Origin of the sequence: Chryseobacterium sp. SSA4.19, from assembly GCF_022601875.1 — a bacterium.
GTDB lineage: Bacteria > Bacteroidota > Bacteroidia > Flavobacteriales > Weeksellaceae > Chryseobacterium.
Map to the genome: position 1 here is coordinate 1 of NZ_JAKVIP010000021.1, position 57,671 is coordinate 57,671.

The 57,671-nt window shown below is 36.8% G+C and carries 52 protein-coding genes and 2 tRNA genes (1 of these 54 running past the window's edge); 28 read left to right on the top strand and 26 right to left on the bottom strand.

Going from position 1 to position 57,671, the window contains the following annotated elements:
• Positions 1–63: 63 nt before the first annotated feature.
• Both MKJ01_RS14075 and MKJ01_RS14080 read left to right on the top strand, forming a co-directional pair.
• Positions 64–342 carry a hypothetical protein gene (locus MKJ01_RS14075; protein ID WP_241614797.1) on the top strand — a complete coding sequence of 93 codons (279 nt, stop codon included), beginning with the start codon at positions 64–66 and terminating at the stop codon, positions 340–342.
• A 24-nt stretch (positions 343–366) separates the two neighbouring features.
• Positions 367–1,335, top strand: coding sequence for a chorismate-binding protein (locus MKJ01_RS14080; RefSeq protein WP_241614796.1), 969 nt, complete (start codon positions 367–369; stop codon positions 1,333–1,335).
• 88 nt (positions 1,336–1,423) lie between these two features.
• Here the strand turns inward: MKJ01_RS14080 and MKJ01_RS14085 are convergent, their stop codons facing one another.
• The 10 genes from MKJ01_RS14085 to MKJ01_RS14130 form a co-directional block, all read right to left on the bottom strand.
• Positions 1,424–1,618, bottom strand: a complete 195-nt coding sequence (locus tag MKJ01_RS14085) for a hypothetical protein (RefSeq protein WP_241614795.1) — start codon at positions 1,616–1,618, stop codon at positions 1,424–1,426.
• Positions 1,619–1,623: 5 nt separating this feature from the next.
• The gene (locus MKJ01_RS14090) at positions 1,624–2,226 is read right to left on the bottom strand and encodes a MarC family protein (protein WP_241614794.1); all 603 of its coding nucleotides are present in this window, start codon (positions 2,224–2,226) and stop codon (positions 1,624–1,626) included.
• 47 nt (positions 2,227–2,273) lie between these two features.
• A complete protein-coding gene (locus tag MKJ01_RS14095; RefSeq protein WP_241614793.1) occupies positions 2,274–4,013 on the bottom strand; it encodes a BatD family protein in 1,740 nt (579 codons plus the stop codon).
• Positions 4,013–4,750 carry a tetratricopeptide repeat protein gene (locus tag MKJ01_RS14100; protein ID WP_241614792.1) on the bottom strand — a complete coding sequence of 246 codons (738 nt, stop codon included), beginning with the start codon at positions 4,748–4,750 and terminating at the stop codon, positions 4,013–4,015. Before MKJ01_RS14100 ends, MKJ01_RS14095 begins: the two co-directional genes overlap by 1 nt.
• A 95-nt stretch (positions 4,751–4,845) precedes the next feature.
• The gene (locus tag MKJ01_RS14105; protein WP_241614791.1) at positions 4,846–5,853 is read right to left on the bottom strand and encodes a VWA domain-containing protein; all 1,008 of its coding nucleotides are present in this window, start codon (positions 5,851–5,853) and stop codon (positions 4,846–4,848) included.
• Positions 5,853–6,845, bottom strand: a complete 993-nt coding sequence (locus tag MKJ01_RS14110) for a VWA domain-containing protein (RefSeq protein WP_241614790.1) — start codon at positions 6,843–6,845, stop codon at positions 5,853–5,855. Before MKJ01_RS14110 ends, MKJ01_RS14105 begins: the two co-directional genes overlap by 1 nt.
• Complete coding sequence (locus MKJ01_RS14115; RefSeq protein WP_241632668.1) at positions 6,838–7,740, bottom strand: BatD family protein; 903 nt, start codon at positions 7,738–7,740, stop codon at positions 6,838–6,840. The genes MKJ01_RS14110 and MKJ01_RS14115 overlap by 8 nt, the downstream gene beginning before the upstream one ends.
• Positions 7,741–7,813: 73 nt before the next feature.
• Positions 7,814–8,677 carry a DUF58 domain-containing protein gene (locus tag MKJ01_RS14120; protein WP_241614788.1) on the bottom strand — a complete coding sequence of 288 codons (864 nt, stop codon included), beginning with the start codon at positions 8,675–8,677 and terminating at the stop codon, positions 7,814–7,816.
• 60 nt (positions 8,678–8,737) lie between these two features.
• Entirely contained in the window at positions 8,738–9,193 is a 456-nt protein-coding gene (locus MKJ01_RS14125) for a GNAT family N-acetyltransferase (protein WP_241614787.1), read from the bottom strand.
• Positions 9,193–10,197 (bottom strand): MoxR family ATPase, encoded by a 1,005-nt coding sequence (locus MKJ01_RS14130; protein WP_241614786.1) that lies wholly within the window; start codon positions 10,195–10,197, stop codon positions 9,193–9,195. The genes MKJ01_RS14125 and MKJ01_RS14130 overlap by 1 nt, the downstream gene beginning before the upstream one ends.
• 249 nt (positions 10,198–10,446) lie before the next feature.
• Here MKJ01_RS14130 and MKJ01_RS14135 point away from each other — a divergent pair, with 249 nt between their 5' ends.
• The 8 genes from MKJ01_RS14135 (at position 10,447) to MKJ01_RS14170 (ending at position 18,534) form a co-directional block, all read left to right on the top strand.
• The gene (locus tag MKJ01_RS14135) at positions 10,447–10,917 is read left to right on the top strand and encodes a DinB family protein (RefSeq protein WP_241614785.1); all 471 of its coding nucleotides are present in this window, start codon (positions 10,447–10,449) and stop codon (positions 10,915–10,917) included.
• A 2-nt stretch (positions 10,918–10,919) separates the two neighbouring features.
• Positions 10,920–11,255, top strand: coding sequence for a hypothetical protein (locus MKJ01_RS14140; RefSeq protein ID WP_241614784.1), 336 nt, complete (start codon positions 10,920–10,922; stop codon positions 11,253–11,255).
• Positions 11,255–12,019, top strand: coding sequence for a 23S rRNA (guanosine(2251)-2'-O)-methyltransferase RlmB (gene rlmB / locus MKJ01_RS14145; RefSeq protein ID WP_241614783.1), 765 nt, complete (start codon positions 11,255–11,257; stop codon positions 12,017–12,019). Before MKJ01_RS14140 ends, rlmB begins: the two co-directional genes overlap by 1 nt.
• Positions 12,020–12,068: 49 nt before the next feature.
• Positions 12,069–13,121, top strand: a complete 1,053-nt coding sequence (locus tag MKJ01_RS14150; RefSeq protein WP_241614782.1) for a DUF6263 family protein — start codon at positions 12,069–12,071, stop codon at positions 13,119–13,121.
• Between the two features lie 27 nt (positions 13,122–13,148).
• Positions 13,149–14,339, top strand: a complete 1,191-nt coding sequence (locus MKJ01_RS14155) for a hypothetical protein (RefSeq protein ID WP_241614781.1) — start codon at positions 13,149–13,151, stop codon at positions 14,337–14,339.
• Positions 14,340–14,350: 11 nt separating this feature from the next.
• Complete coding sequence (locus MKJ01_RS14160; RefSeq protein WP_241614780.1) at positions 14,351–14,563, top strand: hypothetical protein; 213 nt, start codon at positions 14,351–14,353, stop codon at positions 14,561–14,563.
• A 60-nt stretch (positions 14,564–14,623) separates the two neighbouring features.
• The gene (locus MKJ01_RS14165; RefSeq protein ID WP_241614779.1) at positions 14,624–17,170 is read left to right on the top strand and encodes a YfhO family protein; all 2,547 of its coding nucleotides are present in this window, start codon (positions 14,624–14,626) and stop codon (positions 17,168–17,170) included.
• A 68-nt stretch (positions 17,171–17,238) separates the two neighbouring features.
• Entirely contained in the window at positions 17,239–18,534 is a 1,296-nt protein-coding gene (locus MKJ01_RS14170; RefSeq protein ID WP_241614778.1) for a hypothetical protein, read from the top strand.
• A 106-nt stretch (positions 18,535–18,640) separates the two neighbouring features.
• Here the strand turns inward: MKJ01_RS14170 and MKJ01_RS14175 are convergent, their stop codons facing one another.
• Positions 18,641–19,279 carry a hypothetical protein gene (locus MKJ01_RS14175; RefSeq protein ID WP_241614777.1) on the bottom strand — a complete coding sequence of 213 codons (639 nt, stop codon included), beginning with the start codon at positions 19,277–19,279 and terminating at the stop codon, positions 18,641–18,643.
• A 140-nt stretch (positions 19,280–19,419) separates the two neighbouring features.
• Here MKJ01_RS14175 and MKJ01_RS14180 point away from each other — a divergent pair, with 140 nt between their 5' ends.
• Both MKJ01_RS14180 and MKJ01_RS14185 read left to right on the top strand, forming a co-directional pair.
• The gene (locus MKJ01_RS14180) at positions 19,420–20,385 is read left to right on the top strand and encodes a YpdA family putative bacillithiol disulfide reductase (protein WP_241614776.1); all 966 of its coding nucleotides are present in this window, start codon (positions 19,420–19,422) and stop codon (positions 20,383–20,385) included.
• Between the two features lie 62 nt (positions 20,386–20,447).
• A complete protein-coding gene (locus MKJ01_RS14185; RefSeq protein WP_241614775.1) occupies positions 20,448–21,455 on the top strand; it encodes a S41 family peptidase in 1,008 nt (335 codons plus the stop codon).
• Here the strand turns inward: MKJ01_RS14185 and MKJ01_RS14190 are convergent.
• From MKJ01_RS14190 to fbp, 5 genes are all read right to left on the bottom strand, one after another.
• Positions 21,452–23,506: a TonB-dependent receptor gene (locus MKJ01_RS14190; protein ID WP_241614774.1), complete on the bottom strand. Its 2,055-nt coding sequence runs from the start codon at positions 23,504–23,506 to the stop codon at positions 21,452–21,454. The two genes, MKJ01_RS14185 and MKJ01_RS14190, sit on opposite strands and share 4 nt — an antisense overlap.
• 148 nt (positions 23,507–23,654) lie before the next feature.
• The gene (locus tag MKJ01_RS14195; RefSeq protein WP_241632670.1) at positions 23,655–24,836 is read right to left on the bottom strand and encodes an MFS transporter; all 1,182 of its coding nucleotides are present in this window, start codon (positions 24,834–24,836) and stop codon (positions 23,655–23,657) included.
• 232 nt (positions 24,837–25,068) lie between these two features.
• The gene (locus tag MKJ01_RS14200; protein ID WP_241614772.1) at positions 25,069–26,742 is read right to left on the bottom strand and encodes a glutamine--tRNA ligase/YqeY domain fusion protein; all 1,674 of its coding nucleotides are present in this window, start codon (positions 26,740–26,742) and stop codon (positions 25,069–25,071) included.
• Between the two features lie 736 nt (positions 26,743–27,478).
• Entirely contained in the window at positions 27,479–28,483 is a 1,005-nt protein-coding gene (locus MKJ01_RS14205; RefSeq protein ID WP_241614771.1) for an o-succinylbenzoate synthase, read from the bottom strand.
• The gene (gene fbp / locus MKJ01_RS14210) at positions 28,483–29,499 is read right to left on the bottom strand and encodes a class 1 fructose-bisphosphatase (RefSeq protein WP_241614770.1); all 1,017 of its coding nucleotides are present in this window, start codon (positions 29,497–29,499) and stop codon (positions 28,483–28,485) included. Before fbp ends, MKJ01_RS14205 begins: the two co-directional genes overlap by 1 nt.
• Before the next feature lie 314 nt (positions 29,500–29,813).
• On the opposite strand from fbp, the gene MKJ01_RS14215 reads away from it, so the two are divergent.
• From MKJ01_RS14215 to MKJ01_RS14235, 5 genes are all read left to right on the top strand, one after another.
• Positions 29,814–31,052: an aspartate kinase gene (locus MKJ01_RS14215; protein WP_241614769.1), complete on the top strand. Its 1,239-nt coding sequence runs from the start codon at positions 29,814–29,816 to the stop codon at positions 31,050–31,052.
• Between the two features lie 24 nt (positions 31,053–31,076).
• Positions 31,077–32,918: a lysophospholipid acyltransferase family protein gene (locus MKJ01_RS14220; RefSeq protein ID WP_241614768.1), complete on the top strand. Its 1,842-nt coding sequence runs from the start codon at positions 31,077–31,079 to the stop codon at positions 32,916–32,918.
• A gap of 96 nt (positions 32,919–33,014) precedes the next feature.
• Positions 33,015–33,087, top strand: a tRNA-Phe gene (locus MKJ01_RS14225).
• A 78-nt stretch (positions 33,088–33,165) separates the two neighbouring features.
• A tRNA-Phe gene (locus MKJ01_RS14230) sits at positions 33,166–33,238 on the top strand.
• Positions 33,239–33,375: 137 nt separating this feature from the next.
• Positions 33,376–34,119, top strand: a complete 744-nt coding sequence (locus MKJ01_RS14235) for a ThiF family adenylyltransferase (protein ID WP_241614767.1) — start codon at positions 33,376–33,378, stop codon at positions 34,117–34,119.
• Here the strand turns inward: MKJ01_RS14235 and MKJ01_RS14240 are convergent.
• The gene (locus MKJ01_RS14240) at positions 34,114–34,872 is read right to left on the bottom strand and encodes a response regulator transcription factor (protein WP_241614766.1); all 759 of its coding nucleotides are present in this window, start codon (positions 34,870–34,872) and stop codon (positions 34,114–34,116) included. The genes MKJ01_RS14235 and MKJ01_RS14240 overlap by 6 nt on opposite strands.
• A gap of 115 nt (positions 34,873–34,987) precedes the next feature.
• Here MKJ01_RS14240 and MKJ01_RS14245 point away from each other — a divergent pair, with 115 nt between their 5' ends.
• The 7 genes from MKJ01_RS14245 to MKJ01_RS14275 all read left to right on the top strand — a co-directional run bounded on the left by MKJ01_RS14245 (position 34,988) and on the right by MKJ01_RS14275 (position 41,754).
• Positions 34,988–35,635 carry a hypothetical protein gene (locus tag MKJ01_RS14245; protein ID WP_241614765.1) on the top strand — a complete coding sequence of 216 codons (648 nt, stop codon included), beginning with the start codon at positions 34,988–34,990 and terminating at the stop codon, positions 35,633–35,635.
• A 139-nt stretch (positions 35,636–35,774) separates the two neighbouring features.
• The gene (locus tag MKJ01_RS14250) at positions 35,775–35,948 is read left to right on the top strand and encodes a hypothetical protein (protein WP_241614764.1); all 174 of its coding nucleotides are present in this window, start codon (positions 35,775–35,777) and stop codon (positions 35,946–35,948) included.
• A 67-nt stretch (positions 35,949–36,015) separates the two neighbouring features.
• Complete coding sequence (locus MKJ01_RS14255; RefSeq protein WP_241614763.1) at positions 36,016–37,353, top strand: hypothetical protein; 1,338 nt, start codon at positions 36,016–36,018, stop codon at positions 37,351–37,353.
• Entirely contained in the window at positions 37,353–39,554 is a 2,202-nt protein-coding gene (locus tag MKJ01_RS14260) for a peptidase domain-containing ABC transporter (RefSeq protein WP_241614762.1), read from the top strand. The genes MKJ01_RS14255 and MKJ01_RS14260 overlap by 1 nt, the downstream gene beginning before the upstream one ends.
• A gap of 174 nt (positions 39,555–39,728) precedes the next feature.
• Positions 39,729–40,904, top strand: a complete 1,176-nt coding sequence (locus MKJ01_RS14265; RefSeq protein WP_241614761.1) for a thioredoxin fold domain-containing protein — start codon at positions 39,729–39,731, stop codon at positions 40,902–40,904.
• Positions 40,905–40,907: 3 nt separating this feature from the next.
• A complete protein-coding gene (locus tag MKJ01_RS14270; protein ID WP_241614760.1) occupies positions 40,908–41,543 on the top strand; it encodes a DUF3575 domain-containing protein in 636 nt (211 codons plus the stop codon).
• 4 nt (positions 41,544–41,547) lie between these two features.
• Positions 41,548–41,754, top strand: a complete 207-nt coding sequence (locus MKJ01_RS14275) for a hypothetical protein (protein WP_241614759.1) — start codon at positions 41,548–41,550, stop codon at positions 41,752–41,754.
• 24 nt (positions 41,755–41,778) lie between these two features.
• On the opposite strand, the gene MKJ01_RS14280 is transcribed toward MKJ01_RS14275, so the two are convergent.
• Positions 41,779–42,975, bottom strand: coding sequence for an exo-beta-N-acetylmuramidase NamZ domain-containing protein (locus MKJ01_RS14280; RefSeq protein WP_241614758.1), 1,197 nt, complete (start codon positions 42,973–42,975; stop codon positions 41,779–41,781).
• 4 nt (positions 42,976–42,979) lie between these two features.
• Between MKJ01_RS14280 and MKJ01_RS14285 the strand changes: the two genes are divergently transcribed.
• Positions 42,980–44,209: an ABC transporter permease gene (locus MKJ01_RS14285; protein WP_241614757.1), complete on the top strand. Its 1,230-nt coding sequence runs from the start codon at positions 42,980–42,982 to the stop codon at positions 44,207–44,209.
• A gap of 371 nt (positions 44,210–44,580) precedes the next feature.
• Complete coding sequence (locus MKJ01_RS14290) at positions 44,581–45,564, top strand: PLP-dependent cysteine synthase family protein (protein WP_241614756.1); 984 nt, start codon at positions 44,581–44,583, stop codon at positions 45,562–45,564.
• A 68-nt stretch (positions 45,565–45,632) separates the two neighbouring features.
• On the opposite strand, the gene MKJ01_RS14295 is transcribed toward MKJ01_RS14290, so the two are convergent.
• Genes MKJ01_RS14295 through MKJ01_RS14305 form a run of 3 tightly spaced genes read right to left on the bottom strand, consistent with a single transcriptional unit; the run spans position 45,633 to position 47,418 of the window.
• The gene (locus MKJ01_RS14295; protein WP_241614755.1) at positions 45,633–46,151 is read right to left on the bottom strand and encodes a hypothetical protein; all 519 of its coding nucleotides are present in this window, start codon (positions 46,149–46,151) and stop codon (positions 45,633–45,635) included.
• Positions 46,152–46,191: 40 nt separating this feature from the next.
• Entirely contained in the window at positions 46,192–46,494 is a 303-nt protein-coding gene (locus tag MKJ01_RS14300) for a chaperone modulator CbpM (protein WP_241614754.1), read from the bottom strand.
• Between the two features lie 3 nt (positions 46,495–46,497).
• Positions 46,498–47,418 (bottom strand): DnaJ C-terminal domain-containing protein, encoded by a 921-nt coding sequence (locus MKJ01_RS14305; RefSeq protein ID WP_241614753.1) that lies wholly within the window; start codon positions 47,416–47,418, stop codon positions 46,498–46,500.
• A gap of 91 nt (positions 47,419–47,509) precedes the next feature.
• Here MKJ01_RS14305 and MKJ01_RS14310 point away from each other — a divergent pair, with 91 nt between their 5' ends.
• Entirely contained in the window at positions 47,510–48,709 is a 1,200-nt protein-coding gene (locus tag MKJ01_RS14310) for a dicarboxylate/amino acid:cation symporter (protein ID WP_241614752.1), read from the top strand.
• Positions 48,710–49,282: 573 nt separating this feature from the next.
• Here the strand turns inward: MKJ01_RS14310 and MKJ01_RS14315 are convergent.
• The 3 genes from MKJ01_RS14315 to MKJ01_RS14325 all read right to left on the bottom strand — a co-directional run bounded on the left by MKJ01_RS14315 (position 49,283) and on the right by MKJ01_RS14325 (position 52,557).
• The gene (locus MKJ01_RS14315; protein ID WP_241614751.1) at positions 49,283–49,666 is read right to left on the bottom strand and encodes a DUF779 domain-containing protein; all 384 of its coding nucleotides are present in this window, start codon (positions 49,664–49,666) and stop codon (positions 49,283–49,285) included.
• 103 nt (positions 49,667–49,769) lie between these two features.
• Entirely contained in the window at positions 49,770–50,804 is a 1,035-nt protein-coding gene (gene adhP / locus MKJ01_RS14320; protein WP_241632666.1) for an alcohol dehydrogenase AdhP, read from the bottom strand.
• Positions 50,805–51,027: 223 nt separating this feature from the next.
• Complete coding sequence (locus MKJ01_RS14325) at positions 51,028–52,557, bottom strand: aldehyde dehydrogenase family protein (RefSeq protein WP_241614750.1); 1,530 nt, start codon at positions 52,555–52,557, stop codon at positions 51,028–51,030.
• Between the two features lie 178 nt (positions 52,558–52,735).
• Here MKJ01_RS14325 and MKJ01_RS14330 point away from each other — a divergent pair, with 178 nt between their 5' ends.
• The gene (locus tag MKJ01_RS14330; RefSeq protein ID WP_241614749.1) at positions 52,736–53,662 is read left to right on the top strand and encodes a helix-turn-helix domain-containing protein; all 927 of its coding nucleotides are present in this window, start codon (positions 52,736–52,738) and stop codon (positions 53,660–53,662) included.
• A gap of 164 nt (positions 53,663–53,826) precedes the next feature.
• On the opposite strand, the gene MKJ01_RS14335 is transcribed toward MKJ01_RS14330, so the two are convergent.
• Together MKJ01_RS14335 and MKJ01_RS14340 are read right to left on the bottom strand one after the other, a co-directional pair.
• Positions 53,827–55,155, bottom strand: coding sequence for a hydroxymethylglutaryl-CoA synthase family protein (locus tag MKJ01_RS14335; RefSeq protein WP_241614748.1), 1,329 nt, complete (start codon positions 55,153–55,155; stop codon positions 53,827–53,829).
• A gap of 149 nt (positions 55,156–55,304) precedes the next feature.
• Positions 55,305–57,671: the 3' portion of a M1 family metallopeptidase gene (locus tag MKJ01_RS14340; RefSeq protein ID WP_241614747.1), read on the bottom strand. Its footprint extends 147 nt past the window's final position; only the last 2,367 of its 2,514 coding nucleotides appear in the window; its start codon lies off the right edge, out of view — the gene reads right to left on this strand; it ends in the stop codon at positions 55,305–55,307.

Here is a 57,671-nt window from a genome sequence, read left to right on the forward strand (position 1 = left end):
TTATTTTTGAAGAAAGGCTCAGATTATAAAATCTAAGCCCTGACTTTTTAACTTACACACTTTGTGGGAGAGTGTCATAAAATGCAGTTTCTGGTTCCTGAAAACGGAGTTCTGGCCAAACCAGATAATTTCAAAACAGATCATATGAATCTTGGATTCTCATTAGGTGTTCAATACAGGTGTTTCAGACGTTTTCTTTTAGCATTAGAGTACCAGCAGCATACAATGAGAAACGTTTCTTTAAAAAACAGCAGTTTGGATTTTGACATCTTTAAGACGAGTAATACCTTTGCAGAAAGAAAAATAAGTTTCGGAATTTCCTATATTATTTCCGGAAACTGATTTAAGTAAGTAAGCAGCCAATACATGATCTATTTTAAATTTCCATTCGACGAAAAACTGTATTCAACAGACGAAAATTCTTATGAAAACCATGTAAGCTTTCATTCTTTTGACGGCTTGAGCAAAGTAAACTGTAATGGGAAAATTACAGAAATCACCTCTGAGAGTTTTGAAGAAACAATAATTCCAAGTGAGCTTTTACTGCCAGATCATACTCAATATACTGCTGAAACAAAAGATGGATACATCCATAATCTGCATCAGGTAATTGATGTGATAAAAGAAAACAAGCTTCCCAAGCTGGTGTATTCAAGAAGAAAAATCTTCACAGATTTTAACGAGATTGATATAAAAGGAAGCTTCAGGAACCTTTGCCGATCTTATCCTAATGCTTTCAGGTATCTGTTAATCAACGGCGAAAATTCATGGATGGGAGCTTTTTCAGAGGTTTTAGGCAGGTTTAATAAAAACACCCATGATTTTGAAACAATGAGTCTTGCAGGAACGCTTCCTGTATCGGAAAATTGGTCAGAAAAAGAAATTGAAGAACAAAAACCGGTAACCGATTACATCCGGAATATTTTAAGCCATTTTACGGAGAATGCTGAAGAATCTGAAACATATGACCATATTTCAGGAAATATAAAACACCTCAGGACCGATTTTAAAGCTAAAATAAACCCTGAAGATCTGGACAGCCTTATTCAGGAGCTCCATCCAACACCTGCTGTCTGCGGAATCCCTAAAAAACTATGCAAGGAAAACATCCAAAACCTGGAAAAATATCCTCGGGAGTTATATGCGGGATACATTAAAATAGAAGCTGAAGATACCGTTCATTATTTTGTAAATCTGCGTTGCTGCAAACTATATCATAATTCCGTTCATGCATTTGTCGGAGGAGGCATTACCGCTCAGAGTGACCCTGAAAAGGAGTGGATCGAAACAGAGCTTAAATCTGAAGCAGTTCTTAAAAACCTTGAAATTTTATAATCAAACTATATACTCAACTGTCGTTCAATATGAAATCAATAAAAAAACCTCTTTCCTATAGAAAGAGGTTTATAATAGTTGATTAAATTTATTTTTTAACACCTATCCTACTCCATGTATCCATTACAAAAAGTAAAATAAGACCTATAACTGCTGAAGCGATTGAAAATACAAACTTCAGGTTATCTTCAGACAAAATATCCGTTTGCCAGTCTAAAGCATAAAGATTGATGGCAATAAAAACGATAAACAGTATTAAAAATACTTTATAAAACTTCTGCATAATGCTTAAAAATTAATATAATTCTGTACCAGTTGGGCAAAATTCGCGGTAAACAATTTAATGGAAATCGCTAATAAGATGATCCCGAAAACCTTTTGCAGGATGGCCAATGTAGCCTCTCCCATTTTATTTTCCAGCCACTTAGCTGATTTCAGCACCAAATATACAAAAATTGTATTGAGAATAATCCCAAAAATAATATTAATATCATGAAACTCAGCCCTGAGTGACAGCGTAGTTGTTAAAGTACCGGCTCCGGCAACCAACGGAAACGCAATAGGAACAATGGAAGCGGCTTTGACTTCAGTTGTTTTATGGATCTCAATGCCCAGAATCATTTCAAGCGCGATCACAAAAATTACAAATGCCCCGGCTATAGCAAAAGAATTTACATCAACCCCGATCAGTTTCAGGATTTTATTACCGACAAAAAGAAAAACCATCATGATAAGACCTGCTGTAATAGAAGCTCTACCGGCCTCAATCTGTCCGAATTTTTGCTGTAAAGTTACTACAATAGGAACAGAACCGATAATGTCAATCACCGCAAAAAGTACCATAAAACAGGTAACAATTTCTTTTATAGAAAAATCATTCAATATTTCCATGCAACTGTAATTATTAATAATTTCGCAAAAATATGAAAATAAACTGATTATTTGCTAATCCGTGAATACAAATTAACAATTGATCTTAAAAGTTCCTCTATGCCTTCAGAAGATTTTACCGGTGTATATTTCTCGATCTGGATTTTTTGTGACAGCGATGTATATTCCTCGGCAGTTGCAGCACCATGATTCATCTCCAAAAACTTTCTGAAATCCTGAACGGAAGCCTGTGAAAATTGTTTCCTCACTTGTGTTTCCAGCTCATCATACGTACTAAAGAATTTCTGATACTCTTTATTATCCTTAAGATTTTCCAGGTAACTGAAATATTCATACACATCGGTTTTCTGCCGTTCTCTGATCTCTTCTTCTGTTTCAGATACTGAGCCTAATGATTTTAAAGGTATATTATTTTTAATTAACAGACGCTTTTTTTGCCAATTTTTAAATAGCATATACGCTAAAAATAAAGCAAGCAGGATCAGAAAATTAATCAGAAGAATATTCCAATGGAATTTAGTTTTTTCTTTTACTTTAAAAGAAGTGGTTTTCAATACAGGTGTATTTACCGTTTCCAGTAAAGTATTGGTATATTCATTTACTTTTTCCACTGTTGTTCTGGCATCCATGATCTCCTGGTGAGAAAATGCATTAACCGATAATGTTTTCTCTCCGAGATCCACATATTCTTTACTTAGCGGATTGAAAAATGCAAAATGTTCTGTTTTAATAGAAATTGCACCAGTTTTCTTAGGGATGATGATATAATTGGCTGTTATTTCCCCTTTCATTCCTTTTATTCCTGTTACAACTTTAGAAGTAATTTTTGGTGCGAAGACGTCATAATCAGCTGAGGCAGCAATTTTCGGGAGTTCAAGATTTTTAAGGTTTCCTTCTCCGCTTACTTTCACCAAAACATTCATCGGTTTTTTAACCTCTGCTTTCTCTTTAGAAGCATTGACGAATTTTACCTTAAAATTTCCGACCGCATTTTTAAAACATTCCGGCGCATCTTCAGGAAGCTTTCTAACATTGATTTTTACCTTATTGGAAACAATCCTGCTCTTCCCGGAAAAAGAATTCACTGATGCCGAAACTCCCGGCACTTCCACGTATCCGGCCTCATTGGGAAATACCATAAAAACAGCTAAAACCTGCGATGCCATATTTGCATAATCAGAAGACGGATCGATTTCAGATTTCGTAAAACTTACCGGGTACACATTAAGATTGTCCTGCTCGGGAAGATGAATATTTTTCACCTTTCTGAAGTTATCCATATTTTTTGAATATACTTTCAGAACAGCAATGGTAGGCTGATCCTGATAAACCTCACGGTCCTCAATCTCCATGTTGAGGTACACGTCTTTTGAGGTATTTGATGTTAGTGATTTTCTGTCAGTATCCTTTATAAAAAGTTCAAACGGTTCCGTTTTATAGATCTTATTATTAACTGTTACCAGGAATGAACCGACTTTTACTTTTCCTTTCTGCTTTGGTTCAAGAGCTATTCTGGTTATGTATTGTGAGATTACAGTATTGGTCTCAGGATCTACATATCCGTTGCTCATCGAGCCACTTCCGATAATATTAAATTTGGATAAATCCGGTGAGCGCAAAGGTGTTTGCTGGGCATATTCCTCACCATTCATTTCGAGAACGACGGTAAGGTTAATAATTTCTTTTCCGTTGTAGGTGCTTCTATCAGGATTTACAAAAATATTGACCTGCCCGTAAGAAATTACGGATATAAAAAGGAATATTATGTAAATGTATCTGCTCTGCATCACCAGTCTTTCTCGTTGCTTTCAGGCATCGAATAAGAATTTTTATTTAAAATTCTTTTGGCTGTTTCTTTCTCTTTGTCGCTTACTTTATTGAGTATTTGATTTTCAAGTCCTTTTGGGATTCTGCCTTCATTATTCGACTTTTGGTTTGGATCGCTTCCCTGGCCTTTGCCTTGGTTCTGCTGTCCTTGTCCCTGATCTTTCTGGTCTTTCGGACCTCCTTTCTGATCATCATTCTGCTGATCCTTACCTCCGCCTCCTTTACCGGAGTTATTTTGCTTCTGTTGCTTCTGTTGGTTTTCTTTTTCTTTCAGCTTTGCAATTTCATAATTCTTTCTGGTAGCTTCGCTGTAGGGATTTTGTTTTAGGGACTGTTTGTAAAATTCCGCTGCCTTTTCAGGCTGTTTCGTCTGCATGTATGAATTTCCCAGGTTATGAAGGGCTGCAGATTTATCGGAAAGGGTCTGGGAAAACCGTTGCGCCTTCTCAAACTCTACCTTCGCTTCTTCGTATTTCTTGCTTTTATATAATGCATTTCCCAAATTATAATGTGCTGTAAAATCTTTATCATTGGTTTTTAAAGCTTCCAGATACTTGGCAGAAGCTCCATCATAATCTTTACCATTGAATTTTTCATTGCCTTCATACACAAGTGTCCTGTAGTTTTTCTGCCCAAACAGAAAACCTGAACTTGTAAAAGCAATAATAAACGATAAAAAAAAGATTTTAGTATTCATCTAATGCAAAATTATTCCTTTATATGTTAATAAACAGCGCCTTATTTGTTAAAGTTGGGTTAAAGTATTGCGGTAATCAGGGCATTAATCATAGCTTAAATATTTAAATCTCTTTTAGGATTAAAAATATAAATCAGCATGAAGAAAAATATGGAAACCGCTAGAAAATACTGATAATAATGGTTAGCATTCTGCGATTTTACCAAAGTTTCTGAAGATCCCATTTTCTTCTGCAATGCGTCAATGATCTGAGTCGGAGCTTCATTGATGTTATTCCCGTCAATATATGTTCCTCCCGTAGCTTCTGCCATTTTTTTCAATGCGGAAGTCTGCCTCCTGGAAATTACGGTTTGTCCTGAAACATCTGTTTTATAGCCCATTAACTGGCCAAACTGATATTCGGGAATAGGAGCGCCTTCATCAGATCCTATCCCTACGGAAGTGATCATAATTCCTTCTTTGTCAGCCAATTTTACAGCTGCCTCATCATTGCCTTCATTATCTTCCCCATCACTTAACAGCACGACCTTCCTGGCATTTTTACTTACATTTTTAAATTTATCTGAAGCAATCTTCATGGCGTTCAGGAAATCAGTTCCCTGAATCTGCATCGTATTTGTTTCAATTCCGCCGATATAGGTTTCTGCTGAATTATAATCCGTAGTCAGCGGCATAATGGAACTTGCCTGTCCTGCAAAAATTACGATGCCCACCTTATCATTTTTCATCTTCTGCATCGTCTGAATCATCAGGTTTTTAGCTTCTGTCAGACGACTTGGATTAATATCTTCCGAATTCATTGAATTGGAAACATCCAGCATAAAAATGACATTATTCAATTTTTGATTGGTTTTAATTTCTTCAGATCCACTAAGCAGATCAATAATTGAAAAAATTAAAAATAAAGTGGCCAATATATATAAAACCGGAAAAAATTTGGTAAAGCCCGATTTTTTCTCAAATAAATGCTCATGAAACTGTGCATCAGCAAAAATCTGCCTCTTTTTATTTTTCCATTTCAGATAACGGACAAGAAAGACAGCCAACAGCGGTAAAAGCAGCAACAGCAATACATACCAATAATTTCCCAAATACCAATCCATCAGCTTAAAATTTTATAAAACACCCACCTTAATAATGCATCTATGAACAGAACCCCTAAAGCAATCCACAGAAAAATCTTAAAATATTCCTGATAATTAAACAGCCTGGATACTTTCACATCTGATTTTTCCAGCCGGTTGATTTCATCATACACTTCTTCCAGGCTGCTGTTGGAAGTTGCCCTGAAATATTTACCACCGGTCATCTGGGCCACTTCCCTGAGAACAGGCTCATCAATCTTCACTTCTGTTTCTGTAAAAACCAAATCTCCAAAGATATCGGTCTGAGTAGGCATTAAAGCATATCCGTTCGTTCCGATTCCGATAGAATATACTTTTATATTGTTATTTTTTGCCAGTTCCGCAGCAATAGCAGGCGGCATGGCATTTTCAATGGTGTTGACACCATCGGTCATCAAAATAATAATCTTACTTTTTGCCTTGCTGTTCTTCAGGTGATTGACAGCAACAGATAATCCTTCACCAATCGCCGTGCCCGGTTCCAATTCCAAAGGATTGAGGTTCTGAAGTTCATCCACAACCACCTGATGGTCGGATGTTACGGGAACCTTTGTAAAGGCTTCTCCTGAATATGTTACCAAACCGATTCTGTCATTCGGACGCTTTTCTACAAATTTGATCGCAATGTTCTTTAGAGCTGTCAAACGGTCAGGAGTCAGATCTTTTGCGAGCATACTCAGCGAAACGTCTACAGAAAGCATAATATCAATTCCTTTTGTATCGTCCCTATCCTGGGAAACAGTAAAAGTCCTTGGTCTTGCCATTGCAATAATCAGCGCAGAAAGAATGATATATTTTGATATTTTAAGGAAAAACATCACCATATGTATTCCGCTGCTGTCAGCCATATTCTTAACAGTTGGCACTTTGATCCCTTTTCTTTTCTGTATACTTATATCCCTGAACAATAAAGGAATAAACAATACGAAAAGTAACAAAAACCACGGACTGTAAAATTCAAAATCAAACATCTTTCCTCAGATTTTCAAATTCAAGATCTTTCGATGATCTTTTTACAAAATTTCTGATGTCCGCAAAATCTTTTTCCATCGTCTGCTGATCCGGGAATGTTTTTGCAAATTTCACCAGGTCACCTCTTACAAATACCTCTTCCACTACTTTTTCGTTCTCCTGAGAGATGGTGTTGTTTTTCTTCATCAGATCAACTAAATCATCAGTCAGCAAAACGTCGGCAGGCAGGCGGTACTGTTTCGCAATAAATTTTCTGGAAATATCTATCAGCTCCACGTAGAATGAACGATAGTCGCCACTTTCCACATATTTTTTCTTTTTAAGGGAATCCAGCTCCTTTAAGGTCTGATTGGTTGCCACAACAGGTGAATCTTTTGATTTCCTCCCATGTTTTATAAACATAAAAATAGCGATAATCAGTGCGATTACTGCAATTGCTGCGAGAATATAAAACTTATAGAGTTGCCAGTAGTCTGTTACTTCCAGCTTTACCTCTTTGTTATTCATGATATCATTAATCGGATCCGTCTTTTGAGCGGTATTGATCACTTCAATTTCATAAGGAATGGTTTTTAATATTTTTCCTCCAACCTTAAATTCAAGTTCCGGAATGGTAAATTTACCTTCATCAAATACAGCAAAATCAATCCTTCTGTAATAAACCTCCTGAGTCTGTGCAATACTGTCTTTAACCTCTTCGAAATGAAAAGGAAGAAGTTCATTTTCAGGAGCGGCAGAAACTTTTTCATGATGAAGATTATTAATCGTTACAACGATGTGGTTGACTTCTCCCAAAGCAATGGTTTTCTTCTCAACACTGGAAGAAAGGATCTGTGAAAAAGCATTTGCACAGATTAAAAAACAAAATATAAAGAGTATTTTTTTCAATTTTATAATTGTTCAAAGTTTAAGATTCGAAAATTAAAGTTTGAAACCAGTTTCTAAGATCTGATGTCCGGCTTCTGATTTATTTTTTCTGAAAATAATTATACAGGAGTCTCGAGTAATCCGAACCTGTATTGATATTTATAAAACTTGCTGAGCTATTGGCAAAATCTTCTTCCAGAGCTTTTAACTTCTGCTTCTGAGCCTCTGCAAAAGTATATCTCCAGCGCGCGCTGGAAGTATTAGCCCAAACCTGTCTTCCTGTCTCGGCATCATAAAGTAACGTATATCCCACATCAGGAATTTCATTGTCTTTTTCGTCAAAAACCCGCATTCCAAGCAGCTGATGTTTCTTAGAAGCCACTCTAAGCATTTTAGAATCATAATCATCTTCAAAGTCTGAGAATAGGAAAACAAGTGATTTTTTTTTAAAGATTCCCATCATGTATTCCAATGCCTTATCCATCTTGGATTCTGCAGGAACATAGGCCGCCGTAAGGATATTGCTGATGATGGAAAGAATATGCTTCCTTCCTTTTTGTGGCGGTATTACTTTATACACTTTATCGGCAAATAAAATCAATCCCACTTTATCATTATTGCCCGCTGCCGAAAAGCCTAAGCTTGCCGCAATTTCTGCTACGTATTCCCTCTTAAGCTGGTTCTTTGTCCCATAGTCCATTGAAGCGGAAATATCTACCATCAACATCATCGTCAATTCCCTCTCTTCTTCCATCACCTTTACAAACGGTTCACGGAAACGTGCTGTCTTGTTCCAGTCAATCCTCCGGATTTCATCTCCGAACTGATATGGACGAACTTCTGAAAAAGTCATTCCCTGGCCTTTAAAAGCGCTGTGATACTGTCCCATTAAAGTAGCTTCCGTCTTTTTACGGGTACGTATTTCGATCTGCTTTACTTTTTTTACAATATCTTTTATCTGCATTTTCTTAGATTGCGTATCTCTTTAGACTTTCAAATTTAACTTCGTAATCCATCTTCTGACTTATTGAAAGCCGATGGAAACATTAAGCCATTCATCATCGAATTTCGGATTGTATTTTTTGTAAAAGTTAATAGCTGATTCATTCCAGTTCAAAACCTGGAAAACCATGCCGCTGTATTGATTTGATTTCCCATATTCCAATGTTGCTTCAAATAATTTTTTCCCGATCTGCTTTCCTCTTAATTTTTCCGTAACGACAAGATCTTCCAAATATAATCTCCGCCCTTTCCAGGTTGAATACCGGTCATAATATAACGAAATCCCGACAATACTTCCGTTTATCTCAGCAACAAATGCTCCCCATACCGGCGAATTTCCGAATCCATCCTCAACAAATTGTTCCAGCGTTAAAGTAACTTCATGCAAAGCTTTCTCATAATCAGCAAGCTCTTTAACCAGCTCCAGCATGGCAGCACAATCTTCATAAACTGCCTTTCTGATTAATACCTCGTCCATTACGGAGCCTGGATTTTTGCCAAAATCCTGCTGATAATTTCTTCTGTTGAAATATTTTCAGCCTCAGCTTCGAAAGTCAGCCCGATTCTATGCCTTAAAACGTCATTAGCCAGCGACTTTACATCTTCAGGAATTACAAATGCCCTTCCTTTCAGGAAAGCATAGGCTCTTGATGCAATAGCCAGATTAATGGACGCTCTTGGTGAGGCACCAAAACTAATGTAATTTTTAAGTTCAGCAAGACCGTAATTTTCAGGATAACGGGTCGCAAAAACCATATCCAGAATATATTTCTCAATTTTTTCATCGAGATAAATCTGATTGATGAGCTCTTTAGCCTCCACGATATGTTGCAGGGAAATCACCGGTTTGATCACCGGCTGATGCGAAGTGGAAACCATCCTCATCACAGTTCTTTCATCTTCAAACTTAGGATAGTCAATGGTGCACTTTAGCATAAAACGGTCGCTTTGGGCTTCCGGAAGAAGGTAAGTCCCTTCTTGGTCAATCGGGTTTTGGGTTGCCAATACCAAGAATGGCTTTGGAAGCTTCATGGTTTCGTCGCCTATAGTCACCTGCTTTTCCTGCATCACCTCAAGAAGTGCCGACTGTACCTTTGCGGGTGCACGGTTGATCTCATCCGCCAGAACAAAATTGGCAAAAACAGGACCTTTCTTTATTGAGAAATCATTGTCTTTAATATTGAATATCATCGTTCCCACCACATCTGCAGGCAGCAGGTCCGGAGTAAACTGAATTCTTGAAAATTCACCATCGACTGCTTCGGCAAGAGTTTTAATCGCCAATGTCTTAGCTAATCCCGGAACCCCTTCCAAGAGAACATGCCCGTTACCCAGAAGACCTACCAGCAGGCGGTCTATCATATATTCCTGGCCGATGATAATTTTATTGATTTCCTGTCTAAGGCGGGAAAAATAATAGTTTGCTTCTTTTATCTGTTCCGTGAGCTGACGGATGTCTTCAGCCTGATTAATCTCTGACATATCTTGATTTAAAATAATGGGTAAATTTCCAATAAATACCTGCATTAATCAACACAATTAATGCCATATTTGAGTTAAAGTTTGTTAAATATTCCGGGATTGATGCAAGATCGAAAATCAGGATACTCTAAATAAACAACTCTATAATTTTATTTTTTCATAAAAAAATATAAATTTGTTTCCATTACCCTTTTAAAAATTGTCATTTCCAGTTTATTAAACTATTTTTGGTGATTAAATTTTTGCAAAATGAATTATCATTTTCAAGCACACAGACAGGTAAGGAAAAATCTTCTGAACATTTTACAGGATACTTCCCATGAAGACCTGCTGTTTATCCCGGACGGTTTTAACAATAATATATACTGGAACATCGCCCATACGGTTGCCACACAGCAGCTGCTACACTATTATCTAAGCGGGAATCCCTTCAGAATTGATAAATACTGGATTGAAACTTATAAAAAGGGGACGCTGCCAAACCTGAATGTGCAAAAATCAGAAGTAGAAGATCTGGAGTTTCTATTAACAGAAACCTCAAAGATCCTGATGAAAGATTATGACAGTGATTTCTTTTCAGATTACACACCTTATACCACGAGTTTCGGAATGGATTTGAAAAGTATTCAGGATGCAATTATTTTTAACAATATGCATGAATGCCTTCATTACGGGTATGTGATGTCTCAGAAAAGAGCCATTTTAGGAGAAAAATATTAATTATGTCTGTAAGAGGAAGTTTTTATTTTAAAATAACAGTAACGGGAAATTTAATCGGAGAATACTTTAACAATTACAGTAATGTATCTCTTTCTAAAAGTGCTAACAGAATTAATCCAGGAATAGGTTTTGTGGGGCAATATGTTACCTCTTGGAGTGAAAATCAAACAAGTGCAGAAATAAATAAACTAACAATTGAAGAGATTTCTACCAATATGTTCAAATTAATCTGGACGGATATGAATGGAAAGGAAACATTTCACGGGAAAGCCTCTCTTCTAGAAAAAAATATAATTTACGGATATTACTCTGGAGAACAATTTATACAAGAACATTAATGGAAAATAACGATAAAAAAGACGATTTTATTTTCGGGTTGCGTCCCGTGATTGAAGCTATTGAATCAGGAAAAACAATTGACAAAATATTTGTTCAGAATGCTTTGCAGGGAGATATTTATGCCGAGCTTAAAGCCATCTTAGCCAAAAATAAAATTCGTCCCAACTATGTTCCGGTTGAAAAACTGAACCGTTTCACGCGAAAAAACCACCAGGGTGTAGTGGCTTTTATTTCAGATGTTCCGTTTCACAAAATAGAAGATATTGTTCCTCAATTATTTGAAGAAGGGAAAACACCTTTTTTATTAATCCTTGACCGCCTCACTGATGTCAGGAATTTCGGAGCCATCTGCAGAACGGCAGAATGTGTCGGGGTTGACGCGGTTATTATCCCTGAAAAAGGAGCTGCACCTATTAATTCCGATGCGATAAAAACTTCTGCTGGCGCGCTTTATAATGTAAAAATCTGCAAGGCGCCTAATCTTGCACATGTAGTTGATTACCTTCAGCAGAGCGGAATTTCTGTATTTGCAGCGAGTGAAAAGGCTCAGAAATTAATTTATGATGTAGATTTTAAAGCACCTTGTGCTGTGGTAATGGGAAATGAGGAAACCGGAATCTCCAAAGAAGTACTCCATCATTCAGATGAGAAAATAAAATTACCGATTGAAGGAAAGACGCAGTCTCTAAATGTTTCTGTAGCCTGCGGAGCCATTTTATACGAAGCGGTACGACAGAAAATGGCAGTAGATTCCAGCTTGTAATCTTAAATTTTCAGATCCACTTAAAAGTAATAAAATTAAAAAAAATCAAATGAAAAATATAGCAGCATTAGCGCTTATCTCGACCATAGCTTTAGTTTCATGCAATAAAAAAGAAACAACCAAAACCACCAAAGTAGATCCTAAAACAGGGAAAACAATTACGGTAGAAGTTCCGGCTGATTCTGTTGCAAAAGTAGAAGCAAACCCCGCTATAAAAGATTCTGCAGGCATTTATACCCAGACTTTTAAACTGGAAAAAGGAAAAACCTATCCTTTAACCACTTACCAGAGAGATACCAAGACAATGACCGATCCTAAAGGGAAAACCCTGAACGGGACAAGCGAATCTACCGATGAAATGACTTTCACAGTGAATGATATTAAAGGAAACGTATATGATATTACCCTGAACCTTATTGCTAAAAGAAATTCCCAGTCAGCAGACGGAAAAACCATTGTTGTGGATACCAAGTTACCAATTCCTAAAGAGGATGACCTGAAAATGATCTGGAATATTAACAAAGCCCTGACCGGAAATAAACTGAGCATGAAGATGGATACTAAAGGCAATGTGATCTCCATTACAGGTTTTGATGCAGTCTATACAAAAGTTTCCAATGCAGTCGGCACTCTCATAAAGGATGCCAACCAGAAAGCTAGTGTGGTGGCCAGCCTTAAAGAATCGTTCAATGAAAAAGTTCTGAAGGACCAGCTTAATAAAAACCTGACGATTATTCCTAAAAAAGGAGTAAAAGTAGGAGAAAAATGGACCAGCAGTGAAAATGCAGATGCCCAAGGTAAAGTAAAAGTCACTTCAAATTATATATTAAAAAGCGTAGGAAACGGCATTGCTGAAGTTTCCGTAACAGGAGGGATCCCTAAAAAAGAAGATAAACAAAAGCAGGGAGAAATTACCCACAGTTTAAGCAGTGAGCTGGCACAAAACGGAACGATTAAATTTGACCAGAATACAGGATGGATCAACAACCAGAATATTTCCGTAAAAACCACACAGATTGAAACCATCTCCAACGGAAAAGAATCCCAGTCGATGAAAAGCGTTTCCAATTCTTCTGTTATGGTAAATCCGTCGGCGAAATAAAAGAATTAAATTATTAAAAAAATAGCCTTGAAAAATTTATTTTATTCCGCATTATTTTTATTTTCAACTCTTGCTTATGGGCAAATAACTTTTGAAAACGGATATTTTATTGACCTTAATGGAGAGAAAAAGAATGTTTTAATAAAAAATTATGAATGGAAAAACAGTCCATCCAGTTTAGAATATAAAGTAGACGAGACTTCAGTTCCTTTACAATTAAAAATTTCTGATTTGAATGAATTCTCTGTTGGAAATCAGAAATATATAGCAAAAAACGTAATGATTGATCGGTCTTCCTCTAAAATAGAATACTTGTCAACATCAAAGGATTTTACAAGTAACGAAGAAAGACTTTTATTGAAGCTAATTGTTGAAGGAGATATTAGTCTTTATTCATATTCAGACGGTTCTGTTACTCGATTTTTTTATAAAAAATCAGATGATAATGAAATTAAGCCTTTGAGGTACAAGGAATATCTGGTGAATAATACACAGATTAAAAAAAATGAGGAGTATAAAAAACAATTAAATCAAATATTTATAAACAATAAAAATATTTCAGAAACCGATATTGATGGATTGTCATATAATGAGAACCAATTGAAAAAAGTTTTTAAGATCTATAATAATATAAATGATCCTGAAAAAACGAATCGAAATGGCAAGGGGAATAATTTTAATATTTATTTGAAACCGGGAATAGGCTTTTCGAATTATAAAATTTTACCACCCAGTGATAATTTGTCAATAGGAGTAAGAAAAGAAGATAAAATTATTTTTAGGGCTGCTGTAGAGCTGGAATATGTCTTACCTTTCAACAAAGGTAAATGGGCTATTTTTTTAGAACCGGCTTTCTTATCCGCAAAATTTGCTGTAACAGATTATAACAGAAGAAATTTTGAAGTAAACTATTCATCACTGCAGATTCCTTTAGGAGTAAAATATAATATGTTCATCAATCAAAGATCTAAAGTTTATGTAGCCGGCTTATTACAATATAATATGATGCTTGGTAAACATACTTTTTCTTCAGACAACAGGTCATATACAGGAGATGACCGTGTTTATCCATCCTTTGCCGCTGGTTATAATTATGATAAATTTGGTATTGAAATCAAATGGGGAGTAATTCCTCTCTTTTCCTCATCTTATTATGGACAGTATCATAATTTTGGAATGGATGGCATTAACCTTTCCGTTTCATACAAATTGTTTTAAATTTTAAAATTATGAAATATATTTTTGAGCTGGTATTAGCCGCAATTATCATTTTCTTTGTGTGGAATATTCTTAAAAGAATATTTTTCAAAACTTTTTACAGTTATAGATTTAACAATGAGAATACCAAGCAGGATATACAAGACTCAAATAAAAATAATCAAAATATCAAGTGGGATGCCGAAACCGTAGACTACGAAGAGATCAAAGAAGATAAAAAATAGATAGCCCAATTCACCCTTTCAGATCAATACCTGAAAGGGTGCTCAAATTAAAATACATGTATGTTTAAGAAAAATAAAAATCTGGTTTTCATCCTGGCAAGTTTGGTAATATTTATCATCCTTGCCTTTGTATATGCCAATCCTGTCATCAATGGAAAGCAGCTTTTCCAGCATGATATCGTACAATATCGCGGTGGTGCCAAAGAGCTTTTGGATTACAGAGCCGATACCGGAAATGAAACCTACTGGAGCGACTCCATGTTCGGAGGGATGCCAACCTATCAGATGGGAAGCCGGTTTAAAGGAGATCTTATTAAAGAAATTGATTCTAAGCTTAATTTTTTTCCAAGGCCAGTCAATTATCTTTTTCTTCTTTTCGGGGGCTTTTTTCTTTTAGGGATGGTGGCTGTCAGAAACTGGAAGTATGCTCTGCTGGGCGCTACATTTTTCGGGCTTTCCACCTATTTTTATATTGCAATTGCTGCCGGGCATAATGGCAAAATTAATACGATTGAATATTTCGCACCGCTCCTGGCCGGGATTTTACTGGTCTATATCCGGAAGCAGTACATTTGGGGATTCATTGTCACGACCCTGTTTATGGGGCTTCAGATTGCAGCGAATCACCCGCAGATGACGTATTATCTCTTCCTTGCATTAGGATTCTTATTCTTATCGGAATTGATCAGAGCGATACAGAAAAAAATAACAGTAAGGCATTTTTTAATTTCTTCAGGAATTATTGCCGCTTCATGTGTAATCGGGGTTGGAATGAATTCCCAAAGAATCATGGCCAATTCTGAATATATTAAAGAAACCGTCCGCGGAAAGCAGATACTCACCAATGACAGCCACACGGGAGGAACTTCAGGAATGGATAAGGAAAGTATGCTGATGTGGAGCTACGGAAAGCTGGAGACCCTGAATCTTTTTATTCCAAGACTGATGGGTGGAGGAAGCCAGGAACCTGAAGGTAAGGAAATGATGGAGAAAGTCCAGGCTATGGTTCAGGAAAATGTAACCTCGCAGGCTGAAATGGATAGAATCTCAAAAGGATTCGGAAGCCTGACCTACTGGGGAGACCAGCCGGGGACTTCAGGACCTGCATATCAGGGAGCCATTGTCTGTTTCCTTGCAGTGTTAGGATTCTTTTTTGCATGGAAGAAATACCGTTACTGGATCCTTGCAGCATCAATACTAACAATTTTTTTAGCCTGGGGAAGTAATTTAATGCCGGTTTCAGATTTCTTTATTGATTTTGTTCCTTTTTATAATAAATTCAGAGCACCTTCTTCTATACTGGTCATTATCGAATTGCTGTTCCCTTTGATAGCCATTATCGGATTATACAGATTCTTCACTGATGAAAAACTGACGCAGGAATACAAACAGAAAATCCTGATGTATGTAAGCGGTGGGACCTTAGGCCTGGTTTTAATCCTGTTAATCTTCGGAAAATCGTTATTAGGCTTCCATACAGAAAATGAGAAGACTTATCTTCCGCCTTTCCTGCTGGATTATCTGGTGGATGAAAGATTTAAATTATTCAGGATCGATGCGATTAAAGCATTTATCTATGTAAGCATTGCCGCCGCAGTTTTGTTCTTAAGCTTGAAGAAAAAGTTAAGTCAGAACATTGCACTTATTGTTATCGGTGTAGTCAGCTTATTTGATTTATGGTCCGTAAACAGGCGTTACTTAAATGATGAAAACTATGTTGATAAAATATTTGCTGAAAATCCTTTTCAGACGGAAAGCTCAGATCTTCTGGCAGAGAAAGTCCAGGGCAATCCTAATCTTGAACCGATTATAGCGAATGTCAATGTTAACAAGACCCTTGAAACTATTGCTGAAAAAGATAAGACCCATTACAGGATTTTTAATAATATACTGGGGACATTCAGTGAAACCAACACTTCCTATTTTAAATCTTCCATCGGCGGATATCATGCAGTGAAACTGAGAAGGTATGATGATGTCATCAATGAATATTTCCAAGTGATGGATTCTGTAAAGGTTCCTAACATCCTGAATCTTCTGAATGCAAAATATTGGGTGGTAGGCGGACCGGAACAGCCACAAGCTGTTCCCAACCCTAAAGCCAATGGAAACGCATGGTTTGTAAGCGATCTTAAATTTGCAGATTCTCCTAATCAGGAGATTAAATCCATCGGTGTTATCGACAGTAAAAAGACAGCGGTGATCTCTTCTTCCGATAAAAAGTATTTCGATGGGAAAACCGTTCAGGCAGACTCTGCGGCATTTATTAATTTAACGAAATATCAGCCGAATGAGTTGGAATTCAAAACCCAGTCTAAAACTCCGCAACTGGCCGTATTTTCTGAAATTTATTATCCTCACGGTTGGAAAATGTTCATTGACGGGAGAGAGGTTACGTATATCAAAGCAGACTATTTATTACGTGCCGTACACGTTCCTGCAGGAAGCCACAATATCAGAATGATTTTTGAACCTCAGGTGATTGAAACCGGAAAATGGATTTCTCTTCTCTGCTTCGGATTGTTTATTCTGTTAAGCGGTCTCGGAATTTATTTTATGTACCGAAAAAAAGAGAACAGAAAAGAAAGCATTGTTGAAAAGCAGTAGAATTAATACTATCATTTCTCCACTTTTTGTACTACATTCACAATAAAAGAAAGAACGTTTCTTGATTAATGGAACAGAAAAAAATCCTTATTATTACCTATTACTGGCCTCCTGCAGGAGGCCCGGGTGTTCAGAGATGGTTGAAATTTGCAAAATATCTGCCTGAATCCGGCTGGAAACCTATCATTTACACCCCTGAAAATCCAAGCTATCCCCTGATTGATGAGAACTTACTGAAAGATGTTCCTGAACATATTGAAGTGATAAAGACAAAAATATGGGAACCTTATCAGATAGCCGAAAAGCTGAATAAAAGCAATAAAAAATTCAAAGCGGGGCAATTTGATGTCGGGAAAAATCAAAGCTGGAAATCGAGACTTTCCATTTGGGTCAGAGGGAATTTTTTTATTCCCGATGCCAGGGTATTCTGGGTAAAGCCATCCGCTACATTTTTAGAGAAGTACATCAGGGAAAATAAAATTGATTTAGTCGTAACCTCCGGTCCGCCCCATTCACTGCATTTGATCGGCCTACATTTGAAAAAAGCGTTACCCACTATAAAATGGATTGCCGATTTTCGTGATCCGTGGACAGAAATTTCCTATTACAAACACCTGAAACTGACCCAACGATCTGACCAAAAACACCGGACCATGGAACGTGATGTTTTCAGGACTGCAGATATTACCTTAGCCACCAGCTATACAGACGCGGAAAATTTCCGTAAAAACGGAGCCAATGCCGTTTGTATTACCAATGGCTTCGATGAAAGCGATGCCCAAAATTCGGCGGTAAAAAACGACCAGGCAACAGACAAGTTTATCCTAAGTTATATTGGGGTTTTGGAACAACTGAGAAATCCCGAAAATCTTTGGAAAGCACTTAATGATCTGGTTCTTAATAATTCCGATTTTTCAGAAAATTTTACACTGAAATTTGCAGGAAGAATTGATGATAAAATTTTAAATTCACTTGAGAATACAAGTTTAAAAAAGCATATTTCAAACCTGGGCTACCTTTCTCATGACAAGGCCATTGAAGAAATGAAAAAGTCTTCGCTGTTACTAATCACTAACTTTCCGAATGAATCTTCCAAAGGGATCATTCCCGGGAAAATTTTTGAATATCTGGCGACAGGAAAACAAATTATTTCTTTCGGGCCAGATAAAGCGGATGTCGCTACCATATTAGATGAAACCAAAGCAGGAAAACATTTCAGTTATCAGGATACTGAGTCTATCAAAGCTTTTATTCTGGAAAAATTCGGGCTGTGGAAAAACGGTGCACTTGCTGAAAACACTCAAAGTATTGAACAGTTTTCAAGAAAGAACCTGACTAAAAAGCTGGCAGAAATTTTAGAATAAATTCATTATTTCCAGTACTAAATTCGTAAACGTATACAATCAGGTTGTTACAACTGATTTTTTTGTCAGTTATTAAAAATGATTGGTATAACTTTATATTTATAAATTAAATCGTCCACTGATCATTGACAATACCCACCAGATAATATTTTCCTTTAAATTCTTCAAATACAAGGCGAAGGCATTTCCAGTCCATCTCCGGATTGCCTTCTGATCCTTTGATGAAGTTTTCTGTAAAATCTGCTTTTGGATATATTTTAGTTAAATTATTCAGTGAATTTCCGCTGCCTTGAAATTCATTAAGGGAAACCTGTGCCGTTGCAAAATCTTTTGAATATACCCATTTGTTGAGATAATCGTTTAAGGTTGCTTTATAAAGGTCACCTGAACCATCCATTGCTCCCCAGGTGAAAATGGTTTTTGTAGGCTGGTATCTAATAAATTCATCCCGTGAAAAAATTTTATCTTCAGCTGGATTCACAAAAGCATACATGGAGAAGCGTACGCCTTTTTCAGGATGAATGAAATCTGCCAGTTTCCTGTAATTTTTATCTTTTAAAAGCTGTACAATTGCTTCATTTATTTGTTTCAAAGCTGATTCCTTTTGTCCGGTATTTACGTTTGTTTGAGAGGCCTTTGTTTCTTTTTGCATAGAATCAGATCTCTCATCATTGACAAATTTTTCAGGATTCTTTTTACAACCCATAACACAAAAAATGATCAGGGAGACAAGTATTTTTTTCATGTTGATATCTATTGGACATAAATCACCAAAATGAATGCCATTTTGTGGTACATAAAGAGACCAGAGATCTGTAATAAACGTATAGAACTTCTTATTTTAAATATGAATACTCCCTTAAGGCTTTTTTGTATTTTTACGGTATGGAAATTTTAGATATTCTTATTGTCGGAGGCGGACCCATTGGATTGAACTGTGCACTGGAAGCTCAAAACAATAACCTCTCCTACATCATTATAGAAAAAGGAACGATTGTAAATTCCCTCTACAATTACCCTTTGTATATGCGGTTTTTTTCTACTGCCGACAAACTGGAGATTGCCGAAATTCCTTTCATTTCAGCAGCTCCAAAACCCGGACGGCAGGAAGCACTGGAGTATTACCAGGGAATTGCCCGGCAAAGAAATCTGAATATTAAGTTATATGAAAAAGTTTTGCAGATCAGTAATAAAGATGGTGTATTCGAAATACAAACTTCAAAATCCCGATATCTGGCAAAAAATGTAGTGATCTCAACAGGATTCTATGACATGCCGAATATGATGAATATTCCCGGAGAACATTTGCCTAAAGTAAAACACTATTATACGGAGCCGTATCCATATGCCAGGCAAAAAATTGTAGTGGTCGGGTCAAGCAATTCTTCAGTAGATGCAGCTTTGGAAACGTATAGGAAGGGAGCTGAAGTAACCATGATTATCCGTCATTCTGAAATTTCCGAAAACGTAAAATATTGGGTAAAACCGGATATCGAAAACAGAATTGCTGAAGGGACTATTACCGCCCATTTCAATGCTCAGATAACGGAAATCAAAGAACGTTCTGTCCTGTTCAGAAATGAAAAAGGAGAAATCCATGAAATTGAAAATGATTTTGTCCTGGCCATGACCGGCTATCTCCCTGACTTTAATTTCCTGAAAGATGCCGGAATTGAACTCGAGAATGATTGTCTAAAACCATTCTACAATCCTGAAACCATGGAAACCAATGTAAAAAATCTTTATCTTGCAGGCGTTGTTTGTGGCGGAAAAGACACCCATCTCTGGTTTATAGAAAACTCCAGGATTCATGCAAAAATGATTGTGCAGGACATTGTTGCTGAAGGTTGAAATTCACCATAGTATTAACCGGTATATTTATTTTTTACCCACACATATCAATAACCTTAAATATGAATAAGCTTTTAATTACACTGACTTTCATTACATTACTCATTTCTTCCAACGCTTCTGCACAGAAAGACAGTATCACGATGTATGTTACTAAAGCATTGGATATCATGAAAAGCAAATCGGTTAATAAATCCAAAGTGAACTGGGAAACATTGTACAGTACTACCTTAAACGATGCCACAAAAGCAAAAACCATTAAAGAAACCTACCCGATTTTAGAAAAAGCTTTAGGCTCATTAAATGATGCACACTCAAAATTTTACCCTGAGAAAGTGGTAAGAGCATATACATTGGGCTATAAAGCGACAGGTCAGGAATTTCCCGTTATTGAAAGCAGGCTTATTGATAAAAAATATGCCTATATAAGCCTGCCTAATATAGGATCATTTAATAAGGATGACTGGAACTTATATATCAATACTTTTTACGCCAAAGTAAACGAATTACAGAAACAAAAACCAAAAGGCTGGATCCTTGATCTGAGAGATAACTACGGTGGTATGCTGTATCCGATGTACGCTGCTGTCGCATCATTTTTAGATCACAAAAATGTCGTGGGAACCAAGGATGCTGAAGGTATCGTTGAATATTTCAATTATAAAAACGCGAAATTTTATGAAGGTCAGACAGCAACCCAGCTTTTCCAGCTGAAAGAAAAGCAACCTAAACATATAAAAACGCCGATAGCTGTATTGGTGAATAAAGTAACCGGAAGTTCAGCTGAATTTATTACAGCAGCATTTGTTGGACAGAACAATGTGAAATTAATCGGTGTTAATACGCAGGGTTTAACTTCCGGAAATCAGGAATACAAATTACCGGACGGGTCGTTTCTGGTATTGACTATAGGAAATATTGTAGACAGGAACGGAAAAGAGTATGATAAAGTCGGCGAAGGGATTTCAACCGATATCAGAATAGACAAGACCGATGACAAAACAAAGACTAACGAATCGTACATGAATAAAGCACGTATGTATATTGATAACAGCCGTCAAATAAATTAAAATTCAGCCTTTACCCCGAAAACAAAATTCCTTTTTGCAGCCGGATTATAATACCGGTTACCGAAAGCGTTAATATCAAAGCCCAAAACATAGGATTCATTGTAGAGATTCTGAATCTGCAATGATAAGGTCAGTTTTGTTTTTTCAATATCTACAGGATATCTGAATTGAATATTCCCGACCAGACTTGAATCTGACCACACGGAATTCGCATCATTTAAAGGAATTTTTGAAGTATAGAAATGAGAATAATCCACCATCAGCTTTTTGAAAAAAGTAAAATTCAATAAGCTGTTGAGAGTGGTTTCAGGAACTCCTGTAAGATCATTACCGGAAAAGTCATTGGTATTTTGCCTGTAATTTTCAAAGGTAAAATGATAAAAACTACCTGAAAAACGAAACTTAAAATTGCTGAATACCGTATTTTTAAGGTTAAAATTCCGGGATTCCAAAAGCACTTCCACTCCTTTCTGTACCGTCTCTCCTGCATTGACAAAATATTCCTGCCCTACCTCGTTTTGCCTTCTTACGATAGCATCCCTCATTCTGAAATCAAAATAATTTCCTTCAAAAAAAACAGAGCTTCCAAACTGTTTTCTGATTCCCACTTCTTTATTCCACCCATATTCCGCCTGTAAACCGGTATTAAATTCCTGATTTGAAGAACGGATTTCTTCATTCGTCGGGGCTGAATTTCCCTTTCCGATCTTGGCTCTGACAGAAAATCTTTTGGTAAAAAGATAAGTAATCCCAATATTCGGGAGCCATTGGTTTTTAAAAGCTACTTTTCCGTTTTCAGTTCCCGGATACATCCTTTCCCAGTCATATGAATTGGAATTTAAACTTAAGGAAATATCCGTAAAAATTTTTTCATGAATATTGAGTTTCTGTGAAATAAAATAAAATCCTGACCTGTTCTGAATGCGGTCAAAATTCTGAGGGTTACTTTCTGCTCCTCTGTTATTATCGTAATTTTTAATCAGAATAGTATTGATTCCACCTTCAAAACCTATCCGATAAGCCAATGAAACTTGGTCCCATTTTTTTTCATAATTAAAATGGGTTCTTACTGCAAAATTGTTTTCAAAACGGTTTTCAAAATTGGTAATAAAAGGATTCTCAAAATCCACATACGATCCCTGGGACATAATGAAATGCGAAAATTCCGGATTAAAATTAAATTCATGGGAAATACCGGCCAGAATCATTTTGTTTCTTATTCCGGCATCCTGTTCACTGGCCCCCGGAACTGTTTTGGTTCCCGGCCTGGCTTGCTTTCTGTTCGATTCCATTTGTTCTAAGGTTAAACCGCCAGGCGTCTGGTAATCCAGATCGGTGTAAAGAAGCATCGCTTTCAGCAACCCTTTTTGCGAGTATTGAAAGTTATCTTTAAGAAAGAACTGCTTCCTTTTTACTTTAGCCTGATCCCTGTAAGAATCCGTACGGTAATAATTCTGAAAAACCTCAACAAAATGTTTTCCCAACTGTTTAGATATCTCAAGACTCTGATTAAAAGTCCCATAGCTCCCGATCGCAACACCTCCCGAAGCATACTCGGATCTTCGGGTCTGGAGTAGAAGAGTTCCGCCTGTTATCGCTCCATAATCTCCGCTTTCCGGCCCTTTATACACCTCCATTCTGCTGATCAGTTCCGGAGAAATGACATTGAAATAGGTATTGCCTGATGCATCGGACAGAATAAAATCGTCCAGATAAACTTTCACATTGCGTACTCCAAAAGGTGACCTTAAAGTACTGCCGCGCAGTGAAATCCGGTAGCTTCCGGGGGAACGCTCTTCCATTCTGGCTCCGGGAATTTGATTAAAGGACTCCAGCATTCTTTCAGGGGTATTCTGATTCAATAGCTCTTCAGAAATTACGGCTGCTGATTTTGTAGAAGCCATAAAAGTGACCGGTTTTTTATAGGCATCGATCCTGACTTCTGAAATCAATGCTGCGGAATCTCTCTGTTGAGAAAATATAACTGAACCGGATAGAACAGAAAATAAAAAATACAGTTTCGTCATCGGCTTAAGCTTAGCAAAAACCATACTCTTATGTATAAATGAGGTATTATTTCTACTAAAATATTTTAGATACCATTTATTATTTCATTGTAAAAAATAAACGAATATTCTAATTAGCAGAATCTGAAATACTATCTCCTGAGGATAAAAATGCATTAAAATAATCTTTATATTAATGCGTGATTTCCACACTTTCATCTTTTTCTTTAATCATCCAAGGAACAATAAAATAGAAGGCAGCCGCAATAAGAATTGATAGAAGTCCGGTTCCGATCCATAATGCCGAAAAACCGAATTTATCTGCAATTAAAGTCCCTAAATACGGAGTAATGATAAAAGCAATGGAAAATGATATCCCATTCAGTCCCATATAAGCACCTTTATTATTTTTACCTGCCCGTAAAGCCGTAATGGTCGACATAAAGGGCAATGCCCAGATTTCCCCTACACAAAGAAGGCTCATCGAAATAACCAAAGTTAAAATATGATGGTCAAAGCCCAGCATTGCATAAGAAAATCCGCAGATAAATGTTCCTAAAAGCATTGTGGTCGCTAAGCTGAAATACTTTTCAGCAACCTGAACCAGCCCCATTTCCAGCAAAACAACCAGAAAGCCGCTATATCCTAAAATATATCCGATATTCTGCTGGCTCAACTGTGCAGTATCCTTATAGAAAATCGTTAACGTACTGAACAGCTGAAAGAAACAGATAGAAAACAACATACAACAGAAACAGTAAATTAAGAATTTACGGTCCCGGTACGGCGAGTTTTCTTTTTTTATTTCAATTACTTCTTTTATTTTTTTAGCTTTTATTTTGGACAGCCGATTTCGCTTTCTGAAAAAAATGATATACATGATTCCTGCCAGTAACGCGGTCAGTGCATTGCTGAAAAACAGGAATTCATAAGATATTGCCGATAAAATACCACCCAAAGCCGGACCGATGGAAAATCCTAAATTAACAGCCATCCGGTTTAATGAAAAAGCCCTCGTAATATTTTGCGGTTTCGCATATTTCGTGATTGCTACAGAATTGGCAGGCCGGAAGGCATCACTTACAATGCTTTGAAGCAGGATAATAGCAGCTACTCCAGCTTCAGTTTTAAAAACCGGAATCAGGCAAAACAACGGAACGCTTAACAATAAGCTGAGATACTGGACTTTATATTCCCCAATTTTATCCGTAATAAATCCGCCCAGCCAGGAACCGATTACAGAACCGATTCCAAAAAAGCTAAGCACAACACCCGTATTTTCGATGCTGAAATGCAGGTGATTGGTCATGTAAACGCCTAAAAAAGGCAGCACCATCGAGCCCGATCGGTTGATAAGCATCACCAGTGCGAGCATCCAGCTTTCCTTAGAAAGTCCTTTGAATGAGTTGGTATAGAGATGTATAAGTTTCACAATTTTAAAAATTTAGTTTAATATTTGTGTTTGAAATCTTAATTAACTTCTGTAAAAGATGGAAGAACTTCTATCATGATTCCGTAGTTCTTATTATCTTTTTACTTTTTGTTATCATAAAAAAACAGGGCTTAAAAAAATTAAGCCCTGTTCATTTATATAGATATAAATAATTTTACTCCGGCTTATAAGAGTCTTTTAATGTTACCGTTCTGTTGAAGACGAACTTATCTTCAGCAGAATCCTGATCTTTTGTAAAATAACCTATTCTCTGGAACTGAAGAGGTTCTCCCACTGCAACATCTTTTAGTGCAGGCTCAGCAAATCCCTGAATCGTCGTTACCGACTCAGGATTGATAAAGTTCAGGAAATCCACATCTTTTTCAGCATCCGGCTGCTCTACAGTGAATAATTTATCATAATTTCTCACTTCTACCGGAACCGCATGTTTCACAGAAACCCAGTGGATGGTACCTTTTACTTTTCTAAGACTTTCCTCGGTGCCGCTTCCTGACTTTGATTTCTCGTCATAGGTTGCGTAAATGGTTGTTATTTCTCCGTTTTCATCCTTCTCTACTCTTTCTCCCTTGATGATGTAAGCAGATTTCAGGCGGACCTCGCCTCCTAATTTCAGTCTGAAAAACTTATTATTGGCCTCTTCCTTAAAGTCTTCGCGCTCAATATATAATTCTCTTGAGAAAGGTATTTTCCTAATGCCGGCATCTTCCTGTTCAGGATTATTTTCAGTTTCCAGCCATTCTTCCTCGTTTTCAGGATAGTTTTCAATGACCAGCTTAATCGGATCCACGACAGTCATCACACGCTTGGCGACTTTATTAAGGTCTTCACGCACACAGAATTCCAATAACTGAATTTCAATAAGGTTTTCTCTTTTGGCAACGCCGACTTTATCAATAAAATTCCTGATTGCGGTCGCTGTATATCCTTTTCTCCTCATTCCGGAAATAGTAGGCATTCTCGGATCATCCCAGCCGTTTACTACATGTTCAGCAATCAGCCTCTGCAGTTTTCTTTTGGAAGTAATCATATAAGAAACGTTCATCCTGGCAAACTCCCTCTGCTTCGGTGCTACATTAGATTCATTATATACCTGCTCCAAATACCAGTTGTACAATGGTCTGTGATTTTCAAACTCCAAGGAACATAAGGAATGTGAAATCTGTTCCAGATAATCAGATTCTCCATGAGCCCAGTCATACATCGGATAAATTTTCCAGTCTGTACCGGTTCTGTGATGAGGCCTTTTTAAAATTCTGTACATGACAGGATCACGCATATTCATATTAGGAGAAGTCATATCGATCTTTGCCCGGAGTGACATGGCTCCTTCCTCAAATTCGCCGTTTTTCATTCTCTCAAACAAATCCAGGGATTCTTCAACCGGACGGTTTCTATATGGAGATTCAACTCCCGGTTCTGCCGGGTTTTTTCTTTGTTCCGTAATCAGTTCAGAAGGCTGCTCATCTACATAAGCTTTTCCCTCTTTAATTAACTGAACGGCCCAATCATAAAGCTGCTGGAAGTAGTCGGAGGTATATAATATTTTATCCCATTTAAACCCTAACCATTCAACGTCTTTTATGATAGAGTCTACAAATTCCTGCTCTTCTTTTTCAGGATTGGTATCATCGAAACGAAGGTTTACGGGAGCATTATATTTTTCACCTAAACCGAAGTTGATGCAGATCGCTTTGGTATGACCCACATGCAGATAACCGTTTGGTTCAGGCGGAAAACGGAAACGGATCTGATCCCTTTTCAGTCCATTCGCCAAATCATCTTCGATAATTTGCTCAATAAAGTTGAGTGATTTTTTTTCTTCTTCCATTGAATTCGCTTTATATGCCGTATGACACAACAATTGGCAAATTTAGGAAAATTAAAAGTTTTATGGAAATTATAATTTTCATACTTACCCGATGATATTTTATTTGTGCTTAAATTAATGAAAAACCATTTTTCACATCAATAATCACACTGATAAAATAATGAAGCACATTTCAACAAATAACACTTTTACAATTAATTACACTCACTAAAAAAGTAAAAATAAATTACGATACCACATTTTGGCATAAATATTGATAATATTACGGTTAAGAAATACTAAATTTTATATCATGAAAAAGATAAAAAAAAGGTTTTCTTCTTTGTTGGAATACATTAAGAAAACAATTTTCGTGCAGGGCGTTATCTAAGGCCCGAGATTAACTAAATCAGATACTCTATACGTTTTATTATTACTATTTTCTTTACTTATAATTGATCTCTCAATGGCGTTAAGCTTATTGATACTTACACATTGCATTATATTTAAATTTATTGATTTTAATATTCGTTAATTTATGTTAATAAATATTATATATCACTAAAAAGTGACCATATTTACACAACTAAATTAAATCATTATGAAAAATCTAAAAAAATTAAAGAGAATTGAGTTAAAGACTGTCCGTGGAGGAGCTGTTCCTTTAGGCTGCAATAACTGGAGTCCAAGAGAAAGATGCTGTAGGGAATGGGACGCTGAGCATCAGAATAATCCTACATGCCAAACACCGTAATATTTAAACTTTAAAGTACAATAATTCTCCTTTCAGCTTAAGATCTGGTTCGAAATTATTGGTAAATAAACCTCCAGTGCCCAAACCTTGCGGCATTGGATTTTTTTTAATAAAAGTATATTGCGCAATGGCATTCAATCCGATATTACTTTCCAATGCAGAAGTGATCCACCAACCAATATTCTGTTCTTCAGCAAGAGAAATCCATTCGTCAGAACCTGAAATTCCGCCAATCAGGGACGGTTTTAAAATAATGTACTGAGGTTTTATCTTATCTAAGAGTTTTCTTTTTTCATTAAAATCAATAATTCCAATTAACTCTTCGTCCAGAGCAATCGGAATCGGGGTTTCAGCGCATAATTCTGCCATATCATTCAAATTCCCTGCTTTAATAGGTTGCTCGATCGAGTGAATATGCAAATCTGCCAATTGTCTTAAAACTGTTTTTGCTTCCTCTCTATTAAAACCGCCGTTGGCATCAACACGGAGCTCCAGAATATTTTCTGAAAATTTCTTTCTTAACTCTTTAAGAATTGCGTATTCAGATTCCCAATCGACTCCGATTTTCAATTTAATACAATGAAAACCCTGATCCAGTTTATCCTGAATTTGTTCCTGCATAAAATCAACATCACCCATCCAGATTAAGCCATTGATTACAACAGGAGTTTTTCCTTCAGTAAATTCGCTGGGAAAATAAAGTTTTTCTCCTTCGTTTAAATTCAGGATCGCCTGCTCATATCCGAACCAGATGGAAGGAAATCTTTTTAATTCTTTTTTTAACAATTCAGACTCCAACTGAATATGATCACAAAGCCATTGGAGCTTTTCTTCGTAATCCGGACGGTCATCGAAGCTTAGTCCGCGAAAAACCGCACACTCCCCTATTCCTTTTCTCCCGTTTTTGGAAATCTCCAGAATAAAGGTCTCTTTTTCATGCAAAACGCCTCGGGACGTTCCGCCCGGGCGTTTGAATTTTAAAATATACTTAAAATATTCTGCTTTCATTATTTCACACTGTCAATCCGCATAAACTCTTCTGCTTTTTCAACCATATCAACACTTCCACAGAAAAAAGGGATTCTCTGATGCAATTCTGTGGGTTCAATTTCAAGGATTCTTCTGAAGCCGTCCGTTGCCTTTCCGCCCGCCTGCTCTGCCAGGAACGCCATTGGGTTACATTCGTAAAGTAATCTCAGCTTTCCATTTGGAGCCTGTGAATAGGAAGGATAAATATAGATGCCGCCTTTTAGCATGTTCCTATGGAAATCAGCAACTAATGAACCTATATATCTTGAAGTGTAAGGTCTGTCACCTTCTTCCATCTGGCAATACTTAAGATAGTTTTTAACGCCCTGAGGGAATTTGATATAATTTCCTTCGTTAATAGAATAAATTTTACCTGTTTTCGGAAACTGCATATTCGGATGAGAAAGATAGTATGTTCCCAAAGACGGATCGAGCGTAAATCCATTTACTCCGTTCCCTGTTGTATATACAATCATCGTTGATGAACCATAAATTACATATCCCGCTGCAATCTGATTAATTCCTTTCTGTAAAAAATCTTCCAGCTGAACAGGGGTGCCAGGTTCGGAAACCCTTCTATAAATTGAGAATATAGTTCCTACGGAAACATTCACGTCGATATTTGAAGAACCGTCCAAAGGATCGATCAATACTACATATTTACTTAAGTGACCGTTTTCACCGCATTTAATATCAATGAAATCGTCATTCTCTTCTGAGGCTATTCCACAAACCACTTCTCTCTGTGACAATGCTGTAATAAAAATGTCATTGGCAATTACATCCAGTTTCTGCTGCGCTTCACCCTGAATATTTTCATTTCCGGCCTGCCCGATAATATCGGCAATACCAGCTTTGTTTACTTCCCTGTTTACAACTTTAGAAGCTAATCTTATGGCGCTCAGCAGGCGGGAAAATTCCCCGGTGGAATACTGAAAATCATCCTGCTTATCAATAAGAAATTCTCCCAAAGTCTGTAATGGCTGATCTGACATATTTTTATTTTTACGATTTCTCCAAATTTCGTAAAATTTATTACATTTAAAAAGAATTATTAATAAAAGAGATTATCATCTGTCTATCAAAAACATACAAGGCTCTTCTTTTCAAAAACCAATACCTTATCATAAAAATCAGCACCCGAATTGTTTAACAAATCAGAATAATTAAGCGCTTCATAGTAATTTTAATGAAATCTTAAGGCACTCCTCGAAGCGGGCTGTTTCATATCTCACTGTAAATTTATAATTTTGTAGCCCGTAAAATATTCCCATAAATTTTACATAACAATTTTATTATTAACAAATTAATGAAAATTTTCAAGTTTGGCGGAGCATCAGTGAAAGATGCTGAAAGTATAAAAAATGTATCCATGGTATTGCAAAGCCAGGGATTTGAAAAGTGTCTCTTAGTAATTTCAGCAATAGGTAAAACGACCAATGAGCTGGAAAAAGTGGTAGCGCTTTATTTCGAAAAAGATAATTATCAGGCTGAAATTGAAAAGATCAAACAGAAACACATTGGAATTGCAGAAGGCCTTTTTCCTGATGGCCACGCTGTTTTTGCTGAGATCAACTTATTTTTTGATGATATTGACTCTTTTTTAAGAAGGAATAAATCACCTAATTATAATTTTGTTTATGACCAGGTAGTAAGCTGCGGAGAAATGATATCAACTAAAATTCTGAGCGAATATTTGAATGAGATCCAGTTTACCAATCAATGGCTGGATGCCAGAGATTATATAAAAACTGACAATTCTTACCGGGAAGGAATGGTAGACTGGACCAAAACAGAAGAATTTATTTCCAGGCTGAATAAGGAAATCTGTTATGTGACACAAGGGTTTATCGGTTCAGATGACAATAATTTCACCGTTACTTTGGGAAGAGAAGGTTCCGACTACTCTGCTGCTATTTTTGCATATTGTTTAAATGCAGAGGCCATGACAATTTGGAAAGACGTTCCGGGAGTAATGACCGGCGATCCGAGAAAATTCAAAGATGTCAGTCTTCTTTCCAATATTTCCTATGAGGAAGCTATAGAAATGGCATATTACGGAGCAAGCGTCATTCACCCGAAAACCTTACAGCCGCTTCAGCAGAAGAGCATTCCTTTTTATGTAAAATCATTTATGGACCCTACCAGACCGGGAACCAAAGTAGGAGCTTCTGAAAAAAACCAAAGTGAAGAGGTTTATATTTTAAAGGAAAACCAAACCTTGTTCAAGATTTCAACAAGAGATTTTTCATTTATTGCAGAAGATCACATGAGCCTGATTTTCGGATATCTTTCCAAATATAAAATTAAAGTGTCGCTGATGCAGAATTCTGCTATTTCACTGGCTTTATGCCTGGAAGATAAATTCGGTACCGCTGATGAACTGAATGATGAGCTGCAAAAAATATTTAAAACGGAAATCGTAAAAAATGTATCTTTATTTACGGTAAGAAATGCCAAGATTGAGAACATTGATCAATTTTACCAGGAAAAAAGTGTATTATTGGAGCAGATTTCGAAGAATACGCTTCAAATTGTAACACAGTAAAAACTAATTGCGACTAAACACAACATGAGTTTAATTTCGAAAAACGATTTAATCAAAGCTTCCGGCTTAAGTAAGATAGGATTTCTGAAGAATCCTGTAGCGTCTGCCGTTATGAGTATTGCTAAAATTAACGAAGTAAATAAATTATACGAAAAGTTAAAAAATAAGGAAGGTAAAGATTTTTTCGACTCATTTGTGAGGGAACGTAACTTAAGCTATATCGCTTTTGAAGAAGATCTGGCAAAAATTCCGAAAACAGGACCTTTTATCCTGGTTTCCAACCATCCGCTTGGTGCCATCGACGGAATTTTGATGTGCAAAATATTATCAGAAGTGCGTCCTGATTTCAAAGTCATGGGGAATTTCCTGTTGGAAAAAATAAAACCGATGGAGCCTTATGTCATTTCCGTGAATCCTTTTGAGACCAGAAAAGAGGCATACAGCAGTTCTTCCGGTATGCGCGGAACTCTTAAGCACCTCCAGAACGGAGGCTGTGTAGGAATTTTCCCTGCGGGAGAAGTTTCCAATAAAAACAATCCTTATGGCGAAATTCTGGATAGAGAATGGGAAAAGCCGGCCCTGAAACTGATAAAAATGGCAAAAGTCCCGGTAGTTCCCATGTATTTTCATGCCAAGAACAGCCGCCTGTTTTATCAGCTGGCCAAGCTGCATCCGAGTTTGCAGACCATGATGCTCCCCGCAGAAATGATGAATGAAAGGGAAAAACCCATCAGAATCAGAATTGGAAAACCTATTGCCGTAAAAGCAATGGATGACATGGAAACGACTGAGGAGCTTGGAGAGTTTCTTAAACGTAAGGTGTATATGATGAAATCTTACTATGAAAAAAGAAAGTCGCTGGCCCAAACCATTAACCTTAAAAACCTGTCTTTAAAATTCCCTTTATTAAAAGAGGAAAATATTGTACAGAATATCATCGATGAGACCCCAAAAGAGGATATCCTGAATGATATCAGCAAGCTGAAAGGAACTGATAAAATGTTTTTCAGTAACGGAAATTATGAAGTTTATTTTACGTCTTATGAAGAAATCCCATCAATCATGAGAGAAATCGGCAGGCAGAGAGAACTTACTTTCCGTGCAGTAGGTGAAGGCAGCAACCTGCCTTTTGATCTGGATGAATATGATAAACATTATCATCATCTTTTTCTCTGGGATAATGCTGAAGAGAAATTGGTAGGCGCTTACAGAATGGCACTTGGTAAGGAAGTAATGAAAAAATCGGGCATTAAAGGCTTTTATACAAGCTCCCTGTTTGAATTTGAACAGGACATTCATCCTTTCTTCAAAAAAGTGATTGAAATGGGGCGTGCTTACATCTGTCAGGAATACCAGCAAAAGCCATTACCTCTATTCCTTTTGTGGAGAGGGATTGTCCATGTCTGCTTAAGAAATCCTGATCATAAATTTTTAATGGGCGGTGTAAGTATTTCCAATAAATTTTCTGAATTCTCAAAATCTCTGATGATTGAATTCATGCGTTCCAATTATTATGATTCTGCCGTAGCCCAGTATATTACTCCGAGAAATGAGTATAAGGTAAAACTTAGGGATAGAGATAAAAATCTTTTCTTTGACGAGATGGAATCTGATTTAAACAAATTAGATAAAATTATTGATGATCTTGAACCGGAGCTCAGACTTCCTGTCTTGATCAAAAAGTATATTAAACAAAATGCAAAGGTTATTGCATTTAACGTAGATCCGAATTTTAATGATGCTATTGACGGACTGATGTATATCCGCATCAGTGATCTTCCTGAAAATACAATAAAGCCTGTATTGGAGGAAATGAGTGAACAAATCAGAAGGGAACAGGAAAATAATTTAGCTGAAAATCAATAGGTTTTAATCTTTGTTAAAAAAAGTACTGTTATTACTTGCTTCATATATCAAAACTTACTACTTTTGCAACACTTTAAAACAACAAAGTAAAAGAATGGTTTCTTAGCTCAGTTGGTAGAGCAATGGATTGAAAATCCATGTGTCCCTGGTTCGATTCCTGGAGAAACCACAAAAACCACCTGTAAAAAGGTGGTTTTCTTTTCAAACTGTTTTATTTGTATTTCTTCTAAAAAAGAAATCTATCAATGGTTTCTTAGCTCAGTTGGTAGAGCAATGGATTGAAAATCCATGTGTCCCTGGTTCGATTCCTGGAGAAACCACGAAAATCCCTTTTACTATATAGAAGGGATTTTTTATATATAATCTTCTAAATACGTTCTAAAAAGTTTCCTTTGATAATCTGATTTTTATTTTAATTAATCCTATATTTATTTAAGAACTACAACCTTAAATAACCATGGAAGAATTATATCAGAGAAACAGAATTTATTTAACAGAAAAAGAACAGGAACTTATCAAGACTTACCCCATTTTAATTGCTGGTTGCGGAATCGGGAGTAACATTGCTGAATGTGCGTTGAGATTTGGCTTTGAAAATTTAACAATTATTGATGGCGACTATGTAGAAGCATCCAATCTCAACAGGCAAAACTATATTTCGGATGATATTTTGTTTTATAAATCCGAGAGATTATTTAAACGATTAAAGGAAATCAACCCCGAGGCAGATATAAAATTCCATACAGAGTATATTAACCATCAAAACGTACATTCCTTAATAAAAGATCATAAAGCAGCCATTAATGCCTTAGATTTTACTTCTGATATTCCTTTATATTTTGATCAGCTCTGCCAGGAGAAAAACATCCCTATTTTACATCCATACAACTTAGGCTGGGCTGGATTGGTAACTGTTCTTACTTCTGATTCAGAAAATTTAAATTCTGTCAGCACCAATTTTAATGAGCTTGAAATGGTTAAGTTTATCATAAGTGATTTAAAATCCAAAAGAAAAAATTACAAGTGGCTCGAAGATATACTTGATACATATATCAGCGAGGAAGTAAAAACCTCCCCTCCTCAGCTTTCCGTTGCATCCTGGATATTAGGCGGGATTTGTACGCATCTGCTATATCTTATGGCTACACAAAAGGGAATTAAAAAATTCCCTGACTATTATATTAATTCTGTTCTTCTATAAAAGCTTATTGTTGGTGACATAAGATAAAGCTTCGGAAATATTGCTCACATGCATTTTTTCAAACAGTTTTCTTCTGTGAAATTTAATGGTATCGGGAGAAACAAAAATCTTTTCCGCAATTTCAGTAATAGTATAACCTTGTGCATAATATCTTAAAACATCCAGTTCCCGTTCAGTAAGTTTTATTTTCTGTTCATTTCTCCAGACACCTTCTTCAAGATCATACTTCCAAAATTGATTAGTGCCTTGTTTAAAGACAGCAATGTTTCCGGAATCAGTATTCGTTGAAAGTGATACAATACACATAGCTTTCCATATTTTCCCGGTATCGGTAAGAAAAAGAGGAGTCAGCTTATGATTAATTAAAATCGCTTTGTCTTTATTTAAAAGGTGAAAATCATAGGAAATAGTATACATTTTTCTTTCAGAAACAGGAATTTTCTCATAAAAGTCAAAACCTACCTTATTAATTTCAAGCAAAAGGTCAAGATCATTTTTTTTGACATATTTAAAATAGAAATTATAGCCCATCATTCTCACCTCATCTGCAGAATGCCCACATAAAAATAAAGGATTATCTGACACGTATTCAAAATTTTTGTTTTGGTAATCGATAATATAGACGCTCATATAACTTACTCTTGAAAAAGCTTCCGTCACCTCTAAATAATTCTTAAGCTGGTCTTTTTCTCCCACAGATACATTCTCAACGGTATTCTTTGAAAAAAAAAAGTCGTTTACATTTTCACTCATATCTCTCAGTTTAGTTATTGGTTTTTCATCAATATATCTATTTAAATATAAATTCTACACTTAAGTGTAGTGTTAGACTAAATCAATCCCTATAAATTTATGAAAAATAATTCCCATGGCCAAGATAAATATCCTGACGTCTGATTTTGATTACAGGAAATTAGCAGAATTTATTATTAAAGAAAATTATACGCATCATAATCAAAACTATATATATTCAGAACAAAGAACCAAAGCTATTTATGAAGAAGAGATTCACTACAGAAAAAACGCATTAGTATTCGCCTTGCAGGATTCGCAGAATAATTTCATAGGAACCATAAGAGCACTCAAATGGAACTACTCTGATGTTTTGCCTTTAGAAAAAATATTTTCCATACATCCTTTTCAGATACTTAAGAAAAATTTTGACGGTGAAATCTGGCATATCGGAAGATTTGCTATCAGAAAAAATGAAGGACTGCTGCCACTTAAAAAACTAATGACTCTTGCCATAGGAAGCGTGTGCGAAAAAGAAAAAAATATAGCTTTTGCAGAATGTGACACCAAATTATTAAAAATATTATATCTGATGGGGATAGAGCCTACAATAATCGGTACCTCCAAATATTATTTAGGCTCTGAAACCATCCCTGTTTTACTGACTTATGACAATCTTATAAAATTTTATCATAAAAATGAGCATTTGATTAAAAATTCATTAAATCAATCTGTTACATGTGGCATTTTTGAAAAAAGTACAGTAAACTATTCTTTTAATTAAGTCTTAAATACCTTCCCTGAAAGATAAATAATAGAAATTAATCAGGATTACAATATAATTTCTTGCAAGAAGAGACCAGTGAAGGAGCGAATGTCGATAAACTTTGCTCCGCAAACAATCATTTCAAATTTTTATTATCATGAAAAAAGCAAAATTTAACGCAAAAGAGTTTTTAAAAGCAAAAACCCTTTCTCCACTTGAACAAAATCAATTAAGAGGTGGTTTCGGTGAAGCTGAAGCTGCTGAAGGAGTAGTAGTAGTAGTACGTGTTGTACGCGTAGTACAACAAGTACAAAGAGTTATCGGCTTGTAAAAAACAGGTAATAGTGAAAATAAATTTTCACTATTACCTTTCTTTTCAACATCAAAAAATTTTAAATATGAGCAGCAAAGAGTTTAATAAAGATTTTTGGCAACAGTTTATCGATACCAACAAAAATTTCACGCAAACCTGTGTTATCAAAAATGTAATCCCAGAAGATCTTATCCAGAAATTAAAAAATGCAGTTGTAGATGGGCTTACAAATAGATTTAAAACAAAAGATCTGGATGGCTTCAGATTGTATTTTCCATCTCAGGGAAAGGGTAAGGAGAATTCTGATTTCATTGACGAATTATATAAGAATCCTCCTTTAGAAAATGAAGAAATTATTGATTACTGCAACAGAGTTTTCAAAGAAAAATTCGGTCTTATTGTCAATTTTTTAGAAAGACACTCAGGTTTTATTTCTAAAGAATTGAGAATGATTACTGAACCTCTCCTAGATATTATTGGTATCCCAGCAACCGGAGTAGACGTCACTGTTTTTATCGGAAATTATGGATGGACCCCCTTAGGAATTCACCAAGATCATCAGGGCGAAAATGTGCTCCATTTTCATCTTGGTCCTGGAGATAAAACAATGTACATCTGGGATCAGGAAAAATATAAAGAACTAACAGGTACAAAACATAATAATTTTGAAATTGAACCTTTACTGCAACATGCGGAAAAGTATGATTTTGGAACAGGAGACTTATTTTTTATGCCATGGGATAAATTCCATATCGGAAAAAGTGATGATTTGTCTATTGGCGTTACTTTTTGGTTTAATAACCCTTCAAAAGTGAAATTTTTTGATCGAATTTTAAATACATTCTATCGGGATTATATACATGAAAATAAAGATATTATTGCTCCACAACATAATTTTCTGGAAAACAATGATACATTTAAAGAATTCCTTTCAGTTTTAAAATTAGATGAAGAAATTTTAAATGGATCTACAAGGGATTTCTTTAAATATTTTTATAATGAATTCAAACATGGCTTATTAAGCAATGCCGGTTGGCAGGCTCCACCGCAATCAAGAGAAAAAGAAGATAAATATGATGTAGATAATTATGAATTCCTACTTGAAAAGGAGATTTATACCAGCGAACCTTTTAAAATGATTCATAAAGTAGCTGAAGAAAAAGAACAGCTTTATTTATATGTAAGAGGAACGAAAATAGAAATGAGATATCATCCTGAATTATTAAATATTATTGATCGTCTTAACTCTCACCAGGTATGGAAAGTATCCGAGTTGTTGAAAAATCTTGAAAATGACTGGCCGATTGAAGCAGGATTATATTTCCTTTCAATGATCTATGATAAAAAAGGAATTGAAATTCTGGGAGAATCACGTACTATACTACAGGAAGCTGAGAACCTTTTATTAGAAGAAGAAAACTAATGAAATTTATTCCTCAACATGATAAAATGGATTGCGGACCATCGTGCTTAGCTATGATTACTTCTTATTATGGCAAAGCATATGGACTGCAATACTTACGTGACAATTGTTTTACTTCAAGAGAAGGTGTTTCAGTCCTTGCCATTAATAATGCTGCAGAAAAAATTGGATTTAAAACATTAGCAACCCAAATTTCAGTTGAGGATTTAAGCAATGAGTTCTTACCCTGCATTTTACACTGGAATCAGAATCACTTTATTGTACTTGATAAAATTTCAACAGCACTATTTAGTAGGAAAAAAATTTATACTATTGCTGATCCTGCCCATGGGATTTTAAAACTGACAGAAGAAAAATTTGAAAAGTCCTGGCAAAAAAATACAGACAAAGGAGTTGCACTTTTACTAGAACCAACTGATTCATTCTTTCAAAGAAAAAATATTCCGGATCAAAAATTATCACTTGCCTATATCTATAATTACCTAGGACCGCATAAAAAACAATTTTTGTGGCTATCATTAATTTTATTACTCGGAACTGTAACTACACTTGCTTTTCCCATACTTACGCAAAAGCTTATTGATGATGGAGTTAGTAAAAAAGACATGGGAATTATTACTTATATTCTTATGGCCCAGCTTGCATTTTTTGTGGGTAATATTGTTTTAGGAATTTTCAGAAACTGGATTATGTTGTATGTAGGAAGCCGTCTGAATATAAGTATCATTTCAGATTTTTTAAAAAAACTTATGAGTCTGCCTATTAAATTTTTCGAAACAAAATTTATGGGAGATTTCAATCAAAGAATACAGGATCATGAGAAAATAGAGTTATTCCTCACCTCAAACAGTTTAGTCACTATCTTTTCTATATTTACTTTTTCTGTTTTTTTCGTTGTGCTCTGGAGCTACGACTTTAGAATTCTAGCCACTTATTTTACGCTTACTGCACTCTCTATCATCTGGTCTTTATATTGGCTTAAAAAATTAAAAGTCTTAGATTATTACCGTTTTCAGGAAAAAAGTGAAAATCAGGAATCAATTTATGAAATAATCAATGGGATTTCTGAGATGAAACTTAATAAATTTGAAGACTACAAGCGAAAAGAATGGGAAGAAATTCAGCAGAAACTATTTACAATAAATTTACGAATTTTAAAAGTTGACCAGATTCAACTTTCCGGCTTCGAGTTCCTCAATCAATTAAAAAATATTATGGTCATATTTCTTTCTGCTTCATTTGTTATTCAGGGAAGTATGACATTAGGTGCATTATTAAGCGTTTCTTATATTATTGGCCAGATGAACACTCCAGTGGGCCAGCTCATCACCTTTTTCCGTTCCATGCAAGAGGCAAAATTGAGTTTGTCCCGTTTATATGAAGTTCAAACCCATCCCGAAGAAGAACAAAAACATCTGCTTCGATTAATGAATGAAAACTATACACGTCAAAACGGCATTGAAAAAGGAATCTATTTTAAAAATGTATCATTTCAGTATGAAGGTCCACAGTCTCCGTTTGTACTTAAAGATATTAACCTTTTTATTCCTACAGGTAAAATTACAGCTATAGTAGGCGCAAGCGGAAGTGGAAAAACGACATTGATTAAGTTATTATTAAAATTTTATGAGCCTACACACGGTGAGATATATTTCAATCATTCCAAACTAAAAGACATATCTCCAAAGGATCTAAGACAAAACTGTGGTGTTGTAATGCAGGACGGACACATCTTTTCGGATACCATTGAAAGAAATATAGCAACAGGCGACGAAAATATTGATCAAAAAAGAATTCAGAAAGCTTTGCAAACTGCTAATATCCAATCATTCGTAAATGAATTGCCTTTAGGCTTAAACACAAAAATAGGAGCTTCCGGAAACGGCATTTCCGGTGGGCAGAAACAAAGAATATTAATTGCAAGAGCTGTTTATAAAGATCCCCAGTTTATTTTATTTGACGAAGCCACTTCTGCATTGGATGCAGAAAATGAAAAAGTTATCCACGATAATTTACAGGAATTTTTCAAAGGGAAAACCGTTATTATTATTGCCCATCGTCTTTCAACTGTGAAAAATGCAGATCAGATTATTGTTTTAAAACACGGAAAAATTGTAGAACAGGGAAATCATCAGTCGCTGGTTGAAAAAAAATCTGATTATTTCAACCTGGTTAAAAATCAGCTCGAACTCGGCGCATAATTCTTCATTTCAAATCTTTTCAGTTAATTTTTTATAATGTCGGATAGTTTTTATCCGGCTTTTATATTATAAAAACAAACTATAATTTCCGTTAATATCATCTCTTCTCTTATAAACACATCATCTATCTCTGGGAAAATAAGTATCTTCGCTTTTTAAATTTTGATCATTAAAATGAAGAAATTTACCTCCGGATTATTTTTGTTTTCTGCCATAGCCGTATTTGCGCAGGAAGCAATTCAGTTTCAGGAACTGCCGTTTAAAGATCTTGTAGCCAAAGCAAAAAAAGAAAATAAAATTGTATTTATTGACGCTTACGCTTCATGGTGCGGGCCATGTAAAATGATGGAAAGAAATGTTTTCACCCAAAAACCTGTCGGAGATTATTATAATTCCAATTTTGTAAATGCCCGATTTGACATGGAAAAAGGAGAAGGAAGAGAGATCGCTGCTAAATACGGCGTACGTTCCTACCCTACCTATTTATTTTTAAACGGAGACGGAGAGCTTGTGTCACAAAACTACGGTTATATGGAAGGAAACATGTTCCTTTCCATGGCTCAGGATATTAATTCGCCAAACAATAAAAAAGGATCCTTAAAAGAACGTTTTGCCAAAGGTGAAAAAGATCCGGAATTCCTGATCAATATTATGAAGCTTAATTCTTCATCAGATTTTGATTTTGCCAAAAAAGCTTCAGAAAGATATTTTGAGAATAAGAAGAAAACTGATGTATTTACTAAAGATGATATTGGACTCTTATTATTTTTTCTGAAATCAAGCGAAGATAAAAATTATAACGTTTTCACAGAAAGAAAAACAGAAATTACTAAGTTTCTACCTGAAGAAACCTATAAGGAATTTAACAATCAAATGAAACTGTCAAAGATTGTTGAACAATCTATTGATACACAAAATAAAAGGATCAACAGTGAGTATTTTATGCAGGCTGCTGAACCTTTAGTTGGCAAACATGATGCGGAAGTCAAGCTCAATCAAATTAAATTAAGTTATTACGAACACAATGCCAATTTTCCTGAATATGAAAAAGCGGCACTGGAATATTATAAAAACACAGAAGCTTTTGAAGCCAATGAACTGCTAAAAGCAGCATGGATATTTTCTGAAAATGTAAAAACACCATCTTCCCTGAAGAAAGCAGCAGAATGGGCGGAAAAATCCGTTATGATTAATGAAACACCTGAAAACACCTATATTGTAGCCAAAATTTACTTTCTGATTGGTAAGAAGGATCTGGCAAAATCATATGCAGAAATGTCTAAAGAAATAGCAATAAGGGCTCAAAAAGACTTTTCTTTAGCGGATAAATTATTACAAGAAATACACTAAGAGATGCCGAAAATCAAACTTATTACAGGATGTATGACTGTATGTTTAATAGGAAGTCTACATGCTCAGGAACAGCAACAAAATGGTGAAACAGCGGTTTATATAAAAGGGAATGCTTTATTAATTCCCATTGGAGTAGTAAATGTAGCTTTAGAACATCAGTTAAATAAAAAATTTACCATACAGGGAGATGTTCTGATCTCTCCATGGAAATCTTTTGCCGGGCATGAACTGCAGTATTATTCGGCTTCTCTGGAAGGCAGGTATTATTTTAATGAAGCGTTCAAGCATTGGTACTTAGGAGCCAATATTGCAGCTTCATCATTTGTCTTGCAGAAGTGGAATTATTGGAGTAATGATATTTATATAAATGAACAAACAGGTGCTCATTATGTCAAATCAAATCTATACCAGAAAGGCTATTCCCTTATATTTGGGATTACAGGTGGATATCAGTTTAAAGTTTCCGACAGATGGAATATTGATCTATACGCCACTATAGGAACTTCGCAGGATTTTTATAAAGGATATAACAGAACTAACGGAGAGCGGTACGACAGGGAAGATAATAAGTTTAACAGAAGCGGGGAAATTCTGCCTTACAGGGGCGGAATCATGATTTCTTATAAATTAAAATAAATCAATGAAATTATTCGGAAAAAATCATATTATTATCTGTATCATTACTTTCGCCATTTTATTTTTGATGAATTATCTGGGAAATGATCAGCCTGATAAAATGGAAAGGGCATTAATGATTGCAGGAGCAGGTGTTATCGGGCTAACCATCGGGCTGCTCATTATGAATCGAGGAAAAAACGACAAAAATCCGCCACAGGATTTCGATTAATCAGGCGTAAAAGGCCATTCAGGATCAGTCTTCATAAGTAATATATTTTTGTCTGACCTTTTCAAAATTTTTCAGGTCATTTACCCATGAGGCTTTTATTTCGGAAACTGATTTTCCTGCAATAATCTGCTTTCTCAGTTCATCTGTCCCCGCTAAAGTATCAAACCATAAATTTTTCAGAAAGAAATCTAACTGTGGGTTTTTATAGTGTTTATAAGCTTTGATCACCCATTCCAAATTGAGTTCCCTTAAATCAGTAGTATATTTGGAAAGATTTTCTCCGTAGCATAATTTTCCGTTAAGAAAAGGATCTTTAGCCCCAAAATTAGGTCTGGGAGTAAACTGATAAGGCAATCCTGTTGTCCACGGTGAACCGTAAATCTGAAACGGCAGATCCGTCCCTCTTCCTACGGAAACCTGAGTACCTTCAAAAAAGCATAAGCTTGGATATAAATTAATCGACTTATCATTGGGCAGATTGGGTGAAGGCTTGTCCAGAATCGGATAGCGATGTTTCTTATGATAATTCTTCATAGGAATAACGGTATATTTTGCCTGTATTCCGTTTTTCAGCCACCGTTCTCCGTTCACCATTTTCCCATATTCTCCGATCGTCAGTCCGTAAACAACGGGCACTTCATGCAACCCTACGAAACTCGACCATTTTTTTTTCAGAACAGGTCCATCCGTATAACCGTCATGCGGATTAGGCCGGTCCAATACCATAATCTCGACTTTATTTTCCGCCCCGGCCTCCATTAAATAGCTTAAAGTAGAAATATAAGTATAAAATCTAACTCCAACATCTTGAATATCAAAGACAACAATATCAATTCCTTTTAATTGTTCAGCTTTTGGTTTTTTATTATTTCCGTATAAAGAAACAATAGGAATTCCTGTTTTTACATCTACTCCGTTTTTGACTTTTTCACCGGCATCCGCATCACCTCGAAACCCATGTTCGGGAGCAAAAATAGACTGAATTTTCACCCCGTTTTTCACCAAAAAATCAACGACATGAGTCCTGTCGCTCATCAACCCGGTCTGATTGGTTACCACGCCTATTGTTTTTCCTTTTAATAAAGGCAAATAAAGCTCAGGCTGATCTGCTCCGGTTTTAAAACCCGGAATATGCTGTTGCTGTGAATAATATTGATGGAATACTCCTAAAAAAATTAGGCAAATAAGAAGTAAATTTTTAATTTTGAAATCTAAATTCATAAGTTTGAAATTTCCTTTATATTTCTCTAGAAAAATAGCGTTTTCCAAAGATAACAAAAATAACCTTTCAAGGGTGATCATCTTCATCGGAAGGCTTTCCGTAGCACTGGGAATCATTGTTTCTCTGATAACAGTTTCCACAGGATTCGGTTCTAAAAAAGCTATTAAAGAGAGATTGGCAGATTTCAGCGGACATATTACCGTAAAATCCACACGGTCAAATTCTTCCTACAATACCTCAGTACTTGACAATCAGGGATTAGATATTAAAAAAATCAGGGCGATGCCGGATGTGGAATCGGTGCAGACTTATGCAACAGTGACCGGAATTATGCGCAATGAACATAATTTCGCAGGCATTATTTTTAAAGGAGTCGGAAAAGATTTTGACAGTCTGAGATTTAAAAAATTCCTGGTTGCCGGAACGACGCCTAAAATAACCGGCACCGGATATAACAATGGGGTAACGATTTCCCAGAAAACTGCGAATGATCTTCATCTGAAACTGAAAGACAGCATTGTCACCGTATTTTCAAAAACGAACCAGCAGCCTGTGTACAGGAAATTTGAAATTGTGGGAATCTATAAAACGGATATCAAAATGATTGATGATCAGTTTGTGATCGGAGACATCAGCCATGTCAGAAAGATCCAGGATATGAAACCTGATGAAGTCGGCGGCCTTGATATTTTCTTTAAAAATGTAAATGATATTGACAGTGATTTCCCTGAAATCGAAAAACTGATCGGCTATAAAAACTATGCAGAAAAGGCGACCGAAAAATTTCCGCAGATCACTGACTGGATTAGTATTTTTGACACGAATATCGCACTGATCATTATCATTATGCTGATTGTTGTGGTTATCAATATTATCATGGTGCTTTTGATATTAATTATTGAAAGAACCAATTCTATTGGTTTGCTAAAGACTTTAGGGGCCAGCAATGGGCAAATCCGGGCTACCTTTATCAATTACACGCTTATTATTATGATTCCCGGTCTGCTGTATGGAAACCTGATCGGGCTGGGCTTAATTTTAATCCAGAAATGCTTCGGTATTATCAAATTAAATCCTGAAAACTATTATGTAAGCACGGTTCCAGTAGATTTAAACCCTTTTGTCATCGTTTCAATTTCTGCAGGTATTCTTATGATATCCGCTCTGGCTTTGATTATCCCGAGTTATCTGATCAGTAAAATTTCTCCGGTAAAAGCCATTAAGTATAACTAATCACTAAAATAGTTTATCTGTTTAAATCTTTATAGAATCCTTTACATAGAAATAGCTACTGAACACAGATTATAAAATAAAGTGCTGTCATCATAGTTTCAGCTTTAATAAATTCTTTTTGTCTTCATTTGACTTTTAGCCCCGATTGAAGCATTTGTCTGAGCTCATTTTTCTTTAAGAAAAGAAAAATAGCGAGTGCGGAAAGCGGGAAATAGCTCATAAAAACTAACCGGTCATATTTGAATGGTATTAAAGTCATTGATAAACTGTTTTATATAGATTCTTTATATGACAGATACTCATTTTTCTGAACTCTATTTTTTACCTGAATAAATTTAAAGCTGTATCTTTGCACCGTTTATAAAATATGTATGAAATACGCACAAAATATTCTTGAAACGATCGGAAATACTCCGCTGGTAAAGCTTAACAAAGTTTTGGGAGAAGATTTTCCGGCATTGGTTCTGGCAAAAGTAGAAACATTCAATCCGGGCAACTCTGTAAAAGACAGAATGGCGGTTAAAATGATTGAGGATGCTGAAAAGGACGGAAGATTAAAACCGGGAGGAACAATTATTGAAGGAACTTCGGGAAATACGGGAATGGGACTGGCTCTTGCCGCCATCATTAAAGGATACAAATGTATTTTTGTAACCAATTCCAAACAGTCAAAAGAAAAATGTGATATCCTTCGTGCCGTAGGTGCTGAAGTAATTGTATGTCCTACCGATGTAAAGCCTACAGATCCGCGCTCTTACTATTCGGTATCCAAAAGATTAGCTAAAGAAACGGAAAATGGATGGTACGTCAACCAATATGATAATTTATCCAACAGAGCTGCTCATTATGAGTCGACTGCTCCGGAAATCTGGGAACAGACGGAAGGAAAGCTGACACATTTTGTTGCGGGTGCCGGAACGGGAGGTACCGTTACCGGCTGTGGCACATTCTTTAAAGAAAAGAATCCGGCTATTAAAATTATTGGCGTAGATACCTACGGTTCTATTTTAAAGGAATACCATGAAACCGGCGAGCTTCATTATGATCATGCATACACATATATAACGGAAGGAATCGGTGAAGATATCATTCCGGAAAATTATGATATGTCCGTGATTGACCATTTTGAGAAAGTGACGGATAAAGACGGTGCTATTTATGCAAGAAAGTTAGCTAAAGAAGAAGGTATTTTCTGTGGCTATTCTGCGGGAAGCGCCATTGCTTCTTTAATACAGATGAAAGATCAGTTTACAAAAGATGATGTGATTGTCGTTCTTCTTCACGATCACGGTTCAAGATATGTAGGAAAAGTTTATAATGATGAGTGGATGAAGGAAATGGGCTGGTTGGATTAATATCCGTCTTATTTACCTTTCTTAAACAACAGAAACTCAGAGGAATTTTCTCTGAGTTTTTCATTGTTTTATATTTTCTGTACAGCCTGCTTTAATGATTCATATTCTTCCGGAGTCATTGATTTTTTGGGAAACATATAGTTGTATTTCCCTTCCATGGAAATAAATGTGTCACTAATTTCTGCAGAAGTAAACTCAGTCCAAAGACAGGTCTCTTTCTGATTATTTATATTGACTGTAAATATTTTCTTGTTAAATTTAATCTGATAAATCTCAGCATTTTCCAGTGTTTTCAGATAAGCGGTTACTTCTTTTCTCCAACGTGAAGCTTTGTTGATAGCAACGGAAAGAAAAACAGCACAAAGCAGAAACAGGAAACTGACAAAATATAAAATCCCATATTTTTCTTTGCTTAAATCATCTTTAAAAAAGAAGAGGATCAGCAGAATCAATCCTACCACCAATGTAGTTACAGTTCTCCCTTTTGTGCCCGGTGAAAAAAAAAGGCTTCCTGCAGTCCCACTGAAATAGACTTCTTCAAAATCTTTTCTGTCGATATGTAAATTGATGATTTTATCGTCATTCATTTCTGAGATTATTTAATGGCTATATTTTTACAAAACTAAATTAAATATCTTCATATTTCTCATTAATTACAGAAAGTTTATTCATCAGTTCACGGTTTTTCCGTCTTAAGTGATCCATTTTCTGAAGCATCCCATGAATTACCTCCAACCCGGGAAGATTAATTTCCAGATCATAATGCCAGTTGGTCAGCTTTTCAAAGACAGGCAGGTCTTCATACATCAGATAATGGATTTCATTTTCTGTCTGTACACTTAAAAGACCGTATTCTACCAGTTCATCAAAAAAGGTGATCTCTACATTGTATATTTTTACGAGTTCTTCTCGCGATATTCTTTCAATCATGACTTAGGAATTTTTAAGTTGCTCAAAAAGTTCTTTTTGCTTTTCAGTAAGGTTTGTCGGTAATTTTACCTGATAGGTCACAAATAAGTCCCCAAACTGTCCGTCTTTTTTATACACAGGAAATCCTTTCCCTTTTAACCGTACGGTCATTCCGTTCTGTATACCGGGTTTTACTTTGAGATTAACGCTTCCGGCCAGTGTATTTACCTTGACATCTCCGCCCACCACAGCGGTGTAGAGATCAACAGTTACTTTTGTTTTCAGATCATCACCGGATCTTTCAAAATCCGGATCTTCAGCAATATTGAAGGTGATGTATAAATCACCGGCCGGACCGCCGTTGAAACCAGGATTGCCATGGCCTTTAAGTTTAATCTGCTGACCGTCATACACACCCGCCGGAATGGTAATCCTTACTTTTTTGCCATTAATATCAAAAGTCTGCTGATGCGTAACCGCCGCATCTTTCAAATTTAGAGTCAGTTCTGCCTGAACATCCTGCCCCTTGAATTTTCCTGAAGCGCTCCCTCTTGAACTTCTGCCAAATCCTCCTCCTGCACCTCCGAACATGCTCTGGAAAAAATCTGAAAAATCTTCACCTTCCCCGAAATCAGCGCCGGAAAATCCACCACCGGAATTTCCTCCCTGACTCTGATATTGCCTGTGCTGTTGTTGCTGTGCCTTCTCATACTCTTCACCATGCTTCCAGTGTTCTCCGTATTTATCGTACTTCGCACGGTTTTCGGGATTGCTGAGCACTTCATTTGCTTCATTCAGCTCTTTGAACTGTCTTTCTGCTTCCTTATCATCAGGATTAAGGTCCGGATGCAGTTTTCTTGCCAGCTTCCGGTATGCTTTTTTAATATCATCCGGGGTTGCGCTTTTGTCTACGCCTAAAATTTTATAGTAATCTATATACGCCATAGAAACGTTTTTACTCAAATTTAAGGATTTTGACAGTGAAAAATATATAACGGAATGTTAAAATAAGCCTATCTTTGATTAAAAGCGCTTTATGAAAGAAGTGGTAAAAAACTACTCGGGCATTTTACTTTTACTGCTGGGCATTACCGTGGGAAGCATTCTAGGAATTATGGCACCGGGCATTGTTGACTATGTTAAACCTTTGGGAGATATTTTTCTTAATCTTCTTTTTGTCAGTGTGGTTCCGCTGGTATTTTTTGCGGTCTCCAATTCTATTGCTTCCCTGGAACAGCAGTCTAAGTTCGGGAAAATTATGATGACAATGGCCTTCACTTTCCTGTTCTTTATCCTTACGGCAGCGGTTTTTACCATCGGTGCTGTATATTTATTTCCGGTTTCAGGTGTTTCAGGAAGTAAAGAAATTGTAGAAGCAGCAACAGATAATGAGACTTGGGGAAATCGGATCGTCAGTTTTTTTACAGTTGGAGAATTTACGCAGCTTTTTTCCAGGCAAAATATGCTGGCTCTTTTAATCTTTGCTTTTATGACCGGTTTTTCAGCACGAAAAGCCGGGGAAAAAGGACAGGCTTTCAGGACCTTTATTGCCTCAGGCTATGAAGTGATGAAGGAACTGCTTATGCTGATCATGTACATTGCACCAATTGGGCTGGGCGCTTATTTCGCCTATCAGGTAGCCACTCTGGGACCTCAGCTTTTCGGGTTTTATGCGAAGCCTTTAGGATTATATTATATTGCAGGTGTTATATATTTTCTTGTATTCTTTTCTTTATACGCTTTTATGGCAAACGGCAGGAATGGTGTAAAAAGTTTCTGGACCCATGCTGTTTATCCTACTTTAACCGCACTCAGCACATGCAGCAGTTTTGCCACGATGCCCGCGAATCTGCAGGCGGCATCCAAGATTGGGATTCCGAGCCAGATTTACAACATTGTGATCCCCATCGGAACTACCTTACATAAAAACGGATCTTCGATGTCCTCCATCATCAAAATTTATGTGGCATTTTTAATTATCGGAAGGGATTTTTTCGATCCGGTCAATCTTTTGCTGGCCTTGGGGATTACGGTTTTCGTAAGTATAGTTGCGGGCGGCATTCCAAACGGTGGATACATCGGTGAAATGCTGATGATCTCCGTATATAAGCTCCCTCAGGAAGCGATCCCGGCAGTAATGATTATCGGAACTTTAGTAGATCCTCTGGCTACGGTTCTGAACGCAGTCGGACAGCTGGTCGCTTCAATGTTTGTGAATAGGTTTGTGAAGCTCTGATTTGCGGATCGGACATCGAATTGTTATTGCGAAATTAACATGAATTCTTTCTATAAAGCTATCGGCTTGTATAGTCATCTGAGTTTTACCATTGAGATGGAAAAATCTGAATTTTTTGAAAATTTGAAAAAGATTACTTATAAGACCAACACATCATTCATCACATTAGTTCCTGATTACGGTATTCCTACAAGATTTGAATATAGAGGAACTGTTAATGTAAATGATTTTACACTTAAGAGAAGAAGACATTTTTTTGATTACCATATTTTTCATTGTATAATAAAGGAACTGTTTCAGAAGCAAATGACACAATCTATATTGATGCAGAATTTACTCCTTTCATCTTTCATTTTCTATCTTTTATACTTGTATTGTTACTTTCTCTGTTTATTTCCGTTATAGAGAGTGTAAAGGAGAAGAATTATTTTATTATAGCCCTTCCATGGGTAACAGGAATCATCCAATATTTTATTTTAAAAAGAAATATAAAAAGAGATAAATATAATTTTGAAAGAGAAATATATTATATGCTTCAAAAAAATAATCAATTCAAAATTACAAGTAATTTATTTATTCACTGCGTTTTACAGGTTCTAAATTTCCATATTCTTCTTTCGTAAAGAGTTTATAATGGACTTTAAATGTTTTCCACATCGGGGTTTCCAATGAAAAACCGCCAGGTCCGAAACCGTCTGTCACATCCAATGTAAAATGCGAATACTGCCAGTATTCAAACAGGTCACGGTCGATCCAGAATTCATGTCCGTTGATGGTTCCAATCATGGCATCATTCATTCTGGGATAAAATCCCCCTTTTTCAAAACATTGCGGCTGAGTCCCTTCACAGCAGCCTCCTGCCTGATAGAACATAAGTTCTCCGTACTTTTTTTCGAGCTCCCAAATAACTTCAAGGGCATTTTCGGTGACTGATACTCTGGATATGTTGGTTTCCATTATTTTTTGATTTTCGGGATTATGAAAAAAATTTCTTACTTCATTCCATAAAATTAAATAAAGCCTGACAAATAATCTGCCAGGCCTCATTTTATATTAATAATTAATTTGATCCGGCAATATCAAGAACGATTCTGCCGTCAATCTGTCCTTTTTTCATTTTATCAAAAACGTCATTAATGTCTTCCAGTTTTGCAGCTGTTACAGTTGCTTTTACTAACCCTTCGTTGGCAAAATCCAGGGCTTCCTGAAGGTCTTTCCGTGTTCCGACTATAGATCCTCTCACGGTAATTCTTTTTAAAACCGTTTCAAAAATCGGAAGTTCAAAAGAGCCCGGAGGCAGTCCGTTCAATGCGATGGTACCTTTCCTTCTCAATACATCAATACCCTGTTTAAAAGCAATCGGCGAAACTGCTGTAATCAAGGCTCCATGCATTCCGCCCACTTCTTTATGCAGATATTTACCGGGATCTGTATTTTTTGCATTAACTACAAGATCCGCTCCCAGTTTCTTTGCCAGTTCAAGCTTGTCATCTGCCACATCAATCGCCGCCACATGCATGCCCATCGCTTTGGCATACTGTACAGCTACGTGCCCTAACCCGCCGATTCCTGAAATGGCAACCCATTCTCCGGGTTTTGTTTCCGTTTCTTTCAGGCCTTTGTATACCGTTACTCCTGCACATAGGATAGGTGCTATCTCTAAAAAGTTGACATTTGATTTCAGATGTCCCACATATCTCGAATCGGCAATAACATATTCTGCAAAGCCGCCATCTACACTGTATCCGCCGTTTTGCTGCGCTTCGCACAACGTTTCCCACCCTGTGATACAATAATCGCAGCATCCACATGCACTGTACAACCAGGGTACTCCTACAGCATCCCCTTCTTTCACTTTGGCTTCAGGACCGCAGGCAACCACTATTCCTACTCCTTCATGTCCCGGAATAAGAGGCATTTTCGGCTTTGCAGGCCAGTCCCCTTCTACTGCGTGTAAATCAGTATGACAGACTCCGCAGGCGATTACTTTCACAAGCACTTCATACCTTCCCGGTTCTCTTACAGGAACCTCTTCAATTTTTAGGGGTTGTCCGTAGCCTTGTACTACAGCAGCTTTCATGGTTTTTGGAATCATACGTTTTTATTTAATTTGTTGATAATAGGAATTCTGCTTATCCGAATAACTCAGATAAGACATAAATGGTGAAATATTGCGTGAGGGATAGGAAGGGCGGCGAGGCGCAGCCGAGCCGGTACGGAATGAAATGCAGTACCGAAACAAAGTGTAGCCCTGAATAGCCCGACCGTTTTGTCCTGTTTTAAAAACAGGACAAACGGGCACGCCCTAACATGTAATATTAAAAGAAACCTAATTTGTTCTTGTTATACGAGATAAGCATATTTTTAGTCTGACGATAATGATCCAACATCATTTTGTGGTTTTCCCTACCGATTCCCGACTGCTTGTAACCGCCGAAAGGAGCCCCTGCCGGATAAGAGTGGTATTGATTTACCCAAACTCTTCCCGCCTGGATCTTACGTGGCACATTATACAATTGGTGCGCATCTCTTGTCCATACTCCTGCTCCCAATCCATAGATGGTATCGTTGGCAATTCTAATCCCTTCTTCCTCATCTTTGAATGTGGTAAATGCCAGAACCGGCCCGAAAATTTCTTCCTGAAAGATTCTCATTCTGTTATTTCCTTTAAAGATGGTCGGCTGGATGTAATATCCGTCTTCAAGATCTTCGCCTACATGGTTCACATCTCCTCCTACCAGAACTTCTGCACCTTCTTCTTTTCCTAATTTAATATAAGAAAGGATTTTGTCTTTCTGAATCTTGGAAGCCTGCGCGCCCATCATCACGGTTTTATCCAGCGGGTTTCCTACTTTGATGGCTTTTACCCTTTCGATTACTTTTTCAATGAAGGCATCAGCAATATCTTCCTGAACCAGCAACCTTGAAGGACAGGTACAGATCTCACCCTGATTCAGGGCAAAAAGTACGGCTCCTTCAATCGCCTTATCCAGGAATTCATCATCCGCATCCATTACCGAACTGAAGAATACATTAGGAGATTTCCCGCCTAGCTCCAGCGTTACCGGAATGATATTTTCTGTCGCATACTGCATCACCAACCTACCTGTTGCCGTAGAGCCGGTAAATGCTGCTTTATTAACCTTAGGATTGGTCACGAGTGCTCTTCCCAGTTCCGCTCCGAAACCGTTAACGATATTCACCACCCCGGCAGGAAGCAGATCCCCGATAATTTCCATTAAAACCATGATGGAAATCGGAGTGCTTTCAGCCGGTTTTAACACGACACAGTTTCCTGCTGCCAAAGCAGGCGCCAGCTTCCATACAGCCATTAATATCGGAAAGTTCCATGGAATGATCTGGGCAATTACTCCAAGCGGCTCATGAACAATCAAGGAAACCGTGTCTTTATCCAATTCATTATGAGAGCCTTCTTCTGCCCTGATCACAGAAGCGAAATACCTAAAGTGGTCGACGGCCAGCGGTAAATCTGCCGCCAGCGTTTCCCTTACGGCTTTACCGTTGTCGATTGTTTCTACCGTTGCCAGATATTCGAGATTCTGCTCGATTCTGTCGGCGATTTTATTTAAAATAATACTTCTTTCAGTAGATGAAGTATCTTTCCATGTCTGGAATGCTTTTTCTGCAGCATTAACCGCCAGCTCCAGATCTTCTTTGGATGAATGGGCTGCCTGGGTAAAGTTCTTTCCGTTCACGGGAGAAACAACATCGAAATACTGCCCGTTTACCGGAGGTGTATACTTACCGTCAATATAATTATCATATCTGCTTTTAAATTCAGGCCACTGTAAAACTGATCCTGACTGCTTTTCTGTAACTGTACTCATTTTAATAATTTTTATTTTTGCTGATTCTAAATTTACACAGCCTAAAAATAATTGTATAGCATAATCGTACAAAAAAACTTCACAATCGTATAAAGGCTAAATTTTATCATTTCATTAACAGTGGTATCTGCTGATTATCTTTATATTTGAGTATCAGGCATCCAAAACATTTTTAACAATGAATGATTCTAAATCTTTACTCCATACTCCTGAATTAAAACGGCAGAACCAGCTGTTGAATCTTGTTGAAAACCAAACCGTATTCAACCTGAACAACTGCGAATTTAGCATCTATGAAACCCATCAGGCTGCCTTTAATGTAAAGCTGTATTTTGAAACGATGGCTTTTACGGCGATGCTTCGCGGAAAAAAACATATGAAGCTGGAAAACAAAACCGGATATTTCGATTATTTCCCGGGCGAAAGTGTTTTGGTGGCACCGGGCGAAACGATGGTGATTGATTTTCCTGAAGCTGATGAAACCCCTTCGCAATGTATCTCGTTAAGCCTGAACCCTGAATTCATTGAAGATTCCCTGAATCATTTAAATTATCATACACCTAAAACCGATGAAACCTCCCGGTGGAACATTGAGCTGGATGAATATTTCCTGTTTAACAACCCCTCTTTAGCTTCTGCCACCAACAACATTATGCGGATTGCGATGGACGACAATTCCCAGAAAGATATTATGGCGGATTTTGCTTTGAAAGAGCTGCTGATCCGCCTGATGCAGACCCAGGCCAGAAATATGGTGGAAAAGAACAGGGCTAAGCACCAGTCAAGAATCAGCTTTGTGGTGGATTACATCAGAAAAAACCTTCATCAGAAACTTTCGGTGGAAAGCATTGCAAAATTAGCCTATGTAAGCAAATCCAATTTCTTTAAGATGTTTAAAGATGAGCTGGGAACCTCACCGAATGAATTTATCCTTCATGAAAGAATAACCAAGGCTAAAGAATTGCTGGCAAGCCGGAACAGCATTAAGGAAACGGCCTACCAAACGGGGTTTTCTGATACGAATTATTTCACAAGGGTTTTTAAGCAGCTGGTAGGAACGACTCCGAAGAGCTATCAGGATAAAATAATTATTTTAAGCGAATAATAATCATGATATCGCCTAAAGAGATGATTGAATATTTATTTGGGTTTAAAATAAGTAAAAAAGTAGACTGGATTATTAATTTAATTCTATTAGCTTTCATTATATTGATTGCACTAATAATAAAGAATAAGCACTCCGGATGAAGTGCTTAATTTTTTACCGGATTACTTTTGATAATCGTAATATCTCGCTCCTTTCAGAAACGGGTTTTGCAATTCAACATTTTTCAATCCAAAACCTTTATAGTTTTCATTAACGGATTTTCCCAGTTGCTTCCTGTGCAGTTTTTCATACGTCTCAAAATCGATGGCTGTCCTGTTTTTTAAGTTTTCAAACAAATCCCATTTCTCAACAACGCTTTTCCAGTTCTCAGAAACTTTTCCCGCAAATACTTTTGATTTAGAACCGCTCCCATACCCCAGAAAACCGATTTCTTTTCCGGAAAGCTCTTTATTTTCATCAAAAGAAACCTGTAATGCTGATAGCAATGCCATAAAAATAGAAGCGGTATACATGTTTCCGATTTCCGATGATGCTCTTTGAGACCTTTCGATGGTATCATTAATGAACTGAATGTACTCCGGAGATTTTGCCACTGCCTTCTGTTCTTCAGGATTTGAGTACGGAAGTGTATTTTCCAGGCTGTAGATTTCCGTGAAGACTCTTTTTCCGTGATATGCATACGGAAGGTGAAAGATCATGTATTTCCAGTTTTCATAAGGCTTTGCTGTTCCGGTTATCTGTTTGTAATGATCATACGCTTCTTTTATTCTGTCCTGATAACACTGATTGGAATACTGGCCGTCGAAAACAGGTTCATCCGTGAAAATTTCAATTTTATCAGGGAAATTTTCAGGAGCATCTTTAAGATCTTCTTTGTTAAAATGGCGTCTGGGTTTGAAAAAATCAAAAACACTTTCTGTAGCAACGCCCCAGTTGTTTTCAATTTCCAGTAAGTCCGGCTTTGCAGAAACCAGAAGAGCCACCGCGCCTCCGCCCTGTGTATATTCCCCTGAAGATGCCAGTTCGTATTTGGCATAATCACTGGCGATCACCACGGCTTTTTTATCAGGATTGACTCTTACAAAATCCAATGAATTGTGAAGGGCATCCACTGCTCCGATGCAGGCAAACGTCATGTCCACCACATCACAGTTCTTGAAACATCTTTCTCCGAATTCATTTTCGAGTACTTTCTCCACCATCTGCATGGCATAAGAAGCCGTTGACTTCGCTGCGTCTAAAGCAGATTCCGTCCCCAGATAGATTCTTGCTATTTCTTTTGGATTAAGATGGTAATCATTCATTAATTTCAGCAAAGCTTCTGCCGCAAAAGTGGCAGCATCTTCATGAATATCCGGCAATGCCATTTTGTGAAGGCCCAGTCCTTTTTCCAGCTTTGCGGGTTCAATTCCTCTTTTTTCTGCTAAGTCTTTAATTTCTACATACAAGGAAGGGACATAATAGCTTGCTGCTTCAATTCCAAAAGTCATATCAATCAATTTTACTACGAATTTAAAAAATGTAAACGTTTAATCACTTATGATATTTGACAGATTTTTAAAAATGATTGTGAATTGAAGTTAAAAACAAAAAAAGCACCTCCTTTCGGAAGTGCTCTTAATTTTAAAAGTATCATTAATTATTTAAAATCTTCGATTGCTTTATTGATGGCCTCAATCTGCTTGTTGATGCTTGCGGCATTCTGAGGATTCTGCTTAAGAAGCTCCATCTTTTTACTCAAACCGTCTTTCAGCATTTGGGAAATCATCATTTTCACCTGAGGATTATCGCCCATCTGTCCTTTTGCCTGGCTCACCATTTTGGTAATGCTTTCTGTTGCTTTCAGATTATCTGAAGACATGATCCAGTTGTATCCTTCTTCGGCGGATTTTCCCAATTCGGGATTCTGGAATTTAATGAACGGATAGAATGCTACCAGTGGTGCTATATTTGACATCTGCGAAGTGACTTTATTTTTCACGACAATCGGCAGCATTTGTCCAAGCAAAGTTTCTGATGCGCCTTTCAGGTCAATTTTCTCTGCCAGCGCATTCGCTTTTGAAGGATCAATGGCTACGATTGCCACTACCGAATTTCCTTTTACAGCATTTGAAACGGCATTTGCTCCTTTTTCAAATACCGGCATATACTTTTTATCTTTGGTTTTTGCCAATGCGGAAATAGCTGCTGCCTGAACCAAAGTTTTGGGATCATTTGATGCTAATTTTTCCACCTCCGAACCCATCGCTTTAAACTGTTCTGCATTTGACAGGTCCATCAGCTGCAGGGCTTTGATTCTTGTTCTGAAATAAGGATCCTTCAAAGCGGCCGACAATAATTTTGTTGCTGCCGGATTTTTTCCTACCTGGTCTTTGATTCCGCTTAAAGCATTATACCGGCTTTTGAACTCTTTGGATCCTGAAAACTGCATCAGATTCTGTTCCGGGGTTTTCGTATCGGTAATGTCTGCCAGTAAAACACCGTCTGCATTAATGTTTACCAGATCAGCATTTTTCGAAGTATCAAAGCTGAAGGTATTTTTTGCCTGCGCATTTACCCAGACATTGTATCTTTTCGGCTTTCCGTTGTCATACACATCAATAGCAAGAGGAAATTGAAAAGGCTGATCCTGCGTCTGGTTGATGGTAAGGGCAATCTGTTTTTTAACCGGTTCGAAAGTATAGGAATAATTAATTTTCGGATGTCCGCTTCCGAAGTACCACTGGTTGAAAAACCAGTTGAGGTCTTTTCCTGAAACTTTTTCAAATGACAATCTTAACTGATGGGCTTCAGCGTTCTGGTATTCGTAGGTTTTCAGATAATCCTGCATTCCTGCAAAGAAAGCATCATCACCCAGATAATTTCTCAGCATATGAAGGATTCCTCCTCCCTTCTGATAAGTAACCAGATCAAAAACATCTTCGCGTGAATCATAATTAAAACGTACTAAATCTTTATCAAAATAGCCCGGGGTTGTACGATACATGTTCACATCTTTCATCTGGTGATAATCTGCCTGGTCTTTTCCGTATTTGTATTCGTTCCAAAGATATTCCGAATAGTTGGCAAAAGATTCGTTAACCGTAAGATTGCTCCAGCTTTCTGCCGTTACCAGATCCCCAAACCAATGATGGAATAATTCGTGAGCAATGGTATCTTCCCAGGTATTTTCATCGATCAGCTGTCCCGGTTTCTGTAAAATATCGCTTCCGTGCAAGGTTGCGGTTGTATTTTCCATCGCACCGCTTACGTAATCCCTTCCAGAAATCTGTGCATATTTTGCCCAGGGATAATCATATCCGAGCTTTTTAGAGAAAAACTCCATCATTTCCGGTGTATTCCCATAAATCTGCTTTGCATAAGGCTCGTATTCTTTTTCGATATAATAATCAACCGGAATATTTCTCCATTTGTCTTTTACGATGGCATACTCTCCCACGCCCATGAAGAAAAGATAGGTAGAGTGTCTTTTGTCCATCACCCAGTGATCTGTTCTCAAACCATTGGCTTCTTTTCGTGAATCTTTTAAAATACCGTTTGAAAGCGTTACATATTTGTCAGGAACCGTCATGTAGATTTCCTGAGTCGTTTTCTGATTGGATTTATCAATAGTCGGGAACCATGCAGAAGAAGATTCCGTTTCTCCTTGTGTCCAGATCTGGGTCGGTTTATCCGCATCTTTCCCCTGGGCATTGATGAAATACAGACCTTTTGCATCATTGATCGCTGCGCTTCCCTCCTGTTTTACTTCATTCGGGCGGGCCGTATATTTAATGTATACCGTATAATCCTGATTTTTCTGATACGTCTTGTCTAAAGTAATCTTTAAGACATCATCCTTGTAATCATATTTTAAAGCAGATTTTTTACCATTGTTATCCAAAGCCACTTCATGAATCAGCATTCCTTTGGCATCCAGGGTCAGTTCGTTGGTCGGATAAAAATACGGTGCGGCCGTCAGCCATTCCTCCCCATTCATCTGTTCCTTCTGGTAATCGAAATTTAC

Bases quoted from the DNA above. Each gene is read 5' to 3' on its own strand.
- MKJ01_RS14295 (WP_241614755.1), bottom strand. From the start codon at position 46,151: ATGAATGACGATAAAATCATCAATTTACATATCGACAGAAAAGATTTT.
- MKJ01_RS14200 (WP_241614772.1), bottom strand. From the start codon at position 26,742: ATGGAAGAAGAAAAAAAATCACTCAACTTTATTGAGCAAATTATCGAA.
- MKJ01_RS14160 (WP_241614780.1), top strand. From the start codon at position 14,351: ATGAAATATATTTTTGAGCTGGTATTAGCCGCAATTATCATTTTCTTT.
- rlmB (WP_241614783.1), top strand. From the start codon at position 11,255: ATGGAAAATAACGATAAAAAAGACGATTTTATTTTCGGGTTGCGTCCC.
- MKJ01_RS14185 (WP_241614775.1), top strand. From the start codon at position 20,448: ATGAATAAGCTTTTAATTACACTGACTTTCATTACATTACTCATTTCT.
- MKJ01_RS14300 (WP_241614754.1), bottom strand. From the start codon at position 46,494: ATGATTGAAAGAATATCGCGAGAAGAACTCGTAAAAATATACAATGTA.
- MKJ01_RS14135 (WP_241614785.1), top strand. From the start codon at position 10,447: ATGAATTATCATTTTCAAGCACACAGACAGGTAAGGAAAAATCTTCTG.
- MKJ01_RS14335 (WP_241614748.1), bottom strand. From the start codon at position 55,155: ATGACTTTTGGAATTGAAGCAGCAAGCTATTATGTCCCTTCCTTGTAT.
- MKJ01_RS14170 (WP_241614778.1), top strand. From the start codon at position 17,239: ATGGAACAGAAAAAAATCCTTATTATTACCTATTACTGGCCTCCTGCA.
- MKJ01_RS14255 (WP_241614763.1), top strand. From the start codon at position 36,016: ATGAGCAGCAAAGAGTTTAATAAAGATTTTTGGCAACAGTTTATCGAT.
- MKJ01_RS14325 (WP_241614750.1), bottom strand. From the start codon at position 52,557: ATGAGTACAGTTACAGAAAAGCAGTCAGGATCAGTTTTACAGTGGCCT.
- MKJ01_RS14290 (WP_241614756.1), top strand. From the start codon at position 44,581: ATGAAATACGCACAAAATATTCTTGAAACGATCGGAAATACTCCGCTG.
- MKJ01_RS14150 (WP_241614782.1), top strand. From the start codon at position 12,069: ATGAAAAATATAGCAGCATTAGCGCTTATCTCGACCATAGCTTTAGTT.
- MKJ01_RS14315 (WP_241614751.1), bottom strand. From the start codon at position 49,666: ATGGAAACCAACATATCCAGAGTATCAGTCACCGAAAATGCCCTTGAA.
- MKJ01_RS14260 (WP_241614762.1), top strand. From the start codon at position 37,353: ATGAAATTTATTCCTCAACATGATAAAATGGATTGCGGACCATCGTGC.
- MKJ01_RS14280 (WP_241614758.1), bottom strand. From the start codon at position 42,975: ATGAATTTAGATTTCAAAATTAAAAATTTACTTCTTATTTGCCTAATT.
- MKJ01_RS14175 (WP_241614777.1), bottom strand. From the start codon at position 19,279: ATGAAAAAAATACTTGTCTCCCTGATCATTTTTTGTGTTATGGGTTGT.
- MKJ01_RS14220 (WP_241614768.1), top strand. From the start codon at position 31,077: ATGAGTTTAATTTCGAAAAACGATTTAATCAAAGCTTCCGGCTTAAGT.
- MKJ01_RS14180 (WP_241614776.1), top strand. From the start codon at position 19,420: ATGGAAATTTTAGATATTCTTATTGTCGGAGGCGGACCCATTGGATTG.
- MKJ01_RS14080 (WP_241614796.1), top strand. From the start codon at position 367: ATGATCTATTTTAAATTTCCATTCGACGAAAAACTGTATTCAACAGAC.
- MKJ01_RS14105 (WP_241614791.1), bottom strand. From the start codon at position 5,853: ATGGATTGGTATTTGGGAAATTATTGGTATGTATTGCTGTTGCTGCTT.
- MKJ01_RS14095 (WP_241614793.1), bottom strand. From the start codon at position 4,013: ATGCAGAGCAGATACATTTACATAATATTCCTTTTTATATCCGTAATT.
- MKJ01_RS14090 (WP_241614794.1), bottom strand. From the start codon at position 2,226: ATGGAAATATTGAATGATTTTTCTATAAAAGAAATTGTTACCTGTTTT.
- MKJ01_RS14265 (WP_241614761.1), top strand. From the start codon at position 39,729: ATGAAGAAATTTACCTCCGGATTATTTTTGTTTTCTGCCATAGCCGTA.
- MKJ01_RS14205 (WP_241614771.1), bottom strand. From the start codon at position 28,483: ATGAAAGCAGAATATTTTAAGTATATTTTAAAATTCAAACGCCCGGGC.
- MKJ01_RS14275 (WP_241614759.1), top strand. From the start codon at position 41,548: ATGAAATTATTCGGAAAAAATCATATTATTATCTGTATCATTACTTTC.
- MKJ01_RS14305 (WP_241614753.1), bottom strand. From the start codon at position 47,418: ATGGCGTATATAGATTACTATAAAATTTTAGGCGTAGACAAAAGCGCA.
- MKJ01_RS14195 (WP_241632670.1), bottom strand. From the start codon at position 24,836: ATGCTCGCACTGGTGATGCTTATCAACCGATCGGGCTCGATGGTGCTG.
- MKJ01_RS14330 (WP_241614749.1), top strand. From the start codon at position 52,736: ATGAATGATTCTAAATCTTTACTCCATACTCCTGAATTAAAACGGCAG.
- MKJ01_RS14085 (WP_241614795.1), bottom strand. From the start codon at position 1,618: ATGCAGAAGTTTTATAAAGTATTTTTAATACTGTTTATCGTTTTTATT.
- fbp (WP_241614770.1), bottom strand. From the start codon at position 29,499: ATGTCAGATCAGCCATTACAGACTTTGGGAGAATTTCTTATTGATAAG.
- adhP (WP_241632666.1), bottom strand. From the start codon at position 50,804: ATGATTCCAAAAACCATGAAAGCTGCTGTAGTACAAGGCTACGGACAA.
- MKJ01_RS14310 (WP_241614752.1), top strand. From the start codon at position 47,510: ATGAAAGAAGTGGTAAAAAACTACTCGGGCATTTTACTTTTACTGCTG.
- MKJ01_RS14240 (WP_241614766.1), bottom strand. From the start codon at position 34,872: ATGAGTGAAAATGTAAACGACTTTTTTTTTTCAAAGAATACCGTTGAG.
- MKJ01_RS14245 (WP_241614765.1), top strand. From the start codon at position 34,988: ATGGCCAAGATAAATATCCTGACGTCTGATTTTGATTACAGGAAATTA.
- MKJ01_RS14100 (WP_241614792.1), bottom strand. From the start codon at position 4,750: ATGAATACTAAAATCTTTTTTTTATCGTTTATTATTGCTTTTACAAGT.
- MKJ01_RS14130 (WP_241614786.1), bottom strand. From the start codon at position 10,197: ATGTCAGAGATTAATCAGGCTGAAGACATCCGTCAGCTCACGGAACAG.
- MKJ01_RS14215 (WP_241614769.1), top strand. From the start codon at position 29,814: ATGAAAATTTTCAAGTTTGGCGGAGCATCAGTGAAAGATGCTGAAAGT.
- MKJ01_RS14120 (WP_241614788.1), bottom strand. From the start codon at position 8,677: ATGCAGATAAAAGATATTGTAAAAAAAGTAAAGCAGATCGAAATACGT.
- MKJ01_RS14125 (WP_241614787.1), bottom strand. From the start codon at position 9,193: ATGGACGAGGTATTAATCAGAAAGGCAGTTTATGAAGATTGTGCTGCC.
- MKJ01_RS14270 (WP_241614760.1), top strand. From the start codon at position 40,908: ATGCCGAAAATCAAACTTATTACAGGATGTATGACTGTATGTTTAATA.
- MKJ01_RS14190 (WP_241614774.1), bottom strand. From the start codon at position 23,506: ATGGTTTTTGCTAAGCTTAAGCCGATGACGAAACTGTATTTTTTATTT.
- MKJ01_RS14140 (WP_241614784.1), top strand. From the start codon at position 10,920: ATGTCTGTAAGAGGAAGTTTTTATTTTAAAATAACAGTAACGGGAAAT.
- MKJ01_RS14165 (WP_241614779.1), top strand. From the start codon at position 14,624: ATGTTTAAGAAAAATAAAAATCTGGTTTTCATCCTGGCAAGTTTGGTA.
- MKJ01_RS14235 (WP_241614767.1), top strand. From the start codon at position 33,376: ATGGAAGAATTATATCAGAGAAACAGAATTTATTTAACAGAAAAAGAA.
- MKJ01_RS14110 (WP_241614790.1), bottom strand. From the start codon at position 6,845: ATGTTTGATTTTGAATTTTACAGTCCGTGGTTTTTGTTACTTTTCGTA.
- MKJ01_RS14250 (WP_241614764.1), top strand. From the start codon at position 35,775: ATGAAAAAAGCAAAATTTAACGCAAAAGAGTTTTTAAAAGCAAAAACC.